Origin of the sequence: Pseudonocardia alaniniphila (genome assembly GCF_022524485.1) — a bacterium.
Classification (GTDB): Bacteria; Actinomycetota; Actinomycetes; order Mycobacteriales; family Pseudonocardiaceae; genus Pseudonocardia; species Pseudonocardia alaniniphila.
Map to the genome: position 1 here is coordinate 1 of NZ_JAKXMK010000052.1, position 53,657 is coordinate 53,657.

The following is a 53,657-nucleotide window of genomic DNA, read 5'->3' on the forward strand; positions in this document are numbered from 1 at the left end:
CTCGCCCCCGACATGGGCGAGCGCTACCTCGACACCGTCTACCAGACCAACTGGGTACAGGAGCTCTACGGCAACGAAGCGCTCCCGGCCGACGACCTCAGCGCGCTCTACTCGGCCGCCTGATCTGTCGAGCCACGGAGTAGAGGTGGTCCCGCCCGCGCCGTCGCCGGCTCGACGGCGGGACCGGGTGACAGGAGCATCCATGTCCGACGCCGACTACTCCGAGTTCGCGACGCTCGATCCGTTCTTCACGATCGTCCAGAAGGGTCTGGAGGGTCGGGTCGACGGCTCCCACCCGCGGTCGTCGAGTTCCTGCTCGAATACGAGATCCACGGCACGGTGCCCGCGACCAGGAAGTCCTACGACATCCGCTTCGCGTCGATCAGCACAGTCGAGAACCGCAAGGTCGTCCATTGGCGTGACTACATGAACTCGCTCGCAGTCGTCACTGCCACCACGTCGCCCTGACGCGCCGCCGGGGCCGGGAGCAGACAGCTCACTGGCCTCGGCGCTCGGGCGCGCCGACCATGCCATCGACCTCGATCTCGACCAGATGTGACGGACTCCTGGGCCCTGGCTCACGGGTATGACGAGAACCTCCTTTGTGCGGGAGGGCCGGAGTCGGCGTCGGGGCCGTGCAGGTCCTCGAATACTCCGGTGACGAGTTGGAAGATGTCGCCGGTGAGTTCTTCCTTCCGGCGATCATCCGGACGGGTCCCGCCTTCCGCGGGCGCGCGGCGATCCAGGGGCTGGGCGAAACCCTGACACTCTCTCGGTCGCATTCGGGGCAGATGTCGGCGCTCGGGACCGACCGGATGGCAGCGAGAGCGTCGGCCGACAACCTGATGATCTTCTGCATATACATCGGCGGCCGGTGCCGCGTCCGTCAGCACGACCGCTGCGCCGAGCTGGCCGGGGTACGGGGGTGCTCGCCGAGGTCCGTAGCCCGCTTCGAGTGGGCCTCGTCGGCCGAGGCCCGGCGTAAGAGCTTGCGTTTCTCCCGCGAGTTGCTCCCACTACGTACCGCCGAGATCACCGAGGCGTGCGCGCCCCGTCGACCCGTAGCGCCTGCCATGCAGGTGCTGGCCGGCTATCTCGGTCGGCTGTTCGAGGTAGCGGATGAGCTCACCGCGGGGTAGCGGCTGGATGCCGGGCATGCCGCGATCGATCTGCCGGCGATGGTGCTGCGAGACGTCACACCCTCCGTGCCGGGCGGGGGCGGCCCTGATGAGGTGTTGCTGGAGATGATGCGGACGCACGTCCGCGAGCACCTGGCGGACCCGGATCTGCGGGTCGCGGAGCTGGCGCGGCGCCACCACGTGTCGGTCCACCCCTACAACCTGTTCGAGCGGATCGGTACCACGCCTGGGTGCGTACCTTCGCGAACAGCGGCTGCTCGCAGCGCGATCGATGCTGTCCGACCCGAGGTACGCCGGGCTCGGGATGTCGAGCATCGGGGCCGCGGTCGGGATCCGCGACCTCAGTACGTTCGAGCGGGCGTTCCGGCGGCAGCGCGGAACGACACCGGCGGTCTGGCGGCGTGAGCATCGCCACCATGCTCGACGGCCCGGTGACCGTGCTGCAGAGAACGCACCTCTGCCGAGCCGGACCGTCTGACAGAGGCACCACCGCGACCTACGGACACGCCCGGCGCGGCGTCGCCCGTGGTGGTTCGGATAGCGGGACCGTGACCGGCACGTGGTGGACCCATCCCAGCAGATCGGGCCCGGCCAGCTCGGCCGCCCGCGCCGAGTAGTCCCGCAGATCGGTGTCTCCCAGCACCTGCGCCCATTGCCCGCTCACGCCGCAGTGGAAGAACTGCTTCTTGTCCCGCTTGGCCAGGCCGGAGTCCGGGACGAGTCGATCGGCGTGCTCGCGCATGTCGTCGAATGTGGCCGCCCGCTCCAGCGACGGCCAGGCCGACTCCGGCACGGTGATGTCCAACCGCTGAGCCAGCCGCCGCATCTCGCCGGGCAGATCGGCCTTGAGGTCGTCGTAGTGGACCAAGACCACATTGGGCGCGTCGGCCGTGTCCCAGAACGTGGCGAGGTGATGCAGGGTGAAGCGCAAGCTGGAACCGCTGTCCGCTACCGGCGTGGCGTCCAGCATCCAGTGCCGGAACCGGTCGCGTCGGGACGTCGCCTCCGGCGGCGGTACGGCGGGCAACAGGTCGTCCGCCGTCGTGAGATCGACCGCGTCCCGTGCCCGCTGCACCGCTTGCAGGTCCATGTTCGCCAGGTGGTTTCCCCACGAGATGCCGACGTCGCGCGGGTCGCGGGCGACACACAGATAGGACACCCGGGGGTCGAACGGCACCCCGGTCAGCGGCGTGTGCGTCTTGATGAACCGCCGGTGCCGCTGAGCTTCCAGGGCAGCCACCACCGCTTCCCGCGGCTGCATGACCAAATCGAGCCACGGGGACACCTCGCCCAGGTCCCCGTCGAACTCCGGTGTTCCGAACACCAGCAGGGCACAGATCATCTGCAACCAGGTAGTGCCGCTCTTCGGCGGTGTGCTGATCACGATGTCGTCGTCGCGGAACGCGAAGCCGTCCCAGCGTGCGCTGTCCCAGACGACATTCCGGTAACGAACCACAACTCGGTCCTTTCCGTGCACCGGGCACGCAGTCGCAATTGACCATGCAACGCGGCCTCGGGGAGGCGGCGACGAGCGCCAGTCCGCTCACGCTGGTCGGCCGTCATGCGGCCGACCGGTCCGTGACGGCCAGGTTGTACGGTCCAGATCAGGCGGAATGCATCGATTTCCTTGAATGTGGGGAATCAGCGATCGCGGGTATCGACGTTCTTCCGGAGGAACCGCCGGGCCGCCTCAGTTGACTGCACCAGAACCCCGACGGAGCGGCGTTTCTTGCAAAGGATCGAGGCATTTCCTGCTTCAGGGATGCGGATGCGGGCCCGAAATGGCAGTTCGCACGGCGACGGCAGCCCGGCGTCATCCCGTGCCGCTGCTGGAACGCCGCTCGAACGCTGTGCTGGCGGAGGTGGCGGTCGTGTGCATCTGGCCGGGCACGGCAGAGTGCACCAGCACGACCGCTTCGCCGAGCTGACGGCCGGTGCGGGAGTTCTGGCCGAGGCGTGGTAGCTACGAGCGGGTTTCGCCGACCGCGCACCGGAGCCTGATCCTGCGCTTCCCCGCGTGCGCACCGCCGAGATCACCGAAGCGTGTGCACGCAGCATGGATCCGGCAGCGCCAGGCATGCAGATGCTGTCTGCCTATCTCGATCGGCTGTTCGAGGACTCCGACGACCTCACCGCCTCGCAGCGACTGGACGCCGGGCGGCGATCGCCATGCTCGCAATGGCGCTTCGGCACGTCGCACCCTCAGTGCCGGGTGGGAACGGTCCCGAGAAGGTAGTGCTCGACATGATGCGGACTCACGTGTGCGAACACCTGGCCGAGCCGCACTTGCGGGTCGAGGAGTTGGCACGGCGGCACCACATCTCGGTTAGCCACGCGTACAGCCTGTTCGAGCGCTGGCAGTGCAACTCACACGCTGCGTCCGCCGTGCCCTCATCATGAACAACCGCCCACAACGCTCAATCCAGCCGCCCCGGCCATTGACGGACAAGGGAGCTCTTACGCCTATCGCGGCCATTTCTTGCCCGAGGGTTGCGGGCGGTAGTGGTTTCACCACCAGTGCGCGGCGTACTCCTCAGGTGAATGCGTCCGACCTGGGACGGTGCCGGCGCTAGCCTCGGGGCCGTGCAGATTCGCGAGTACTCCGGTGAGGAGTTCGAAGACGTCGCGGGGAAGATCTGGGTACCGATGATCGCCCGGACCGGTCCCGACTTCAGCGGACTGTCGGCGGTCCACGAACTGAGCAAGACCCTGACTCTTTCTCGATCGCATTTCCGGGCGCCCGCGTCGCTGGTCCGTACCGGCCAGATGGCGGCGAAGACGTCGGCTGACGACGTGATGGTCTTCTGCGTATACATGGCCGGCCGGGGCAGAGTCCGCCAGCACGACCGCCTCGTCGAGTTGGCTGTAGGAACGGGCATTCTGATCGAAGCACGTCGGCCCTACGTCCGGGTTTCGGAGACCGAGACCCGTTGCATGAACCTGCGGTTCTGTCGCGACTTGCTCCCGCTCCGTACCGCCGAGATCACCGAGGTCTGTGCGCGCAGCATGAACCCTGCAGCGCCGGCCATGCGGTTGCTGTGCGGCTACCTCGGCCGGCTGTTCGAGATGGCCGACGAACTCACCGTGGCGCAGCGGCTGGACGCCGGGCGGGCCGCGATCGATCTGCTCGCGATGACGCTGCGGGACGTCACACCTACGGTGCCGGGCGGGGACGGCCCGGAGGGGGTGTTGCTCGACATGATGCAGACGCACGTACGCGAACACCTGGCCGAGCCGCACTTGCGGGTCGAGGAGCTGGCGCGTCGTCACTACCTGTCGGTCAGGCACGTGTACACCCTGTTCGAGCGGATCGGAACCACGCCCGCTGCGTACCTCCGGGAGCAACGGCTGGTTGCGGCGCGGGCGATGCTGTCCGACCCGCGGAACTCGCGGCTCGGGACGACGGACATCGCGGCTGCGGTGGGGTTCCTCGACCGCAGGACGTTGGAGCGGGCGTTCCGGCAGCAGTACGGGATGTCGCCGGGTGACTGGCGCCGTGAGCATTGCCATTCCGGATCCGCTTCTGCAACCTTCGGTCAGGGAATGCCGCACCTCTGACGAGAAAACGCCTACTCCCGCCTAGCCCGGTGCGGTCGACTGGGGGCACCCCAGGACACTGCGGATTCTCGTGCTCCGTGCGGATTCGTGCTCGAAGGCGCTGCCTGTCCGGAGCGATGCCCTACCTCGCCGGCGCCGGCAGCCGTGGCTTGGGAGACGACATTCGACGGGATGAAGGATCGTGCTGATGAAGGTTGACAGCGGGTCGGCGTTGGACGGAGCGACCATTCTCGCCAACGCCGACAGGATCGGCCCGTTGTTGCGGGAGCACGCTGCCGAGGTGGAAGCTGCTCGCCGCCTGACGGAGCCGGTTGTGAACGCACTGCGGTCAACCGGGGTGTTTCGGATGGCCATGCCCGCCGCGTGGGGCGGCCCCGAGGTCGACATCTGCCGACAGATCGAAATCGTCGAAACCCTGTCTCGTGCTGATGCCTCGGCCGGCTGGTGCGCGCAGATCGGCGCCGACAGCGGCTATTACAGCGCCAACATCGACCAAGCCGCCGCCCGGTCGCTCTACCCCGATCTGGATGCGGTGACTGCCGGGTGGCTCACCCCGGCCGGGACCCTCGAGGTCTGCGACGGCGGATACCGCCTGTCAGGTCGATGGTCGTTCGGCAGCGGGGTGACCCATGCGGACGTCATCGTCGGTGGTGCGCGGGTGACGGAAAACGGGTCGCCTCGGCTACTGGCCGACGGCACGCCGGAGAGGCGGATAGCAATGTTGCCCGCAGCCCAGTGGGATGTGTTGGATACCTGGCGGCCGTTGGGCCTGACCGGAAGCGGGAGCCACGACTACACGATCACCGACACGTTCGTACCGGCGGAGAACACCTGGGTCCACGGTCGAAGCTATCGGTCCGGGCCGCTGTACAGCTGGCGTGGAATGGTAGTGGTCAACTTCGTCGGCGTCCCTCTGGGCACTGCGCTCGACGCCTGTGACGTGGCCACCTCGATTCTCGACGCCAAGGTGTTGGTGCCGGAGATGATTCCTGCGAGGGATGCACCGCGCGTCCGGGCTGCTGTCGCTCGGGCGCAGGCGATGGTCGGCGCGGCGCGCAGCTACGTGTACGACACCGTCAGCACCTTCTGGAGTGTGATCGTGGCCGGCGATGAGCCGTCGATCAGGCAGCGGGCCCACCTCGCCGGCCTTCTCGTCCACACGGTGTCGGAATGCCGCACTGCTGTTCGGTTGCTCGTCGATACGGTCGGCAGTGTCGCAATACAGGATGAATGCTCATTGGGGCGACAGATGCGGGATCTGGACACCATCGCTCAGCACACACTGGGCAAGAGTCGAATGTGGGAATGGGCCGGAGCGATGTATTTCGGCCAGAACTCTCCATCACCACTCCTGTGACGGCGGTCCGAGTCGGCCGCTGGGATCAGCCCGCCACGCCCACTGCCGACCACGCGACGGCCGTGATCTCGAACGGCGACGGCGGAAGCTGCGCGGCGCAGCGGGCCCGCAACGCCGCCAGCCGTGCGTCGTCGAGCCCGGCCATGTACTTGGCGGTGGCGCCGACGCCGAGCGTCAGCGGTTCCCACCACGCCTCGAAGGTCGGGTAGGTCACCGTGACGGCCAGTTCCGAGGACTGGACGTCCCGCAGTCCCGCCGCGGCGAACATCTCGGCGAGCTGGCCGACGCGCGTGCCGGCGCGATCGGACTCGTCGGCCACATCCGGATCGAGGTCGCGCGCCGCCCGCCAGAATGCGGTCAGCGGGCCTCGGCCGCCTCCGTAATCCCAGACACAGGCGGCGACCAGCCCGCCCGGGCGCGTGACGCGGGCCATCTCGGTCAGGCCTGCGACGGCATCGGTCATGAAATGCACGACGAGCTCCGCGGCTGCGACGTCGAACTCGGCGTCATCGAACGGCAGGTGCTCCGCGGCAGCGCGACGGACGTCGACCCCGGGCAGGCGCGTGCGGACTGCGGCCACGAACGACTCGGACACGTCGACCGCGGCGACGGCGCCGGCCCCCAGGTGTTCGGTGAGCACGGCGGTGAGTGCACCTGGTCCGCAGCCGACGTCCAGCGCGTGCCGGCCCTGCCGTAGCTGCAACAAATCCGCGAATCGGCCCGCGAGCGGCTCGGAGAAGCGGCCCATGTAGCGCCCGTAGGCGTCGGCGGTGACTTCGAAGATCATCAGAAATCCGCGATTGCGGACATGAACGTCCTTCCATCGGTGGTCCCCCCAGTTGAGCGCAGCAGCCCCGCAACGGCGGCGGCATCTCCTGCTCAGAGTTGAGGCGTTTCCTGTTTCAGGTTCGCGGAGCAGCTCGGGACGGGCAGTGCTCACGGCGCCAGCCGCACGGCGTCATCCCGTACTGCCGCCGGAACGCCCGCTCGAACGTCCGGATGTCGAGGAACCCGACGGCAGCCGCGATGTGCGACAGCCTGAGCCGGGCGTGTCGCGGGTCGGAAAGCATCGCCTGCGCCGCGAGCAGGCGCTGCTCTCGAAGGTATGCAGCGGGGGTGGTCCCTACCCGCGTGAACAGGCGATACGCATGCCTGACCGACACGTGGTGCCGGCGCGCGAGCTCCTCGACACGCAACTCCGGGTCGGCGAGGTGTTCGCGAACGTGCGTCCGCATCATGTCGAGCAGTACATCCTCGGGACCGTCCCCGCCCGGTACCGACGGGGCGACGTTCCGCAGCACCATCGTGAGCAGCTCGATCGCTGCCCGTCCGGCGTCCAGCCGCTGCGAGGCGGTGAGGTCGTCGGCGAGATCGAGCAGCCGACCGAGATAGCCGGACAGCATCCGCGTGGCCGGCGCCGCCGAGTCCGCGCTGCGGGCACAGGCATCGGTGATCTCGGTGGTGCGGAGCGGAAGGAGCTCGCGGGAGAAATGCAAGGTCAACAACCGAGCCTCGGATTGCGAGGTCCGCTCGGAGGGACTACGCGCCTCGATCAGGATCCCGGTGCCGGCCACCAGTTCGGCGGAACGGCCGCGCTGGCGCATGTAGCCATGGCAGACCATCTCTTGCAGGCAGAAGAGCATCCCGTTGTCTGCCGACGCCCTCGCCGCCATCCGGTTGGTCCGAACCGCGGATATCGGCCCTCGGAAATGCGATCGATAGAGCGTGAGAGCCCCGCCCAGCTTCTGGACCGCCGAACGCCCGCGGAAGTCGGGGCCCGTCCTGGCGATCAACGGGATGGAGAACTCGCCGGCGATGTGTTCATACTCCTCACCCGAGTACTCGTAAATCTGCACGACACGAGGCTAACTCCGCCAGCAGCAACCGTGGGCGATCCTTGTTGCACGTCGGAATGGTCAGATCGCCCGCGGCGGGCCTAACCGGACAGCCCTCGTCCGTGGACCGACGCTGCTGGTCACGACAACAGCCGTGCGGGTGGCACCGGCCGTGGCAGATGGTAGTAGTAAGAGCACTCGTACCGCTCCTACCTGGGCGGATGGCCCGGAACTAGCCTCGGGGCCGTGCAGATCCGCGAGTTCTCCGGTGAGGAGTTGGAAGATGTTGCCGGTGAGTTCTTCCTACCGATGATCGCCCGGACGGGTCCCGGCTTCCGCGGGCGTGTGGCGGTCCAGGAGTTGGGAGGCGCTCTCACGCTCTCTCGGTCGCACTGGGCTGAGCCGATGATGACATTCCGGACGGACCGGATGGCAGCAAGGGCGTCGACATGCGACCGGATGCTCTTCTGTGTATACAGCGCCGGGCGGGGCCGCGTCCGCCAGCACGACCGCTGCGCCGAGCAGCCGGCGGGTACGGGAGTGCTGTGCGAGTCGCGTAGCCGCTTCGAGCGCGTCTCGTCGACCGAGACCTGGAGCATGACTCTGCGTTTCCCGCGCCGGCTGCTCCCGCTCCGGACGGCGGAGATCACCGAGGCGTGCGCACGCAGCGTGCCTGCCACAGCCCCGGCGATGCTGATGCTGTCCGCCTACCTGGATCGCCTGTTCGACGTGGCCGACGACCTCGCCGACCGGCAACGGGCGGACGCCGGGCACGCGGCGATCGCTCTGCTCGCGATGGCGCTGCGCGACGTCACACCCTCCGTGCCGGGCGGGGACGGCCCCGAGGAGGTGTTGCTCGACATGATGCGCAGGCACGTTCGCGAACACCTGGCCGACCCGGAGTTGCGGGTCGAGGAACTGGCGCGGCGCCACCACGTGTCGGTCAGTCACGCGTACACCCTGTTCGAGCGGATCGGGACCACGCCGGGTGCGTACCTTCGCGAGGAACGGCTGCAAGCAGCACAGGCCATGTTGTCCGACCGGAAGCAGAACTGGCGGAGGATATCGGACATCGCAGCAGCCGTCGGGTTTCTCGATCTCCGGACGTTCGAGCGGGCGTTCCGGCGGCGGTACGGAATGACGCCGGGCGGCTGGCGCCAGGAGCGCCCCCACACCGGATCCGCTCCCATGACCCGGAAGCAGGGAATGCCTCAACGCTGAGTAGAAAACGCCGCCTCCGCTGGAGTTCTGTAGGGTCAACTGGGTTTACTCGACGGTCAGAAGGACGATCACGCCTGCCGTAGCGGATCTTCGAACGTGGGGCGATCTGGCACAACACGTCGGAGCGGGGGAGGGGGAGGCGCGCGGCGATACGCCCCCACTCTTCTGCTCGCCTAATTGTGGAGGCTGTGGGTTGCCGGGGAATCTCCACCACGCGGCGCGCTAATATTATCGTTCTCGCTCGTACGTCGAATTTTCATGGAACGCCTCTCGAAAGCCCTTGTCGTGGTTGAAGCCTTGTTTGGAGGAGCGTCTACCGTTATGGGTAGTCATGAAGGGCAGTCGAACGGCGCGTCTTGCTGTGTGGACGAGCACGACTCCGAGGTTTTCGTTCGATCTCTGTACGAGCAGGCGGCTCCGGCACTGTACGCATTCATTTATCGATTCACCCGCGACCGCGCTCTGGCCGAGGACGTCCTCCAGGAGGTGTTCGTCCGTGCCTGGCGACGAGCGGGTCATCTCGAACCCAGATCGGATGCGCTGCGCAGGTGGCTGTTCGCCGCGACCCGTAACCACTTGATCGATGTCTGGCGCGCGCGCACCAAGTTGTCGGTGACCACGTATTGCGAGCAGGTGGCGGCTGCCCCGCATGTGGTGGATGACGTCGACCGCATCGTGCAGCGTCGGGTGCTCACCGACGCGATCGACGAACTCACGCCCAAGCACCGCGACGTCTTGATGGAGCGATACTTTCAGTGTCGGTCGATCGCCGAAACGGCCCGACGGCTCGGCGTCTCCTCCGGCACCGTGAAATCGCGGACATACCATGCCCTTCGAGCGTTACGCGTACTGCTGGACGAGGGGGGAATCGCGACACGCTGATGCCGGATGGGTCAGGTAGCGATCGCTCACGATCCGGCGCGGCCTCGCCGATGTCGTCCATATAGCTGCGCCACTGCTCATGCCTCGCTCAGGGCCTGCGTTCGGCCGACGTGGCAACGAAGCCGACGAATTCGGCTCGCGGGTTTGCTGTCGCGCAGGCCCGCGGTTGGTCAGGTGTCGGATCGGCCTGGTGGGCGGGCTTGCACCGTGGCCGAGCAGAGGTTGACGACCTGCTCGATCAGCGCCTGTGAGTCCCTCTTCTGGTCGAGATCGGCCAGGGGGCGCACGAGGGTCTCGGTCATGATCCCCAGCAGGGCAGCAGCGGCGGTGTCGGTGTCCTGGGCAGGAATCTCACCGTCGTCGATTCCTTGGTCGAGTACCTCCCGAAACAAGGTCCGGTAACCCTCCCGGAAAGCGAGGCGGTGCTCGTCGACGTCGGGCTCACTGTGCTCGACGAGCAGTGCGTAGGCGAATCGGCCGCCCCGCAGCGCCCTGGTGCAGAACGTAGCGACCGCGGCGGCGATCCTCGCGCCGGCTCCGCCGTCGGTCTCCGCCACTGCGGCCTTGACGCGGGCGAACTCTCGCGCAGCGACGTCGCGGTAGATCTCGGCGAACAGTTCGGCCCGGGACGGGAAGTGTTTGTAGATCGAACCGACGCCCACGCCGGCACGGACGGCGATCAGCGAGACCTGGGCTCCGGCAAAACCATCCTCGGCGATCAGCTCACGGGCTGCCCTCAGGATCGAATCCCGTGCTGCGACGCGGCGGGCCTGGGTGGCGGTCAGCTTCTCGGGTGGGGCGGGTCGGGCCGCCGCGACGTCGCTCTGCTGTGGCTGCACGACAGCGGCTCCCTCGCGTCACGGACATGCGCTTTGTCGTCTCTGCCCGCGGCCTGGCCGGCCCGGGACACCGCCACTCTACGAGTCGAGCTGCGGAAGTCTCGGGTCCGCAGTCAGCGGGTGTCGGGCTGTGGCCGGTTGGCAAGCGTGCCGCGTGCCACGTTGTGGTGAATTGTGAATCCAGATTCACTGCTCACATCGCTGACGCCTTGTACGGCGAGGAGGTCATGGCCTGGGTCAACCGCGGGCCGGCGCCGTGGTCGATGCGGAGCAGATCCGCGAGCACGGCACCGGCAAGATCGCGCACGTCAAGATCCCCAAACACGTCCATCTACTCGGCGCGGCGGACGAGTTTCCCATGACCGTCACCGGAAAGGTGCAAAAGAACGTTCTCGAGGAATGGTCTTCGGCCGTTCTTCCGGCTATCTGACGCTCGAGGTGATCCATGTCCAAGGTCCTGTACGAAAGCGCGGCGAGGTTGCCCATATCACGCTCAACCGCCCGGAGGTGATGAACGCCATCGACCTCGAGACCCACCAGCTGCTGCGACAGACATGGGCGGACTTCCGCGACGACTCCACCCTGCGGGCGGCGATCATCACCGGTGCCGGGGATGAGGCCTTCTGCGGCGGTGCCGACCTCAAGACCCACGTCCCGCAATGGCTCGGCGTTCCCGGCATGCATCCGATGGGCGCCCGCGGCAAAGTCCGCGATGGCTTGGGCGGGCTCACCCGTGGTATGCACCGCATCTACAAGCCGGTCATCGCCGCGGTGAACGGGTGGGCACTCGCCGGAGGTTTCGAGACCGCACTGGCGGCCGACATCCGCATCGCGTCGGAGAACGCCAGGTTCGGTTCCTTCGAAGTCCGCCGGGGCTTCCACCACGCCGACGGCGGCGTGGTGCGCCTGGTCAACACCTGCGGGGTCGGATTCGCCTCCGAGACGCTGCTCACCGGCGAGCCGGTCGACGCACAGCGCGCGCTCACTGCGAACCTCGTGTCGAAGGTGGTGCCGCACGGCCGGCTTCTCGACGCAGCCGAGGAGATGATGGCCACCATCCTGCGCAACGACCAGACCGCGCTCGAGTCGGCCAAGGAGACCCTCTTCGACGTCATCGGCCGACCGCTCGACGAGCAACTGGCTGTGGAGGCTTGGTACGGCTACGCCCTGATGGGGAACGAGAAGATCCCGGACCGACTCAGGAGCTTCTACGACAAGTCCGACAAGGGGCGCGCCGGGAAGAACGCCACCTCCCTGTGATCCGGCACGCGAGGTCGCGTCCGGTGTGGGCGATTGACTCCGACGTGAGGCGGTATGGCTGCCGCCACGGCCCGCTAGAGAGGCAGCGGCCGGTTGTCCACGACGCTCTTCATGACGAGGGTCGAGCTGAGGCGTTGAACGCCGGGGAGCGTGGCGAGGCGGTCGTCGTAGAGCTGCTGGAAGGCGTGCAGGTCGCGGGTGACGACGCGCAGGAGGTAGTCGGGGTCGCCGAAGAGCCGTTGGGCCTGCACGACGTGGGGGATGGCGGCGACGGCGTTTTCGAAGGCGTCGACGGTGTTGCGGTCGGCGTCGCGCATGGTGGCGAACACGAGAGCCTCGAAGCCGAACCCGAGGGCTTGGGCGTCCAGGTGTGCCCGGTAGCTCGCAATCGCCCCCGAATGCTCCAGGGCGCGCAGACGCCGGTGGCAGGGCGAGACGCTGAGCCGGACGCGCTCGGCGAGCTCGGTCACGGTGAGGCGCCCGTCCTGCTGCAGCTCAGCAAGAATCTTCCGGTCCACGTCGTCCACGCAGTGGATTATCCCCGAGAACGCCGTCATCAGTGCAAGATTGGAAGCACCTTCTCGCCATTCGTGCCTAGTCTTTCCCTCAGGTCATCGGGATCTGTGGATGGAGATGCACGTCATGGCGGTCGGGACGGTCGTCGCGTTCTGGGGAGTGTCGTTCCTGCTGGTGCTGACACCGGGTGCCGACTGGGCGTACGCGATCGGGGCCGGACTACGGGACCGCACGGTGCTGCCCGCCGTGGGTGGGCTGCTCGCCGGCTACGTGGTGCTGACGGTTGTGGTGGCGGCCGGGGTCGCCGCACTGGTGGCCCGCTCACCGCTGATGCTGACGGTGCTGACAGTGGTGGGTGCGGGGTACCTGATGTGGCTGGGTGTCACGGCAATCGCACGTCCGTCAGGTCCGGCGACCGCTGCTGAGTCCGCGCCTGATCTGTGGGTGTGGCGGGCGGTGAAAGGGGCAGGGATCAGCGGACTGAACCCCAAGGCGTTGTTGCTGTTCGTGGCATTGCTGCCACAGTTCACGGACCCGGCCGCCGGCTGGTCGCTCGGGATGCAGATCGTGTTGCTGGGGTTGGTGCACACCCTCAGTTGTGCCGTGGTCTACACGGGAGTGGGCACGGGTGCCCGGCTCGTGCTTCGCGCGCGGCCCGGGGCGGCGCGAACGGTCTCCCGCATCTCCGGCGCCGCGATGGTCGCGATCGGTGCTGTGCTGATGGTGGAACAGATCATCGGATAGCCCGGTGGCCGAGGTGCGTCACTGCCGGGCCGAGAGCCGGTTCTTGATCGCGGTCAGTCGGTTCATCCACTACTCGCATTGCTTGTATCGCCGGCGCACGGCCCCTGCCTGACCTTGACGAACTCGCGCCACCTGGGCGTGGGCGTCTGTGCCCGCGGCGACGGAGTCATGTGTTGACGACGATCGGAGCAGAGAAGTGATCAACTACCGCACCACGTTCCGCGCAAGCCTCGATTGGCCGGAGGCATTCTGGACCGCGGCCGCAGAAGAGATCGACTGGTATCGGGCTCCGACCCGGGTGCTCGACTCGTCGAACCCGCCCCACTACCGCTGGTTTCCTGACGGCGAGCTCAACACCTGCTACAACGCGCTGGACCGGCATATCGAGGCCGGTCGCGGCGACTGCGATGCGTTGATCTACGACAGCCCTGTCACCGCGACGAAGACCACCTACAGCTACGTCCGCCTGCGGCACGACGTCGCCCGGTTCGCCGGCGTCCTGACCGGACTCGGGGTCACCCGCGGCGATCGGGTCGTGATCTACATGCCGACGGTTCCCGAGGCGGCGATCGCCATGCTCGCGTGTGCGCGGATCGGGGCCGTGCATTCCGTGGTGTTCGGCGGGTTCGCCGCCAACGAACTGGCCATCAGAATCGACGATGCGACCCCGAAAGTGGTCGTCGCAGCCTCGTGCGGGATCGAAGGCAAGCGGATCATCGAGTACAAGCCGCTCCTCGACCGAGCCGTCGAGCAAGCCCACCACAAGCCGGACTTCTGTGTGATCCTGCAGCGTCCCCAGGCCGTCGCCGAGATGGGGGAGCGGGACGTCGACTGGTCCGACGCGATTGCGGCGGCCACCCCCGCCGCCTGCGTGCCCGTGGCCAGCACCGACCCGCTCTACATCCTCTACACCTCGGGAACGACCGGGAAGCCCAAGGGCGTGGTCCGTGACAACGGCGGCCACGCCGTCGCTCTGTGCTGGACGATGAACAACGTCTACGACGTCGCCCCCAGGGACGTCATGTTCAGCGCCTCCGACGTCGGCTGGGTCGCCGGGCACTCCTACATCGTCTACGCGCCTCTGCTCGTCGGTGCGACCACCGTGCTCTACGAAGGCAAACCCGTGGGCACTCCCGATCCCGGACAGCTCTGGCGGGTTGTCGCCGAGCACGGCGTGCGAACGATGTTCACGGCCCCGTCCGCGCTGCGAGTGATCAGGAAGGAAGACCCGGCTGGTGCGTTCCTCGCCGACCACGACATCTCCAGAATGAGGTACCTGTTCCTCGGGGGCGAACGGCTCGACCCCGCGACACTGCGCTGGGCGCAGGACCTGCTCGGGATCCCGGTGGTCGATCACTGGTGGCAGACCGAGACAGGCTGGCCTGTCGCGGCGAACCTGATGGGCCTCGAGCCCATGCCGATCAAGCCTGGGTCCCCGACCGTTCCGGTTCCCGGTTGGGACATCGGTGTACTCGACGCCGACGGCCGCGCCGTCGCACCCGGAGTCGACGGCGCGCTCGTGGTGAAGCTCCCGCTGCCGCCCGGGTCCCTGACGACGCTGTGGAACGACGACGACCGCTTCGTCTCCTCCTACCTGTCTCGCTACACCGGCTACTACCTCACCGGGGACGGGGGCCACATCGACAAGGACGGCTACGTGTTCGTCATGGGCCGCATCGACGACGTCATCAACGTCGCAGGCCATCGGCTCTCGACGGGAGCGATGGAGGAGGCACTCGCCGGGCATCCGGCCGTCGCCGAGTGCGCAGTCATCGGGGTGGCGGACCCGATCAAGGGGCAGATCCCACGCGGATTCGTCGTCCTCAAAGATGATGTCGACGCCGATGAGACTGACCTGTCGGCAGAGCTGGTCCAACGGGTCCGCACGCAGATCGGTGCCGTCGCGGCCCTCAGAGACATCGCGATCGTGCCCGGACTGCCCAAGACCCGCTCCGGAAAGATCCTGCGCCAGACCATGCGCGCAATCGCCGATGGTGCGGATTCTCCGGCCCCCTCGACCATCGACGACGTGAGCGTCCTCGACGCCATCCGCCCCATCCTGCGGCGCGGCTGAGATCTCTGGCAGACAGCAACCACGCTGACCATTGGAGGAGTTCTCACACGGTTCCGGGAAATGATTTTGATTTGTTGTTGGCTGATCGACGCAGGAGGACAGAGCGGACGATGAGGACTTGGTTGATCACGGGAGGGACCTCCGGCTTCGGCCGGGCGTATGCCGAGGCGGTCCTGGCGAAGGGTGATCAGGTGGTGCTGACGGCGCGGAGGGTCGAGCAGCTCGGCGGGTGGGCACAGGATCACGGAGAGCAGGCGCTGGTCGTGCCACTCGACGTCACCGATCCGGCCCAGGTCACCGACGCGGTCGCTGCCGCTCACGGCCGGTTCGGTGCGGTCGACGTGGTGGTCAACAACGCCGGAGGCGGCTCGCACGGAGCTGTTGAGGACACGGACGAGGCGGAGATCAGGGCGACGTTCGAGGCCAACTTCTTCGGGACGGTCAGGGTCATCCGCGCGGTTCTGCCCGGGATGCGAGCCCGTCGCAGCGGTTGCATCGTGAACATCTCGTCGGTCGGTGGCCTGCGCGCTTTTCCGGGAGTGGGCTACTACAACGCGGCCAAGTTCGCCGTCGAGGGGCTCTCGGAGTCGCTGCGTCAGGAGGTGGAGCCGCTGGGGATCAAGGTTCTGGTGGTCGAGCCCGGAGCGTTCCGCACCAGGTCCGACAGCGCCGGCTATTCGGATTCCGCCATCCCGGTGATCGAGGACTACGCCGGCACCGTGGGTGTACTGCGTGACGCGCTCGTCGCCATGAACGGCAGGCAGCCCGGTGACCCTCGACGGGCCGCCCAGGCCGTCGTCCAGGCTGTGGTGGGCGGCAACCCGCCACACCGTCTCGTGCTGGGAAACCTCGGGTTCGAGCAGGTCACCGGGAAGCTCGAGGCGATGCTGGCCGAGATCCGGGCCTGGGAACCCGTCTCCCGCAGCGCGGACTTCCCCGACAGCACACACACGCCAGGCGCCTACGTCTGACCGGCGACGTGCCAGGACCCCTGCGAGTTCGACCCGGACGCCACCGCTGCGCCGCCTGCGTCCCACGCCAACCTCGGACCGACCGTCAGAACCGATCCATCGCTCACCGCGGTGAGTGATCACGTGGAGGCAACATGACCATCACCAGTGAGAACGCTGCGACCGACCCCGCCGACTTCACCCGGCAGCGCCCGATCCCGGACAACCTGGTTCCGGATCTGAACGACGTGAACGCCTTCACCCACGACAAGCTCGCCTCCGAGCTCGTCCGGCAGTACGCCCCTTGGGCCTGGGCGCGAGCCGTGAGCCTCGGCTCGCGGGTATGGGATCTCCGGGTTCTCAAAGCGGCACGCGACGCGCAGCGGTACGTCCCTGAGTTACGGACCCTGGACCGGCTCGGCGACGAGGTCTACGACGTCGAGTTCCACCCCGCCTACCACGAGCTGATGTCGCTGGGCTTCGGCTCCGGCGTGCACTCGCTGGCGTGGACCGCGAATCAGCCAGGTGCGCACTCGGCCCGCGCTGTGCTGTCCTACCTGTGGAACCAGATCGACGGCTCGACCGCCTGCCCGATCGGCATGGCGTACGCATCGATCCCGGTCCTGCGTAGCCAGCCCGAGCTGGCGCCGTGGGCCGAGGCGATCGCGACGGAGGGCTACGACCCGGCGGACGTGCCGATCCAGCAGAAGTCCGCCGGCACGATCGGCTACTTCATGACCGAGAAACACGGCGGCTCCGATCTGCGGGCCAACGTCACCGTCGCGCGCCCGCTCGCCCGCCGCGGCCCGGGTGAGATTTACCTGGTCAACGGCCACAAGTGGTTCGCGTCGGTGCCGATGTCGGATGCGTACCTGACCGTCGCCCAGACCGAAGGCGGGGTGTCCTGCCTTCTGGTTCCGCGCCGACGTCCCGACGGCAGTCTCAACGGGATCACGATCAACCGGCTCAAGGACAAGCTGGGCAACAAGGCGAACGCCTCCTCGGAGATCGAGTACCGCGATGCCCTCGCCGTCCTCGTCGGCGAGGAGGGCAGGGGTGTGCGGACGATCCTGTCCTCGGCCGAGTACACGCGGCTGGACTTCGCCGTCGGCTCCGCCGGTCTGATGCGGGCGGCTCTGTCGCAGTGCCTGCACTACAACGACAATCGCTTCGCGTTCGGCGCCCCGCTGTCGCAGCTGCCGATCCAGGCGCCCGTGCTGGCCGACCTCGCGCTGGAATGGGCCGGGGCCGCTCACCTCGGGTTCCGCGTGGCCCGCGCCGAGGACCACCAGGACGACGTGTCCGAGAAGCTGGTCAGCCGTCTGCTGACCCCGGTGGCGAAGTTCTGGAACTGCCGGCGCGTATCGAGCGTGACCGAGGAGGTCATCCAGTCCATCGGCGGTAACGCCTACATCGAGGAGCACCCCTGCCCCCGCTACTACCGGGAGGCACCGCTGAACGCGATCTGGGAGGGCACCTCGAACATGATGGTGATGGACGTCGGACGCGTCCTCACCCGCGAGCCGAAGGCGATCGAGCCGGTGCTCGACGACATCCGCCCTGTCGCGGCCGAGTACCCGTTGCTGGCCGACGTCCTCGCCGAGATCGAGGAACTCGTGATGGCGCCCGAGGACACCACCCGCTATGTGGTGACCCGAATTGCGCTCGCGGTGCAGGCGGCGCTACTCGTCCAGCACGCGCCCACGGTCGTAGCCGACGCGTTCGTCACCTCACGGCTGGGGACCGGTTGGGGACCTGGATACGGCACGCTGCGCGACGTCGACTTCGAGGCCGTCATCGACTTCGCTCGGCTCGGCTGATCGACAGCTACGTTCCGCATTCATCGACGACAATATCTCGATAAATTCTTTCCACCCCGAATGGTGCTGGCTACGGTGTGTTTGCTCGGCACATGGGCCGCTGCATCGAGGAAAAGATTCAGCGCTCGACCGATGGGGGTGCCGAGATCAAATCCATCTACCCGCCGCCGACCGCTCAGCGCATGTCTCCTCGACCGCCGCACTGATCCACGAGCATTGTCAACGCTCGACCACGAGTCGTCCGCTGAAGCGGAAGTAGACGGCGATCAGAATGCCGATGATCAGCCAGCCGACGCCGACGACCTTGGCATTCGTGTCGGCGCTCCAGAGTGCGTAGAGCAGCACCGCGGTGCCGATGACCGGGGAGATCCAGTGGACGAGCACCTTGCGGCTGCGGCCGCGGACGCCGAAGTGCACGAGTACCGCGATGTGCAGCAGGATGTAGGCGGTCAGCGCGCCGAAGGTCACCAGCGTCGTCAGTACTTCTTCCTCCTGGGTGCCGGCGATTCCGATCACCAGCGACAGCAGGGCGATGAACAGCATCGCGTTGCGCGGCACTCCGTTCGCGCTCACCGTCGACAGGAACCGGGGAAGTTGCCGGTCGCGGGCCATGCTGAACACCAGCCGGGACGACGTCGCCTGTGAGGCGATCGAGTTGGCGAAGATCGCGATCAGGGCCGAGGTGAGCGTGACCAGCACCTTGAACCAGCCCCCGACGACCCGGCCGGCGAGGTCGTAGAAGGCGCTGCTGGTGGCGTCCCCGTCGGGGAAGGTGGTGCCCTGCGGGACGTAGATCGCGGCCAGATACACCTGCAGCACGAACAGAATCGTCACAGCCACCAGCACGATCATGGTCGCCTTCGCCACGGCGCGGCCCCCGCCGCGGGCTTCCTCGTTCAGCGTCGAGATCGCGTCGAATCCGATGAAGGTGAATGCGGCGATCGGGATGGCGCCGAACACGATGCTCCACGAGAACCGGTCCGGGTCGAAAAACGGCCACAGCACCAGGTGGGCCCGTAGTTGGACGAGGTCGGACAGCACCCAGACCACGAAGATGGCGAGCACGACGAGCTGGATGAGGAGGAACACCTTGTTCATCGTCGCGGTGACGGCCATCCCGCCGAGGTTGATGCCGGCCGCGAGCACCACGAAGACGATGATCCAGGCCCAGGCGGGCACCGCGGACCACAGACTGACCATTGCGGCGGCCGAGAACACCGACGCCAACGCCGGCAACAGCAGGTAGTCCAGGAGGATCGCCCAGCCGGCGAGAAATCCCACGAAGCTGTTGAGCCCCAGCCGCACATAGGAGTAGACCGACCCGGCAATGGGATAGTGCAGCGCCATCTCGCGGTAGGACAGGCCGCTGAACATCATCGCGACCGCGGCGACCACGAAGACCAGCCCCACCATGCCCGCGGAGGAATTGAAGATGAGCCCGAACACCGCAAGCGGCGCGATCGGCACCATGTAGATCAGCCCGTAGACGACCACGTCGGCCAGCGACATCGTCCGGCGCAGCTCCTGCCGGTAGCCGAACTCCTCCAGCGTGGGCGCGCCGGGTTGCTGCGCGGAGCCGGTGGCTCCGGGGCCCGGGCCGGGGTGGCCGGGCTCAGTCATGCCGGCGGAGGAACGCGCCCACGACGCGGGTGAACTCCGCCGGCGTCTCGAGGTGCGGGATGTGGCTCGCGCCGGCGAACTCGTGGTGGCGAACGTCCCTGATGCGCTCCACGAACGGTGCCCACGCCTGGGGGCGTGCCTCGTCGTGCTCCCCGCTCAGCACGAGGGTCGGGGCGCCCACGCCGTCGAGACGGTCGACGATGGACCAGCCGACGAGCGTGCCGGTGATCGTGAACTCGCTGGGTCCGAACATGGTGCCGTAGACGGTCGGGTCGTTCTCCACATTCGCGAAGCTGTCCTGCAGGTCCTGGGGCCACGGATCCAGCCGGCAGATGTGCTGTCGGTAGAACTGATCCACCACGGAGAGGTATTCGGCACTGTCCGTCGTGCCGGCCCGCTCCTGCTCGGCGATGAGCTCCTGGGTCTCACGCGGCATCGCACGCAGCAGCTCATTGATGCCCTGCGCGAACAGCGGCATCGATGCCAACCCGTTGGCCAGGGTCATGCTCCGCACCCCGTCGGGGTGCCTCAGCACGTACTCCGGTGCGAGCATCGCGCCCCACGAGTGTCCGAGCAGGTGGAACCCGTCGAGGAGCCCTAGCCGCTCCACGAGGTTGCGAAGCTCGTCGACGAACAGCTCGACGGTCCAGAACTGCGCCGGCGCGTCGGGCAGGTGGCTGCTGTTGCCGCAGCCGAGCTGGTCGTAGTGCACCACGCGGCGCCCGTCGTGCCCGAGGGCTCCTATGGCGAGCGTGTAGTTGTGCGCCATGCCGGGGCCGCCGTGCAGGACCACGACCGGAAGGCGGTCGTCATTCGGCTCTGCGGGATGAAACATCCGCACCCACGTCCAGTGGTCACCGAACGGAAGCGTCGATGTCTCGACACGCCCGGGGACCGCAGCGTCGTCGGCGGTCGATTCCATTCTCGAATCCACGACGGTGACTGAAACACGGAAACGACCGGTTATCAACGCCTTTGAATATGAGTTTTTTGAATGGCGCCCACCGTGGTCGCCCTCGACACCACGGCCGGGAGACCTGGTTGCCGTCGTGTTCGAATCCTCGCCGAGCGCACCGACCTCCCTCTCGATACTGCATGTTCGAATTGCGGCGAATTCGCCCGGTGTGTCGCATCGTTCCCATCTGATACCGCGATTCTGATCGCCGCGTGTGCGCACTGCCTGCGGCTCGGGCGACGCTCGCCTGGTTTCCGGGGATAAAATCGAAATGTCAGCTGATCCGAGTATGTACTCCGTGTGGAGAACTCGCGTCTTGTCCTGAAAGTGGCGCTGCCCGCCGTGGTCGGGTGCCCGTCAGTGATGATCCGGTCAATCGGCGCGCGGTCGGAATCAATCGATGATCAACCGGAAATCGGCTTACAGTAGACGTGATCGCCACGTATCCTGGAAGGGTCTCGTGCCGGGCGAGGACGGTGAAAGGGGCAACGGTCGACAATAGGGCTGAACACCCGAGATCACGGCAACGAATAGGAGCAGCGTGATCCGGGCGCGTTGTGGCCCTGCAGTGCCGACCCGTCCCGGCGGAGCGGCGGACGATGAGGAGTTCCACCTCCCTGTGACCGAGGTGTGGGTGCGCGGATGACATCGATGAAGATTGACCGGATACGGCGACTGCCTCGACAGAAGGACGTGCTACGCGCCAATCTGAGACCGAGCACGACCACCGCTGATATCGCCCCTGCGGTCCATCCGTAGGCGCTCTGGCATCTCCCACTGCGTCCGCGTCGGCGACGCGACGCACGTGGCTCGATTCGCTGTCCGACCGTCGGATCGGACTGCCGTCTTCACGTGAGCACCGCTCCCACGGCCGTGGCCCGGTTCGCCGAGGCCATGGGCGTACTCACGCTGCGATACCTGACGGACATGGACCGCTTGCACCCTGTTCGCGGAGCACACCGCCACCGTCATCCGCGTCGCGAAATCGGAAAGGCATCGCTCGGAGGCGAACCCGGGCGTGCTTCGAAAGCTGGAGGAAAAAACGTGATCCACTCCCGACGGTCGTTCTTGATCGGTGTGCCCATCGTGGCCGCGGCGACGGTGGTGGCGACGTCCACATCGGCGATCGCCGCCCCGTCCCACCAGAGCCCGATCGCCATCCGGTCCCGATCCGCTGTGGATGACCCCGAGCTCCCCGAACTCGTCATCGACTACCCCGACCACGTCGACCTGCACGTCCACTACGTCCGGCACGACATGGACAACCCCGCCGGCTGCACCATCCGCGGCCCCGAGGAAACCATCCAAGCCGACGTCCCCGCGGGCACCGCCGCTGTACGCATCGCCGGCGTGCGCTACGAGTTGCTGCAATTCCACTTCCACACCCGCTCCGAGCACGTACTGGATGGCCACCACTACTCCCTCGAACAGCACTACGTCCACCGTGGACCACATGGCCAGACCCTCGTCATCGCGCTCTTCCTCACCCACGGCGGACGCGGCGGCACCCCCCAGGACGCGGTACTGCACACCCTTCCCCAGGAGTGCGGCAACGACCGCGATATCGCCGTCAACCTCGAGAAATCACTGCCCGGCGACCTGTCCACATTCCGCTACGACGGCTCACTGACCACCGCGCCCTACACCGAAGGCGTCTCGTGGCTGATCCTGCGCCGGCACCACGCCGTCACCGACGCCAGCGTCAACGGCTTCGAGAAACTCTTCCCCAAAGGCAACGCACGCAAGCTGCAACCGCTGAACAACCGAACCGTGCGCTACCGCCGGCAGCGCTAGCCCAGCCCGGCGACCCACGGCAGAGCCGGTCACATCGACTACGTGCGCTTCGGGTGGGGTGCGCCGATTACTGCGCACAGATGGTCGGGTTCGAATCCAGCCGTCCCGACAGGACGATGGGCGGCTCCTTACGTCTGCGTCTGGGGAGCCGCCCACGTCCACGGATCGTCTCTTTTGCGTCTATGTTGACGCGTCAGTGTCGTGATGCTGCAAGTAATGGTTCAGCGAATGCGGCACGACGCACTGCGGGCCACCGAGAAGATGATCATGCTCGACGCCCTGTCCGAGGGTCGCGCTGTTCGGAATCGGTCGCGGCCTCTCCCGCAAGCAGTACGTGCCTCTCCGCGTGGACATGGGGGAGTCACGCGACCGCTTCGACGAGGCCGCCGCGATGATCCTTCGCGCGCTCGAAACCAGGGTCATCGCAGGCGGCGGACCCTTCTACACGCAGCCTGAGGTCGAGCTCCGTCCGCGTCCCGAGTCCTCCTTCGCGGATCGTGGCGAACTCGCCGGACTCCGTCCGCTCGGCCGTGGCGGCGAAGGCCAGGCTGCTGGCCCTCGTCACCGGTCCGATCGAGGACGGCATGGCGGGCGAGCACTTCGAGGGCATCAGTCGCTACGCCCGGCACGACGAGCAGGCCCGCCGGCTCCGCGAGTTCGTGCTGGAGAACACCTCCGCCCGCTACGCAACCTCTTGACAGGCGAGGCCGCTCTTCCTAACCTCTGAATATATATTTGGTGGTTATAAGGGAGCGATCATGGCCCTCAGGTTCGCCGAGTTGCTGTTCACTCGGGCCGTCCGCGCTGCGCAGGCTCGATACGGCGGCAGGGCGGACCGCCTGCTCACCGCCGCCGATCCGCGCGACCGGCTCGGGCCCGACGAGGTGGAGTTCCTTCAGACTCGCGACGGGTTCCACCTCGCCACGGTCGGCGAGACGGGCTGGCCGTACGTGCAGTTCCGTGGAGGGCCGCCCGGGTTCCTGCAGGTGCTCGACGAGCGCACCATCGCCTGGGCTGACTTCCGAGGCAACCGCCAGTACGTGAGCACCGGCAACCTCGATCCGGCAGGGGAGGCGCGGGTGGCGATCATCGCCATGGACCACGCCCGGCAACTGCGTATCAAGCTGCTCGGGACCGCGCAGATCATCGATGCCGACGCCGACCCCGAGCTCGCGGCGCGGGTGACCGTGCCTGGTTACCGCGCGGTCGTGGAGCGGATCGTGGTGGTGACGCTCGCGGCATTCGACTGGAACTGCCCGCAGCACATCACGCCCCGATACACCGCCGAGGAACTGCAGGACGTCATGGCTCCGCTGGTGGCGGAGCTGGAGCAACTGCGTGCCGAGAACGCCCGGCTCCGCTCCGCCGACCCGCGGGTCAGGGCAGGCTGAGGATCTCGACGCGGCGCGTGCGGGCAGCCTGGCAGGCGTCGAGCGGTCCTTCAGCCAGAGGTCGTTCGGCGCGCACCCGCTCGGCGGTTGGGCGCCCATGGCCGCTCGGCGTCGCCTGCGGCGAGCCGGCCAGACCACAGCCACCGAGCTCAGCCGACGCCGACGATTCCTGGTTCTCGCGATCTGTTGCGCCAGCGTGCTCGTCGTGGTCATGGACATCTCCATCGTCAACGTCGCGCTGCCGGTGATCCGTCACGATCTGCGCGCCTCGGTGTCCGGCCTGCAGTGGACGGTCGACGCGTACACGCTGGTGCCGGCCGGCTTCCTGGTGCTGGCCGGTTCCATCGCCGATCGGATCGGCCGACGGCGAATCCCCTAGGTCGGACTCGCCGCGTTCGGGCTCGGTTCATTGCTGTGCGGCCTGGCGCCGAGCATCGACTGGCTGATCGCGGCGCGTGCCCGGCGGGCCGTCGGTGGATCGATGCTCAACCCGGTGGCAGTGGCGTTCGTCGCCACCACGTTCCCGGGATCCTTGCCCTGCGGTTGCTCAGCACCGGGCGCTGGGCCTCAGCCACGGCTTTGCGGGCCGCAACATTGTTCGACGGCGTGGACAACGGCGCAGCGGCGGCCCGGGCACGCGGCGGCGGTGTCCACGCCTGCGGGAACTGTTGAGCGTGATCCGCCGTGGACCACATGGTCTGCGGGACGTGGCGGACGGACCTATCCTCGGTGTTTCGCTGTACCCGCGCCCGCACTCAGCAGGGCCGCGTGACGGCCGGCGACCGGTTCGTGCCTGACATGCCGAGCCGGGTGACGAACCGATCGCCGGCGAGATCGACAACAGGGAGGCGAATCGATCATGCAGGTGCAGGGCTATCCACTGGAATGCGTGACACCCGAGGGTAAACGGATGCTCGTCGTCGGTTGGGTCGAGATCGGAGGCACGCTCGGCGGAGGCGAGATGCCCGCCCCGTGCGTCGTCAGCCTTGACGGGGAAAAATCCGAGTTGCACGCGCTGACAGGCCCGGTCGAGTTCCGGCTACCGAGCGGGCATTAGTACCTGCACCGAACCCAGGACGGCGTCGTACCGCGTGGCCGCACCGCGGTGATGGCCTGACTGACAGCACAGCCACAACTGCGACGTACGGACTGCGACGGCCAAGGTCTATCGCTGGACCGCGCCCTGACGCGTCACGGAACGGGTGCTCTTCGCCTGCGTCCGCGGACCACGTCGGAACGGTTTATGCGTCCCGCCCGCCCTGTTCCTCGTCGAGGGCGCTGACCAGCCGATCCAGAATGCGCATCGCATTGTCGAACTCCGCGGGGCCGACGTGGTCACCCCACGCCGTCTCGATCTCGGCGACCCTCTTCCCGGCCAGTGTGAGGACCTCCCGCCCGCGGACGGTGGGGAAGATCAGCTTGGCGCGTCCGTCGGCAGGGTCACGGCGACGCTCGAGGTAGCCCTTGCGCTGGAGGTCGTCGACCAGTTCGGCACAGGCTGCGAGGCTCAGCTGTGCCCGGCGCGCCAGCGTCGTGAGGCGGACGCCGTCCACGCCGACATTCCCGAAGATGTGCAGGTGCGCGTCCCGCATATCGGTGACACCGTTCTCGGCCGCCACCGCGAGGACCTCCCGGCGGAAGCGCTGGAGGAGGCGGACGAGGAGCTGTCCCACCGCCAGGCGGTCGGTCGGCAGTGGCCGGGTTGACGATCCCACGATCGAGCACAATACTCCGGAATCCGAAGCATCGGATTCCGGAGTATCTGGAGGAGACGTGCAGGTCGACACGGGCATCGGCACCGTGCATGTCGAGGTCGTCGGCGCCGGGCCGGCTGCGGTGCTGTGGCACAGCCTGTTCGTGGATTCACGCCAGTGGGACCGCGTCCGCGCCACCTTGGCAGCCCATCGCACACTCGTGCTGGTCGACGGCCCCGGGCACGGGCGGGGCGGCCTGCCACCCGACCGGTTCACGTTCGACGACTGCGCCGACGCGGCCGCGCTCGTTCTCGGCACCCTCGGCGTCGGGCAGGACGTCGACTGGGTCGGCAACGCGTGGGGCGGGCACGTCGGCTACGCGTACGCCTCCCGGTATCCGGCGCGAAGCCTGGTGACGATCGGCGCCCCGCCGACGCCGCTACCGCCGGCCGAGCGGCGCCGGATCGCCCTGCTGACCGCGGCCTACCGCGCCGTCGGCCCTCGTCCGCTCACCGGCGCGGTCGTCGCCGCCCTCCTCGGTCCGGACGCGGATGCACATTCCGTCGCCATGGTCCGCGACACGTTCCGTGCGAACGACCGAACCGGGATGCAGCGCGTGATGCGCGCGATGATGCTCCACCGGCCGGATCTCACCGAACGGCTCCACCGGATCTCCGCACCGGTTCTGCTGGTCGCGGGAGACCGCGATCCGATGTGGACCCTGGCGCGGGCCGCCGCGACCGCTGCGGGGCTCCCGCACGTCCGGACCGTCGAGATCGCGAACGCCGGGCACCTCCCTCCGCTCGAGATGCCGGCGCCGACAGCCGCGGAGATCCTCTCGTTCTGGCGCCAGACCTCTCCCGTGACGTCCTGACGGAAGCGGGGGAGGAGCCGCCTCAGCCCGCGGCGACCGTGCTCGCGGTGGCGTCTGCGGCACCGCCGTTAACGCTGCCGTAAGCCAACGTTCGCCGCGGATCAGGAGAAGGTCCGCCTCGAGAGATGAACTGTGAAGGGCGTGGCCAGCAGCAAACCCCGGGTCGTGATCACCCACTGGGTCCATGACGATGTCATCGATCACCTGCACCAGTTCTCCACGCCGGTGCCGGTGACCAGTCGCACCGTGTTGTCCCGTGACGAGGTGCTGGCTCGCGCCCGCGACGCCGACGGCCTGCTCGCGTGCATGACCGACTGCGTGGACGACGACCTTCTCGATCGCTGTCCACGCCTGCGCGTCATCAGCGCAACGCTGAAGGGGCACGACAACTTCGACGGTGCCGCCTGCACCCGGCATGGGGTGTGGCTGACCGCGCTGCCCCACCAGCTCACCGCACCGACGGCAGAGCTCTGCATCGGGCTCATCATCGGGCTGATGCGCCACGTGGCCGCCGGCGACAGGCACGTCCGCAGCGGCGCGTTCTGTGGCTGGCGGCCAGAGCTGTACGGGGCAGGCCTGGCCGGGTCGACGGTCGGGATGATCGGTATGGGTGCGATCGGACAGGCGCTGGCGCGGAGGTTGCGCGCGTTCGACGCCGGCGTGCTCTATCACGACGTCCGGCCGCTGACGCCCGAGCGCGAGGCCGAACTGGACGTCCGGCGGGCGTCGTTGGATGAGCTTCTCGCCGCGAGCCATGTGGTGTTGCCGCTGCTCCCGCTCCGGGACGACACCGCAGGCCTGCTCGACAGAAGCGCACTCGCCCGAATGCGGACCGGGGCGTACCTGGTGAACATCAGCCGCGGATCCGTGGTCGACGAGGCTGCTGTAGCCGATGCGCTCGAATCGGGACGGCTCGGCGGTTACGCGGCCGACGTGTTCGCCGTGGAGGACTGGGCCCGGACCGACCGCCCCGGTCGCATCGACCCGACCTTGCTCACACACCCGCACACCCTCTTCACCCCGCATCTGGGCTCGGGGGTCGATGACGTGCGGCGCGCGATGAGCCACGCAGCCGTCGACCAGATCGCGCAGGCCCTCGCAGGCGGCCGCCCCGAATACGCCGTCAACGAGCTGGAATGAGGTAGCGCAGTTGCCGGCCGGATCGGACAGTGGTCTGCGGGGGACACCCACGCCGAAGCTTTCCGCCGCCGCATACGCGCATCGTGGAACAACCCGACTCCGTGCAAGGAGCACAGAATGCGACGACAAATCCTGCTCCTGAGGTTCGAAACGCAGGCAACGCCGCCGGCGGGAGACCCGCCCACGTCGACCGTGAAATCGGGTCCGGGCTCGATAACGGTGCTAGAGGGTGGCGACTCCTGGGTGCCGACCGAGGCGTCCTACGAGACCCGCGTCACCATCACCGGTGAGACCACCTTCGTCGAGGACGGCGAGATCATCTTCGACGGTGCCGGCCTTCGGCTGACCACGGTCGGTGCGGGGCTCATCGAACCCTCCGCCGAGGAGGGCACATCGCGAGGTGCTGTGACCTGGCAGGTCGAGGGCACGGGCCGGCTGAGCGGTGCAACCGGACTGGTGTCGGCGAATTTCGAGTTCCACCCCGAACGCGGGATCGCTGCGGACTATCACATCGTCCGGCTCTTCCTCCTCTGACCGGGCACGACGTGCGCGGCTCAGCCACGGTCTTGTCGGCTGAATGCCGCGGCTACGGATCAGGGCGCGGCGGTGCCGGCGCTGCGCCGGTCGCGGACGGCGGCCACCGCCTCCTGCTGGCTGAGTCGCGAGCCGGCGTCGTACGGTCGGCTGAACCGGTCCGCGCCCAGCGCCTGGCGGACCTGGGCGACCAACTCGGCTTCGTCTTGCCGGAGCAGCGGCAGCGGCAAGGCCCGCAGACCCACCCGGCGGCGCAGGCCCTCGACTGCCCCCGCCAGAAGTGCCGCCCTCTCGGGGTCACCCTCCACGAACGCCAGCCGGGCGAACGCGGCCAGACACAGAGTGAGGCCACGAGTGCTGTGGGCCGCAAGGCTCAGCTCCAGCGCCTCATCCATCTGCGCCCTGGCCTCCTCCGGTCTGCCTTGTGCGACGGCCATGGTGCCCAGATACACCCGGGAGACGGCGGCGAGCCAGGGGTTGTCGAGCCGCTCCGCCAGGTCGCGCATCTCGGTCAGGTGGCCCAGGGCGTCCTCGTGGCGGCCGACGGTCACCTCCACGAAACCGGCGGTGCAGGCGGCCAGCGCTGTCCAGAACGGCTCGTCCTGGCCACGGAGCTGCTTCAGGGAGACCAAGGCGCCCCGTAGAGCGCCGTCGAAGTCGCCGACGACCCCCGAGGTCCATGCCATGACCAGCTGGGACACAGCGCGGAGGTAAGGGTCCCCGATCCCGTCGAGCAGCGGCGCCAGACGCTCGCGGGCCGCCAGCGCCGCTTCGTCGTCGCCGACCTCGACGCCGGTCGCTGCGGCCGTCGACGCCAGTTCAACCTGGGCCTGGAGGTCGAAGGAGTCAGCGGTGGGCAGCAACTGGTCGACCCAGGAGTGGGCCTCGCCGAGATGGTCCCGCAGGAACCAGAAGAGCCAGAGGACCCGGAACATGTGGGGAAGCGGCCCGGTGTCGTGGTCGAGGTACCAGCGCACGGCGGCGGCCAGATTGCCTTCCTCGACATCCAGGCGCTTGCACCCCCCGCGCAGGCCGGCGCCGCGCAACTGCCGGTCGGCTTGCTCGGCCAGCGCCCGGTAGTAGCCGGCGTGCCGCGAGCGAATCTCGGCGGCGTCAGGCCGGACCGCCAACTGCTCGGCCACGAACGCGCGGATGGTCTCCAGCATCCGCGGCCGGGGGCCGTCGCCGGCGGGGGTGAGGTGGATCAGGCTGTGGCGGGCCAGTGCCTCGGACCGTTCCAGCGCCTGGTCCTCATCCAGGCCGGCTACCTGCGCAGCGGCTTCGACGGTCCAGCCGTCGACGAACACCGCCGCGACCTCCAGCAGCGACCGCTCGGCATCCTCCAGCAGCCCCACGCTCCACTCCACCGTGGCCCGCAGGGTGCGCTGCCGCTCAGGCATGTCCACCGCGCCCACTCCCAGCGCGTCCAGCGACCTGGCAAGCCGGGCGAGCAGCGCGTCCGGGTCGAGCAGCCGTGTGCGGGCGGCCGCCAGCTCGATCGCCAGCGGCAGCCCCTCCAGCCGCCTGCAGATCTCCGCCACCGCCGCCGCGTTGCTCGTGGTGAGGGCGAAGCCGGGGCGCACCGCGCGAGCCCGGTCCACGAACAGCGCCACAGCCGGCGATGCCGCAAGCTCCGCCACCGCCACGCCGGTGGGGTCAGCAAGCAGCGGCAGCGGCTGAACCGGGTACACCCGTTCCGCCCGCAGCTCCAGCTCCGTTCGGCTGGTCGCCAGGATCACCACGCCGCGACAGCGGGTCAGCAGCGCGTCGATGTCGCGAGCGGCGTCGACCACCTGCTCGAGGTTGTCGAGGATGAGCAGCCACCGGCCGTCGTCGAAGTACTCGACCAGGGTCTCCATCGGCGAGCCTGTGCCCGCCAACTCGGCACCCACCGCCCGTGCAACGGCTGTCAGCACCAGCTCGGGCTGGGTGATCGCCGCCAGCGGAACGAAAGCGGTGCCCGCCTCGAATCGGTCAGTCAACCGCTCGCCCACCGCCACCGCCAGCCGGGTCTTGCCGATCCCGCCCAATCCGGTGAGGGTCACCAATCGCACGTCGGGGCGCCCGGCCAGATCGGCTACCTCCTCGATGGCCTGCTCCCGTCCGACGAGCGAGGTCACGTCCACCGGCAATGGGCGCGGCCCGGGTGCGTGCGGAAGCGCCACGGCCGTCGCCGAGGGGCGTGCGGCGGCGAACCGCTCGCTCAGCAGCATCGCCAGGTCGTCGCGCACCAGCCGACCCAGCTCCGCCGGCGTGCGGAAGTGACGGTAGGAGGCCGTGCCGTCCTCCGTGATGCGGGCCAGCAGCTCGGTGAGGCGCGGATCGCGGTCCGGCGCAGGCGCCTTGACATACAGCAGCCGGGGCAAGGACCGCGACAGCTCGAACTCCTCCTCCAGCCCCGAGACCTCCATGCCCGGCCCGATCCACCCGTACCGCTGCCCGTACACCCCGACGAACACATCGCTCTGCGCCAGGTACGCCTGGTACAAGTCTCGCGGTGGATACGGCCGCGCCCCCGCCTCGAACGTCACCGGCGTCAGGCGCAGCGCCGAGATGGCGCGCGAGACCGCTTCCCGCTCATCGGCCAGCTCGCCCAGCGTGGAACTCACGAACACCCGCAGACGCCGGTCCGGAGTCCGGATGACTCCGTCCCGTGGCGGCCCCTCGTTTCCCGATGGCCCCATCTGCGGCTCCACCTTGCGAGTCTCGAACTGGTCGGCTCTACCGGCAACACGAGCGTGGTCCCGCCCAGCGCTGCCACTCCGCAGCTGCTGGGGACCGCACCTGCACCGCTACCGATGAACGAAAAACGTCCGGCACTGCTTCTCCTTGTTGATGTGGCTCATGAAGCGAGTCGTCGGAGCCCTGCGCAGCGGGCTGGATTTCAGCCAGACCATGGTGATCCCTGACGGAGGCCACGCTCACGGCGTGTAGACGAGACCGGACGCCCGTGATGTGACAGATTCCGTGCCCCGGTGAAGATAATCATGCGGCCACATTGTCACAGGCAGCCGATCGATCTCGTCATACCCATGATAAGAGCACGGTAAAGGAGACGGGAATTGTCCGGAACGCAGATCTGGCCCATCCAACCGCCGGAGTCGTCCGACGGGCACGTGCCCTCGGCGAACCGCTCGCGCGTGGTGATCGTCGGTGCGGGCTTCGCCGGATACGACGCGGCGCGCTCGCTCACCAGAGCGCTGCCGCCGGACTCCGGCGTGGAGATCGTGCTGGTGAACCCCGTGGACTACTTCCTCTACCTGCCGCTGCTGCCCGAGGTGGCTGCAGGGATCCTCGATCCGCGGCGGATCACCGTGCCGATCCCGGACACGCTGCGTGGGGTGCGACTCGTCCTCGGGGACGTGGCTTCGGTGTCGCTCACCGAGCGCACCGTCTCCTACACCGACCCCGAGGGCAGCTCACACAGCCTCGGCTACGACCGCCTGATCCTCGCAGTGGGCAGCGTGAACAAGCTGCTGCCGATCCCCGGCGTCGCCGAGCACGCCCATGGCTTCCGCGGTGTGGCCGAGGCGCTCTACCTGCGCGATCACATCGTCCGGCAATTCGAGTTGGCCGACTCGACCGACGACGCCGACGAGCGGACCGCCCGGTGCACGTTCGTGGTAGTGGGCGCGGGATACACGGGCACCGAGGTGGCAGCCCACGGGCCGCTCTTCACCGACGCGATCCGGGCCGGCCATCCCCACCTGCGGCACCAGAAGGTGCGTTGGCTGTTGCTCGACCTCGCGCCGAAGGTGCTCCCCGAGCTGGATCCGCGGCTGTCCCGCGCGGCCGACCGGGTGCTGCGGGAGCGCGGCGTCGAGATCCATACCGAGACCTCGGTGCGGGAGGCCACGGGGGATGGCGTGCTCCTCACGACCGGAGAGTTCGTCCCGACGCGCACCATCGCCTGGTGCGTGGGTGTACGCCCCGACCCGCTGGTCGAGGAGAGCGGCCTCGAGACACGGAAGGGCAGGCTGGTGGTGGAGCCGACGCTCGTGGTGCCCGGTCACCCCGACGTCTTCGCCTGCGGGGACGCCGCCGCGGTGCCCGACCTCACGCGGCCGGGCCAGGTGACGGCGATGACCGCACAGCACGCCACTCGCCAGGGCAAGCTCGCAGGGCGCAACGTCGCGGCGTCGCTCGGCTACGGGCGAATACGCCTGTACAAGCACCACGACCTGGGCTTCGTGGTGGATCTCGGTGGCGCGCAGGCCGCCGCCAACCCCTTGCGAATCCCGATCTCCGGGCTGCCGGCGAAAACCGTCGCCCGTGGGTATCACCTGCTCAGCATGCCCGGCAACCGCGTGCGCACGGCGATCGACTGGATCCTCGACGCTGTGACGGGTCGTCAGGTCGTGCAGCTCGGACTCGTGCGGTCGGCCGCCGTACCCCTGGACACCGCGGCCCCGCGACCGGCGCAGGAGGGCACCCGTTCCGGCTGACCCGGCGGCTCCGTCATGCGGCAAGCCAGGAGAACTACCGTGGCGGTGCGGGAATCCGTTCCTGTGCCTTGGCTACAAGTTCCTCGTCCTCGACCAGTGTGATCATCTCGACCCCAGGAGCGCACAGCATGACCACGACGAATCGACTCGTCCTGTCTGCGAGCAGGTTGGCGACCGTGTAGTGGATGACCTCGCCGCCCGGTTCCCAGAAAGCCTCTCCCGCTGTGATCGGATACGGCGCCTCACCCTCGAGCTCGAAGAGCATCTCTCCCTCGAGCATGTAGCCGAAAACAGGCCCGGAGTGACGGTGCGGGGCGAGACCAGGGTCCCCTGGCGGCAGTTCGAGGAGCCGGATCATCGCGGAGGAACCCTGAACGATGAACGGCGGAACAACCTCCAGCAGATCCTTCTCCATCATGTTGCTGACAGCAGCCATTTCTCTCTCTTTTCCGTGGTGCACCGGTCGGTCCCGGACGATCAGAACGGTCTTACCCCGGTGGTGTCTCCGGGTGGCGCCGCTCTTGTAGGCGGCTCGGCCCTCGGCCAGGGGAAACGTCGCGGCGACGCTCATTTTCAGCGCGCCGGTGTCGATCAGGTTCGCTATCCAGGTCAGCCGGTGCTGTTCCGGCGTCACGATGAAGAAGAGGGCTGTATCGCCGGAGGCCCACGTCTCGGGCCAGGTCAGTTCATCGAACGTGATCGCCGCCGCGTGGACGGCGATCAGCACCTCGCAATTTCCTGGGATCGGCAGTGGTGCAGATTCATACACCAGAACCTCAGGACCACCCCGGGTGTGACCCCGCAACGCGATCATGCTGCACACAGCGATACAGGACTGCCCGCCCGCACATCGAAGACCCAGTTCATGGGCAGCGATCCTGATCGGTGGACCCCGGAGCATCCAGCAGCGAGTCCCGCAGTGCTGGACACGAACCGCGACACATCCGGACCCCGGCCGCACACTCGCCGGCCATGTGCACATCCACAGGAAAGGCAGAACAGATCCTTCGCGCGATCCGCCGGATCCCCGAGGGTGCGCTCCGTGCGGGGGCTGACGACCGCCGGGCTGTGACCGGCTACAAGGAGCTGACAGATGAGTGATGAGCGGACGTTCGTGATCGCCGGAGCCGGATTGGCCGGGGCGAAGGCGGCGGAGACCCTACGCACCGAGGGGTTCACCGGCCGCGTGGTGCTCCTCGGCGAGGAGAAGCATCCCCCGTACGAGCGGCCACCGCTGTCGAAGGGCTACCTGCTCGGCACGCAGGAACGCGAAACCGCCTTCGTGCACCAGCCTGCCTGGTACGACACGCAGAGGATCGAACTGCGGCCCGGGTGCCGAGTCGAGGACGTCGACACAGCGAGCCAGGACGTCATCGTGGGCGGCGGCCACAGATTGCGCTACGACGAACTGCTGCTCGCCACCGGCGCCGTCCCGCGCCCGCTCGACGTGCCCGGTGCCGACCTGGCCGGTGTCACCTACCTGCGCACCATCGACGACTCCGACGCGCTGAGCGCCACCCTGGTCCCTGGAACGCGAGTGGTCGTGATCGGGGCGGGGTGGATCGGGCTGGAGGTGACAGCCGCGGCCCGCCTGCGGGGCTGTGCCGTCACCCTCGTCGAGCGTGACGACCAGCCGTTGCGTCAGGTTCTCGGCGACGAGATGGGCGCCGTTTTCGCCGACTTGCACAGGGCGCACGGCGTCGACCTCCGCCTGGGAAGCGGGGTCCGCGAGATCGTGGGCGGCCGTGGGCGGGTGTCCGGCGTGGCGCTGTCGAGCGGGGAGACCGTGCCGGCCGACGCCGTCGTCGTCGGCATCGGGGTGATTCCGTCCGTCGAGCTCGCGGAACGTGCAGGGTTGATGATCGACAACGGTGTGCTGGTCGACTCGCGGTTGCGTACCAGCGACCCGCACATCTACGCCGTCGGCGACATCGCCAACATCGACCATCCGACGATCGGGCGACGAGTGCGCGTGGAGCACTGGGCCACCGCGCTGCACACCGGGCCGGCCGCCGCCCGTGCCATGCTCGGACAGGACGTCGTCTACGACCGGCTGCCGTACTTCTTCACCGACCAGTACGACCTCGGGATGGAGTACACGGGTCACGCTCAACCCGGTGACTACGACAAGGTCGTCGTGCGCGGCGACCTGGACACCCGCGAGTTCATCGCGTTCTGGTTGTCCGACGGGCGCGTCCGCGCCGGCATGAACGTCAACGTCTGGGACGTCACCGAGGATGTCCAGCGCCTCATTCGCTCCGGAACCGCCGTCGATCCCGGCCGGCTCGCCGATGAGCGGGTGCCGCTCGCCGAGGTCTGAACTGACGGAGACTCACACGGTCGGACAGAGCCGTCCTGATTGCGTCCCGCGGTCGACCAGGGGCCTTTCGAATCCGCCAGGTTCACCATCACCTTTCGCGAGCAGCTTCGTGGCTGATCCGGTGGCGTCAGCACGCTCGTCGGTTTTCTCTGGTACTTCCTGGAATCAGGATCATCTGAGCTGGGCCGGTGAAATGTGGGGCCCGACACTCTCTCGATTGTCACATGCCGGCGCTCTATCTCGTCTTCATCACGTGTGCGGAGGATCCCGCATCGGTCGGGGCACCGAGAGAGATGAGGCGGTGACGCTGGGAATGCAGGGAGCGGCGGTGGGGACCACGGTCGGGAGCTGGTCGTGACCGATGAAGCGGAGCTGGCGGCCGCGTATACCCGGGCCCGTCCGCGGCTGGTGCGGATCGCCTACGCGGTGACCGGCAGTCACGCCGAAGCCGAGGACGTCGTGTCCGACTGCTGGCTGCGCCTGGTCACCGCTGACGCCGCCACACCGATCAAGGACATCGAGGCCTGGGGCACCGTCGTCGTGGCGCGCCGCGCGCTGGACACCCTGCGCTCCGCCCGGGTCCGCCGCGAGACCTACGTCGGGCCCTGGCTGCCCGAACCGTGGGTCGATTCACCGCTACCGGCAGATCCGGCCGAGCGGGTCACCCTCGATGACCGCGTCAGCTTCGCGCTGATGGTGATGCTGGAGACGCTCAGCCCGCCCGAGCGCACCGCATGGGTGCTGCACGACCTGTTCGACATGGAGTTCACCGAGGTCGCGCGAGTGGTCGGGCGCAGCCCGGCCGCGGTGCGGCAACTCGCCGCGCGCGCCCGCAAGCGCGTCGCGGCCGGCACTCCTCGCCTGGAGGTCGACCGGGGTACCCACGAGGCGGTGGTGGCCGCGTTCCGCTGCGCTTCCATCGGCGGCGACCTACCCACCCTGATGGCGATGCTCGACCCCGACGTGCGGTTGACCAGCGACGGCGGCGGACAGGTCCGCGCGGCACGGCGACCCGTTCATGGAGCGGTCCGGGTCGCACGCATGCTCGTCGGCATGGCGAGATTCCTCAAAGCCGAGCGCCAGCCGGCCCCGGTGATGGTCAACGGCGCACCCGGCCTCGCCGTCCTCCGAGGCGACGACTGCGACTTCGTCGTCTCCCTGACGCTCGACGGCGACCGCATCTCCCGCGTCGACATCATCCGAGCACCGGACAAATTGGCCCCTCTCCGCGAAACCTCGTGATTTCCAGGTTTCTCCGCGTCCCGGAGTTCGGCAGGGTGTCGTGATCCGGCTCGCGAAAGCCGGATAAGCCGGCTGCCGCAGCGTGTTCGCCCTGCTTTCCGGTGAGCGCTCGATGACGATCACCGTATTGGTCAGCGACCCAGGGTTAGTGTGCTGGGGTGCAGCGGCACACCGAAAGGGCGTGGCGGAGCGTGCCGGGGTCCATGTCGGCGCTGCTTCCCGCGCCGTCAGCGAGTTCTCGCGCCACCTGTCAGCAGTACGTCGCTGGGCAAGGTGCTCGCGGCTGCACGGGCGTTCGGGTACATGCACAATGGCAGCGCGTGAACCCTGCGGGCCGAGCGGTCGTCGGTGCTGATCGGGGAGATGTACCGGACGTCGACCTCGCCAGTGCTGGTGAGCTGGCGGCTCGCGCACACGGACGTCCCGGCAGCCACATCGGACTACGCGCTCGGCACCGTCCTCGCCTTGGACCCATCTCTACGAACCGGGCCATCGCGAGATCGCGGGCGTCCTCCGGCACACGGTCCTGGTCGGCATCAGCCACCCGTGACGTCACCACGTGCTCGGCAATGCCGGAGCGCCGCGCATGCATCCATTGCTCACGTCGGAGGAAAGATCATGGGTGACCCGCAGAATCCCGCCGCGGTGCGCGTGGGATGGATCGGAACCGGTCGGATGGGGTTCGCACTCGCCCGCCGGCTGGTCGGTGCAGGCCACGATCTCGCGGTCTTCAATCGGACCCGCGCCAAGGCCGAGCCGCTGGCAGACCTCGGCGCCGAGGTCGTGGATCGCCCGGCCGACCTCGCGGGTCGCGACGTCGTCTTCGTGGTGGTCTCCGCCTCTTCCGACCTCGCCGCCGTCCTGACCGGGCCCGACGGCCTCCTCACGGACCCTGTCAAGGCACCGCGGATCGTCGTCGACTCCTCGACCGTGTCCCTGGACGCCTCGGCGACCGCCCGCGCGGCGGCATCCGGACGCGGCGCCGGCTTCCTGGCGGCGCCTGTCAGCGGGAATCCGGCCGTCGTCTCGGCGGGGCGGCTGACCTTCGCCGTGTCAGGCCCGCGCGACCTGTTCGACGAGGTCGAACCCCTCTTCGGCGTGCTGGGCCGCGGAGCGACCTACGTCGGTGACGGTGAGGCCGCCCGGCTGGTCAAGATCGCGCACAACGTCTACCTGGGCGTCGTCATACAGGCTCTCGCCGAGATCACGGTGCTCGCGGAGAAGGGCGGAGTGAGCCGTGCCGCCTTCCTGGGCTTCCTCAACGACTCGGTGATGGGCTCCGTCTTCAGCCGCTACAAGACGCCTGCGATGGTCGGTCTCGACTTCACCCCGACCTTCACCAATCCGCTGCTGCGCAAGGACTTCGATCTCGGACTCGCCGCAGCGCGCCAGTACGGCGTGTCGATGCCGATCGCGGCCACCGCCGCGGAGCTCGTCACGGCCGCGATCGGAGCCGGGCACACCACCGAGGACTTCGCGACGCTCCTGATCGAGCAGGCCCGCCGATCCGGCCTCGAACTGGTCGCCGAAGACACCCCGGTCGACGATGGACTGCAGGACCCCGACGTCCCGGCGTGATCAACCGAGCGGGGCCGTCCGATCGGGCATGAGTGACCGGGAGATTCCCAGCACCGCCGTCCGCACCGCAGGTGCGAGCCGTGTGGTGTCGAGGCGGTTGGCCCAACCCGTGATCGACACGGCTGCCACGGCCGTGCCATCGGCGTCGAGGACGGGTGCCGCGACGCAGGCGATCCCGACGGTCGACTCCTCGTGCTCCTCGGCGACGGCGCGTTCGCGCACCCGAGCGAGCTCCTTCTCCAGCAGGCCGGGGGCGATGATCGTGCGCGGTGTCCGCCGGGGTAAGCCCGCGGCGACGACGGCCGCGAGCCGTCCGGGCGGGGCGAACGCGAGCAGTGCCTTGCCCACGCCGGTGCAGTAGGCGGGCATTCGCCCCCCGATGCGGGAGGCGACGGTGGGCCCGTGGCGCCCGTCGATCTTGTGGACGTAGACGACCTCGGTGTCGTCGGGAACGGCGAGGTGGACGGTCTCGTGCGTGGCCTCGAAGAGGTCGGCGAGGAACGGGGCCGCGGTCTCGCGGAGGCTGCGCTGGCCGGGCGCGAGCTGGCCGAGCTCGAACAGGCGCATGCCCAGGCGGTAGCCGTGCGCCGTGCGCTCGACGATGTCCCACGCGGTCAGCTCCTGAAGGAGCCGGTGCGCGGTCGGTTTGCTGACCCCGGTGCGCCGGCACAGCTCGGCGAGGCTCAGGTCGCCGTCGCCGGGGTGGAACGCCGTCAGCAGCGTCAATGCACGGCCGAGGACGGAGTTCGGCCCCCCGTCTCGCTGAATGGAACGCACGGGTTCATCGTCGCCCGGAATCGGTGCGAACGTCCGGGCATGGTTGAGGTGAGTTCGAAGGTGACGGCGGCGATCGTCGGCCCCGGGAACATCGGCACTGATCTGCTCGCCAAGCTGCAGCGCAGCCGGGCGGTCGAGGTCGCGTACGTCGTCGGGGTGGTGGAGTCCGACGGCCTGGCACGGGCTCGCGCGCAGGGCGTCGCGGCGTCGGCCGAGGGGGTCGACTGGCTGCTGCGGCAGGACCCGCTCCCGCAGCTGGTGTTCGAGGCGACCTCCGCGAAGGCGCATGTCGACAACGCCCCGCGGTACGCCGAGGCGGGGATCCAGGCCGTCGACCTCACGCCCGCGCACGTGGGGCCGATGGTGTCCCCGCCGGTGAACGGCGCGGCGCACCTGGCCGCGCCGAACGTCTCGATGATCACGTGCGGTGGCCAGGCGACGATCCCGATGGTGCACGCCGTCTCCCGGACCACCCCGGTCCTGTACGCGGAGATCGTCGCCTCGGTCGCCTCCCGCAGCGCAGGCCCCGGCACCCGGGCGAACATCGACGAGTTCACGCAGACCACCGCGCGGGCGGTCGAGGAGGTCGGCGGCGCCCGCCGGGGCAAGGCCGTGATCATCCTCAACCCGGTCGAGCCGCCGATGATCATGCGCGACACCGTGTTCTGCGCGATCTCCCCGGACGCCGACCGGAACGCGATCACGGCGTCGATCCACGAGATGGTCGCTGCGGTGCAGGAGTACGTGCCCGGCTACACGCTCCGGGCCGAGCCGCAGTTCGACGACCCGCAACCCGGCTGGGACGGCCCGGACGGCCCACTGGCCCGCGTGGCGATCTTCCTCGAGGTCAAGGGCAACGGCGACTACCTGCCCGACTACGCCGGCAATCTCGACATCATGACTGCCGCGGCCGCCCAGGTGGGCGAGCTGATGGCGGCCGCGAAGGGGCGGTCCTGACATGAGCGGCACCACCGGAACCGGTCGGCCCGCACTCCGCCACGACGTGCGGATCACCGACACGACGCTGCGCGACGGCAGCCACGCCATGGCACACCAGTTCACCGAGACGCAGGTGCGCGACACCGTCCGGGCGCTGGACCGGGCCGGTGTCGAGGTCATCGAGGTCTCGCACGGCGACGGGGTCGGCGGGTCGTCGTTCAACTACGGCTTCTCGCACACCGACGAGATGACGTTGATCGCCGCGGCGCGGGAGGAGGCCCGGCGGGCGATGATCGCGGTGCTCCTCGTTCCGGGCATCGGGACCGCCGACGATCTGCGCCGGGCGCACGACGCCGGTGCGCGGGTGGTGCGGGTCGCGACCCACTGCACCGAGGCCGACGTGTCGCCGCAGCATTTCGGGGTGGCCCGGGAACTGGGGATGGAGACCGTCGGATTCCTGATGATGGCGCACCGGACGCCGCCGGAGGACCTGGCGAAGCAGGCCAGGATCATGGTCGACGCCGGTTGCCAGACCGTCTACGTCACCGACTCCGCGGGTGCGCTGCTCATGCATGAGGCCACGGCGCGGTTCGAGGCGCTGCTCGCGGAGATCGGCGACGAGGCGTGGGTCGGGTACCACGGCCACCAGAACCTCTCGCTCGGCGTGGCGAACTCGGTGTTGGCGTACGAGGCGGGTGTCCGCTACATCGACGGTTCGCTGTGCGCGCTCGGGGCGGGTTCGGGCAACTCGCCGACGGAGGTGCTGGCGGCTGTGTTCGACCGGCTGGGCGTGGACACGGGGCTCGATGTCGGTGCGTTGCTCGATGCCGCGGAGGAGGTCGTGCGTCCCTACCTGCGCCGGTGGCCGAAGCTGGACCGCAACGCGATCGTGCAGGGCTGGGCGGGGGTGTACTCCTCGTTTCTGCTGCATGCCGAGCGGGCGGGGGAGCGGTACAAGGTGCCGACGCACGAGATCCTGCGGCGCTGCGGCGAGCTGGGCTACGTCGGCGGACAGGAGGACATGATCATCGACGTGGCCATCCGGTTGGCCGCCGAGCAGGAAAGGTGACGATCTAACCGAGGAGTGGCAGCCGCTGATCACCATGCGGGACTCTGCCCGCGGCGGCTTCGACCCATTTCCAATCGTCCGACAGGTCGGCAGGGCGTTGCCCGGCGGCGCGCCGAACGAGCAACTCGTCCAGGACGGCGGCGGCCGCTTCGATTCCGGCAGAAGTAGCTACCGGCTCCCGGTCGAGCGCTTGCGTCAGGTCGAGTCCGTGAACCACTGCCTCCACCACCCTCGTCACCAGGAAGTCGTCGAGGCGCATGGGTCCGAAGAGTGCCGGCCCGACAAGATCGGGGCTCGTGGCCTCTGCTCGTTTGACTGTCGCGGAGCAGGTTGCCGAGAAGCTTTCGCGCATCTGGTCCGCGCTCCTGCCTCCGACGGTCTGGTAGGCATGCTGATAGGCAATAGGGGCAACCTCGGACCGGCGGACCAGGAAGAAGCCGGCTGGATCCAGTTGTGGCTCCTCGTCGCTCTCGCCATCGATCAGAGTGTCGACCATGTTCATCGCAAACTCGAGATGTCCGGCCAGCTCAAGGATCGTCCAGTGGGGCAGGTCCTCGTCGACGGGTATCAATCTGGTTGAAGCCGCCCATTCTTCACTCGAGAGTCCGGCAAGGATTCGTTCAAGGCTGTTCAGTTCTTCCGAGAGTGTCCGGACCGTGCTGTCGGCCATGCTGAGTGGTCCTCCTGGCGGCGGTGGATGAAATGAACCTTACCCCCGGTTCGGGGCCGGCAGGTTGTGATGTGTGTTCTTGCGAGCCCGATGTGCGATAAGTGAACAGCCCTCCTTGTCGTGGTTTGCCGACTTTCGTGGTGCTCAGGGCGGTGGCGACCGCGATGGTCTCGACGGTGAGGTGGCGGGCCTCGCCCGAGCAATAGGGAAGGGGCTCGCCGCTCCGCGGCCCCGATTACGGATGTAACCACAGATCAGCCGTCGCGTGAGTAGCACGGGACCGGGCCGCCGTGCTGAAGAGGGATTGTTTTGCCTGGTCGCGGCTACGCGGACGGCGATATCGAGTGTGGGATATCGGGGTGAGCCGATCAGATAGGTGTATTAGGGAGATGAGATAAATGAGGCAGGGACAGTGACCCGGTCCCGATCCCGGCCTGTGATTGGGCCTGAGTGATTCTGTCTGGTCCTCAGGCCGCGCCGAACATCACGTCCGCCGTTGGACCCCTGGCACGGCTGGACCGTGCTCGTCACCCGGTCGGCGCCGGCCGCAAGCACGCTCCACGACTTCCGGGCCGCGAGGGACCGCTCGCGCTCCCGGAAACTCGCTCCGCTTCCGCTTGCCCCCGACACCTCTCTTCGAGCCGGGCCCGGAAAATCGGTGGCGGACGAGGGTGTCCGCGCTGATACCGTGCGCGCGATCGCGACCCGACCGTTGGAGGTGGGACCCATGCTCGTTGTACGCACGTGGGTGCTCCCCTCTCCGTCTCGATCGGGCGATTGACGTAGGTGTCGCCAGGAGCGCCTCCCACCAGGCACTTCTGAGAGGGCAAACCTATGGAATCCGTGCATTTCAGCGCGGGCGCACCCCCGACCGTCGGCACGCACGCGGTGGTCACCCGGGGGGACGACCTGCAGTGGCGGGCCGTGGAGAACGACCAGGTGATCGGCCACGGCGAGGCATCCCGCCGACCCGACGGCCGGGTCTTCCTCAGCATCGACACGTGGCACAGCGCGGTCTTCGACCGGCTCGCCACCGCGATGCTGGCGGACCTGCCGAGCCCGCTGTACACGATGGTCGACGAGGCCGACCACGATCTGACGGCCCGCTGGGAGCGGGCAGGCCTCACCGTCCGGCGCCGGGAACGGGAGTACCTCGTCGCCACCGACCCGCTGGTCACCGGGCTCGACACCGCGCCGGCGCCGCCGGACGTGACGATCCTGGGCCTCGGTGCAGCGCGGGAGCCCGCGCTGCGCGAGGTGTACGAGTCGGTCCGCACCGAGGTCGACGTCGGCGTGGGCTGGGACTCGATGCCGGTCGAGGTGCCGGCCCGGCCGGACGGGGCTCCCATGGACCCGTCGACGTTCGCGGTGGCCGAGGCCGCCGATCGGTACGTGGGGCTGGTCCGGGTGGTGGCGCGCCGTCGCCACGCGCGGATCGGGTTGGTCGCGGTCCGCGAGGGCCTGCGCCGCCGCGGCATCGCCCGGGCGATGCTGGCCGAGGTGCTGGGTGCGCTGCACCGCGGCGGGGTCGAGGCGGCGTCGGCCGAGGTGGACGAGCGCAACAGCGCGGCGACGGCGCTGTTCGAGGGCATCGGCGCGCAGCGCGTGAGCGGCGCCCTGGAAATGGTGCGTGGCGTATGACGAAGACAACAGGAGCCATCGAGGTCGAGGGCACCGTCGTCGACTGCCTGCCCAACGCCACCTTCAGGGTGGAGCTCGAGAACGGGCACAAGGTGCTCGCGCACATCAGCGGGAAGATCCGGAAGCACTACATCAAGATCGTGCTGCTCGACCGGGTTCTCGTCGAGCTCAGCCCGTACGACCTGAACCGGGGCCGGATCCTGTTCCGATACCGGACGTAGCGCCGAGCCTGATCCGATCGCGGTACCGGCGGGCGGGGGGCCGCCGGTACCCGCGTTCAGCTCGACGCCCACGCCTGGGCGTCTGACTCAGTCGCTGTCGGCGGGGGTGATGAGCCCGTAGTGGCCGTCGTAGCGGTGGTAGAGCAGCGCGCCACGGCCGCGCTCCCGGTCGAGGTAGAACAGGAACGGCAGGTCGAGGGCAGCCATGCGTTCGATGGCCTCGTCGGTCGAGAGGACTGCCGCCGGTTGTGTGCTCACGGTGACCTCCAGCGCATGGGGAGCCAGTGACTCCGGGTGCGGCTCGACCTGGGCGATCCGGTAGCCGGTGGGGCCACCGCGGTACAGGACGCTGTCCTGGCCGGTCCCCAGTTCGGTGAACAAGTGAAAGTCGTAGTCCAGCGATTCCATGTCGAAGGCGGCCTCGTCGATCTCCGACTCGGCGACGGAGAAGGACTTGTGCCGGATGATCTGCCGCTCGGCCGGTGGGCGCGGGTAGGAGGGCCCGCGGCGGGTCGGCAGGTCGCCATGGCGCCACTCGGTCCGCTCGTCGCCGGCCGGCGGCCCGGCCATCGAGGGCGCGCTTCGCCCTCGACGGTCCTCCCAGGTCCCGGCGGCACGGCTCACGTGCTGCAGGCGGTTGCGCAGGCGTTCCTCGAGGCGTGCGAGCGCGTCCCGGTCGGTCCCGCCGTGTACCTGCACGCGAACGAGGCGGCCGTCGAGATCGATGTTGGCCTGAGCGACGATCGGCCGCTCGGGGTCGCCGTCCCGGGTGATGCGTACGCGGGCGTGCAGGACCGGGCGGCCGGCGTGGCGCAGGGCGGCGCGCATGCGCTCCGTCACCTCGGCCACGAAAGCGTCGGTGTGGACACCGGTCACCTGGACCTCGATGGGGACGGGCGGGCTGTTCGATCCGTGCATCTGGGTCTCCGTGTGCGAGTGAGGGCTGTTGGGTGACGACTCGAGCGGTGGGGTCAGCCGATGCCCGCGCTGGGCATCTAGACCTGCGGCGTTGCCTCCGCCATCTGCCAGAGGTAGAGGCACGCCAGCGTCCGGTGCGGACGCCACGGCTCCGCGATCCGCCCCATCTCGGCGGGGCCCGGCGGTCCTGACAACCCGTACGCCTTCTCGACGGCGTGGCGGAGGCCGAGGTCGCCGACGGGCAGCACGTCCGGCCGGTTCAGATGGAACATCAGGAACATGTCGGCGGTCCAGGTGCCGATGCCCTTCACCGCCGAGAGCTGCGCGATCACGTCGTCGTCGGGCAGTTCGTGCAGTCGTTCGAGGTCGAGGTCGCCGGAATCGATGTGCTCGGCGAGCGAACGCAGTGACGCCGTCTTCGCTCTCGACAGGCCTACGGCCTGGCACAGCTTGTCGGGATCGTCGTCGAGAAGCTCCCGCGGTGTCGGCGGGTGCCCATCGAAGCGATCGGTCAGTCTTCGATAGATCGAGCGCGATGCGCTGTTGGAAATATTCTGGCTGACGATCGCGCGCACGAGCACGCCGTAGCGGTCCGTCGGCATGTTCGGATCGGGTGGCGCCGTCGGATCGGGTCGCAGTGCTGGTTGGTTGCCATCGCGCACGATCCCGTCGATGATCCCGCGCAAGACGGGGTCGGAGCGCCGCAGGTGCTCCTCCGGAGTTCGCCGGTGTAGCTGCGACAGGTCAGATCTTGTCATCGTGGCTTCCCCTCGTGCTGTGCGGTCACTGCCGTGCCGGCACAGTTCGCTGAGAGAGCAACGGGTCATGTCCCGTCGGCTCACGCTGTCGATTCCGGTCTGCCTGTTGCCGATCGATTCTCAACGTCCAGAGCTTCGGCAGCCACACGACGAGCGCCCTGTTACGACTGGTGAGAGGGCAGCTGAGCTCCCGTGTGCCGAGTGCCGGCGTCGCACCAGGGAGACCCCACGGTACACAGCGGGGCGGTCAGGGAAGCGCGTCAACAGCGTGCACCTTGGCGTCAGCCTGATGCCCGAGCCGACTACACCAGATGCTCGAGACTCACGATGTGCTCGTCTCGGATGCGCAGAAAAACATCATTTCCGCGCCAGAACACCGTCCATCCGTCTTCCCGATCTACCCGGGTGGCGTGGATCTCGCTCTCGAACTGAAATTCGTCGCTGTGGATGTGGATTCGGTACGTCTGTTCTGGATCCATGTTGATCGCAGGCTCCTTCTCGATGGCGACCGTGTGCTCGCCGCGGGCGTGCGGATGCTGGACGTCGGCCGCGTTCCGCTCCGGCGACGAGGAGTACGCGCCGGGAGACGACCATAAGGACGGCCGTCAGGCCTCGCCACACTCCGGCGCGAGTACTCCGATAACTGCGAAAACGGTATGACACCGACATATAGGCCCCTGGTGCTGATCCTTTCCCGTCGGCCCGATGATGATCGTCGTTTGGGGTCTCGTAGCCGTGTATTGCGCGGTTGTCGACCCCGATCTGCTGATCATGGTCAGGTGCCGGGCCAGTCGCCCGATCCGGCGAGCCCGGCCGCCCCATGATCATCGTTTGGGGCCGTACAGCTGTGTCTGGCGCGGTTGTTGGTCCCGAACTGCTGATCATGGACGGGAAGGGGGTTGTTGCGCGGCGCGGCGACGGCTCGCCGCCGGTGCCGTTCGGGGCCGCGCTGGTGTCCCGCCGGGTTGGTCGGTGTCGACCTGCTGGTTATCGACGGGTGTAGCTGTCCCTCCTGCTTGGGGGGGACCCGTCCGCTCTGAGTGCATGATCATCGTTTTGGGCCGCATCGCCGTGTATTGCGCGGTTGTCGACCCCGATCTGCCGATCATGATCGGGTGCCGGGCCAGTCGCCCGGCCCGGCGAGCCCGGCCGCCCCATGATCGTGTTTGGGGTCGCGCAGCCGCGTCCGGCGCGGTTGCTGGTCCCAAACTGCTGATCATAGTGGGCCGCCCTGCCCGTCGCTCGAGGATGATCATCGGTTGGGGCCGTACAGCCGCGTCCAGCACGGCTGCCGGTCCCACCATGACGATCATGCTCGCGGGTCGTCTCCCGGCGAGCACCGGCAGGCCGGTCGGCAATCCGGCTGTCCGCACCGACCTGCGGATCACGGATCGGCAGCGGGCGGCCTTCCTGCTGAGGCGAGGGCCGGCCAGCCCTGAGCGTTGATCGTCGCAATCATTGCTGAGGGTGGCTGTCCGGACGGCGTCGGTGACGACGATTCCCGGTCGAAGGGTCGGCATGTACATTCGGCTGCCGATGCGGACATGTCCGTCGAGGAGCCGAGGCGTTGATCGGAAGAACAAGCCGAAAAGACACAGGAATTGGTCCGGTCACGGCTTCGGATGACCGACCGGGCCGACACCGGGGAGGATGACGTGGACCCTGACGAGGTTGACGACGACGTGTTCGAGCAGCTCGACGAGCTGGACACCCTGGAAACGGGCGGACCTGATGATCCGTTGGACGAGGGATTGTCGCCGCCCGAGCGCCCATGGGCGGTCGATGATTGGGGAACCACGCCGCGCGAGGAGGCGGAGGGCGAGAGCCTGGACCGTCTGCTGGCTCGTGAACTGCCTGATTCCGGGGGCGAGGAAGAGTGGGACAACCTCGGCGATGTATCCGACACCGACGGAGAGCTGAGGGATGACGAGGTCGGCGATGCGCGAGCCGGCCGGCTCGTCGCTGACAGCGATATCGACGGCGAGCTGGACGCGCACGACGTCGGAGTGGACGGCGCGGGAGCGTCTGCCGAGGAAGCTGCCGTGCACCTGACCGATCCCGACGCGTAAGTCGGTCTCGGGGCCGAGCTCGATCACACCCGACCGATTCCGCTTCTTTCCCTCCCTTGATCCGGATAGACGTAGATCTGATCGTCGAACATGACAAAATGACTTCTCCTCGGGGTGGCGGGATGCGTGATCATCGATTCGTGTGACAGCGTCACGAGCCGCTCCCTGGGTACCTTCGACGTATGTCCGGCCCACGCCTCACGCCTGCCGCGGTAGCGAGCGCGCTGTTCGACTTCAGCTTGCGGCCTTCCCAGAAACAGGCGGTCGATGCGGTCGTCGCGGGCCGTGACACGCTGGCCGTGCTGCCGACTGGCAGCGGAAAGAGCGCCATCTACCAACTCGCAGGCCTCTCTCTCGGCGGTCTCACGCTGGTGATCTCGCCGCTGATCGCCTTGCAGCGCGACCAGATCAGATCGATCGCAGGCCGCCGCTACGGAGCGCCACGGCCTGTCGAAGCCGAGCTGCTGAATTCCTCTCAGAGGGCGCACGAGCGTCAGGACACCCTTGCGCGTCTGGCCAGGGGAGACCTCGATTTTCTCCTCATCGGACCTGAGCAACTCACGAACTCCGAGACGCGCGACGCGGTACGTGCCGGCGCACGCGACGTCGGCCTGTTCGTCGTCGACGAGGCGCATCTCGTGAGCGAGTGGGGTCAGGAGTTCAGGCCCGAGTACCTGAGGCTGGTCGACGCGATCGCCGAACTCGGCCGACCGACGATCCTCGCTCTGACGGCGACGGCGTCCCCGCCCGTGCAGGCGGACATCACGCGCCGCCTGGGAATGCGGTCTCCGGAAGTAGTGGTCGCCGATTTCGACCGACCGAACATATCGCTCGCCATGCGGCAAACCCAGCCCAGCAAGCCGGAGGCCCGCGCTGTCGACGATCGTTGCGTCGACGTGGTGATCCAGCAAGAGACTCCTGCCCTGGTCTACGCGCTCACTCACGCACGATGCGAGTCGCTCGCCGACAGGCTCCGGCTCGACGACTTCCGGACGGCTCCGTACCACGCTGGTCTGGCTGCCGGCGCCAGGGCGGACGTTCAGGACAGATTCTTCTCGGGACGCCTGGATGTCGTGGTTGCCACCAGCGCGTTCGGCCTGGGAATCGACAAGTCTGATATCCGGACCGTGGTGCATGCGGGCGTCCCCGCAAGCATCGACGACTATTACCAGGAGATCGGGCGTGCCGGCCGGGACGGAGAGCCGGCTGCTGCGGTCCTGGTGCACGACCCGCGGACCATTCGAATACCTCGAAGCCTCGCGGCGCGTACGCACCTGGGCGAAGAGACGCTTCATCGGGTCGTCGATGCAATCGAGAACGCCGGCGGGCAGGTTGCAGTTGCGGATCTGGTCGAGTCTTCCGAGGTGCATGCACACGCTGTCGACCGCGTGGTCAACGAACTGAGTGAGCTGGGATTCGTCAGACTTGCAGGATCTGGTCAGCAGCGCGTTGTCGAGCCTGAGCAGGATCTACCCCGTCCCGTCGATCTGACCGATCAACTGGTGGCGCTGGATCAACGGCGGCAAGCCGTGCTGTCCAGCCGTCTCAACGCCGCCCGCGAGTACGCGGAGAGTACGCGATGCCGTCGGGCGGAACTTCTCGCCTATTTCGGCGAGAGCTATACCCCTCCCTGCGAGAACTGCGACAACGATCAGTTCTCGAAACCGACGGCACCTTCCCGTCCGTCGGTCACCGGTGGGATTCCGGTGCGCCATCGCCTCTGGGGAGAGGGACAGATGCTGAGCCGAGACGACCACGAGCTTCTGGTCTACTTCGAGAGTGTCGGATACAAACACCTGACCGCGTCAACGCTGTCGTCAGGGATCCTGCATCGGCGGTGAGCAGGTCCCGCTCGGGGCGAGCAGCCAGTCCTGCTACCCGTCGGAGTCACGCTGTGCAGGCGTTGTGGCGGCCGTGACAACGAGTTGCGGGGAGATCTCGTCCAGTGAGCGGACGACGACACGGGCGAGTGCGAGCGCGTTGTCGTCCGGCGGAAAGGCCACGTTCGGCACCGCGATGAGGCCCAGACCAGCCGCCGCGGCCGACCGGAGCCCGTTGCTCGAGTCCTCCACCGCCACGGCACGCGCCGCGGACACGCCGAGCCGCCGAACCGCCTCCTGATAGACGGCAGGGGAGGGCTTGCCCGACCCCACTTCCTCGGTGGAGACCGTGACCCGGAACGAGTTGCGGAAATCCGCCGACTCCAGCACAGCGTCGATCAATCGCCGCGGAGAGGAGGAGGCGAGCCCGAGCGGCCACCGGCTGCCCAGCCGCCGCACGACCTCGCCTGCGCCGGGAAGCAGGGGCGGCCTCGCGCCGTAGCGGGCAGCCATGCGGTCGATCACCGTGGTCGCGACCTCTTCCGGCCGGCCCGGAACGCCTACCGTCTCGGTCAGATATGCGGACCACTCCGCCGTGCTCATCCCCTGCATCGCACGGGTCGCATCCGCAGGCCAGGGCCGTCCGGCCGCGTCGGCCATCGCGCGGCGCACCTCGTCCCACAGCTCCTCGGAGTCGACGAGCACGCCATCGAGGTCGAAGACCACCGCCTCCACGCCGCCGCCTGCCATCGGCCCTCCTCGGTCGTCCTGTGGTCCGCGGTCCTCGCCGCGCCGGAGCGCGATCTGCCAGAGGTGCATGCATGCGGGTGTTCGGTAGGGGCGCCACGGCTCCGCGCCGGCGTCGCCAGGGTTCGATGTGGCTACCGGCTTAGGCGTGCCCGCCGCAGGCTGGCGGTCGCCCACCCGAATGCGCCGATGCAGCCCAGCGTGATCACCCCGAAGATGATGCCGAGCACGATCTGGCCCTCGAGAAAGAAGATCACGGTGACGAGGGTGGACAGCACGAACGCAACGGTGGCGATCCCCGCGTGTAGCCGCAGCGCGCTCTGCCCGTCCGGTGTGCGCGCATCGGCGGCGGGTCCACCGGCACCGGGCACCGACTGGCTGGAGAAATGCATGTGCTCCCACTTCGCCATGGGTGCGGGTACCCGGGTTGGCATCCCGACACACGACGGACGACCGCGAGGGGCGAAGCCGTCGATTCCGCCAGAGGTAGCAGGTGGTTCGGCGTGTCCGTGACGTTCCGGTGCCGGCTGTCGCGCCTTTGAGCGGAGCGTTGCCGGTAAGCCCTCGGCGACACTCCGAGTCGTGCCACGGACGCGCGGCGTAACGACTCGGCGCAGCCGTAGCCGACCGGCTCGGCGGTCTCGGCGACCGTGTAACCCGACTCCAGCGCGGCCCTGGCGCCGTCGAAGCGCACCGACTCGACGTACTTGGTGGGGGTCGTGCCGAGCTCTTCGCGGAACAGACGGGTGAGGTGGCGCGGGCTCATCGCGGCGAGCGCTGGGAGCATCGGGGTGGAGTGGTCGCCCGCGCAGTGCTGAAGTCAGCCGACCGGGGCCGCTCAGCGTGGGCGAGAACCGCGATTGCCAGCCTGGGCGTTGGAGGAACACCACGAGCGACTGCGTGACCTGCCGCGCCGGCTCCTCGCCGTGGTCGTCCTCGAGAAGTGCGAGTACACGGTCGATCCCTGCTGGTACACCGGCTGTGGTGAACGTCCTGCCGTGGCGGACGACGATGGCGTCGGGCTCCACGACGATGTCCGGGTAGCTCCTGGTCAGCGCGCCGATGTGACGCCAGTGCGTGGTGGCGCGGCGGCCGTCGAGCAGCCCCCGCCCGCGCGGGGCCCGGCGCCGACGGCACGAGCACGCTCGACGTAGAGCAAATTTACGGGAAAGGCGTGGCCCATGACCGAAACGATCGCGAGGATGGACATTTCGGACACGTGGCCGGTATGCGAGCCGCCGAACTGATCCGAAAAACCGGCACTGCGCGTCGTTCGCTCGCTACCGCCGGTTGTTCTACTTCGCGATACCATGGCATCGGTCCCGGAATGTGAGCTGCCATCTGGTTCACGCAAGAGAAAATGAGTCAGAAGAAAGGCCATGCAAACATGACTGCAATGACCCCGTCCCGCACCGACTCCCGGCGGCGGACCAGCGCGGCCGACCGCTTCGTTGCCTCGGCGCGGCTGGCGAACAACCTCCAGGTCGTCCTGGTCGACCTGATCGAACTGCATCTGCAGGGAAAGCAGGCACACTGGAACGTCGTCGGTAAGAACTTCCGTGACCTGCACCTGCAGCTCGACGAGTTGGTCGACATCGCCAGGGAAGCCAGCGACACCATCGCGGAGCGGCTGCGGGCCCTGCAGGCGAGCCCTGACGGCCGCTCCGACACCGTGACCGCCACCACCAGCCTGCCGGCCTTTCCCGCAGGCGAGCAGAACACCGCCACGGTGGTCGACCTGATCACCGATCGCATCGCCGCCGCGACCGCGACCATGCGCACCGTTCACGACGATGTCGATGCGGACGACCCGTCCAGCGCCGATCTATTGCACGCGATCATCGATGATCTGGAGAAGTACGCCTGGATGATCAACGCGGAGAATCACAGCGCCTGACGTAATAAGTGCGTTGATCAATCGGAAGTGATGACTTCCATCGCGACGCCATAACGGGTGTCGATGCTTGCGCCTACCGGACGAGCCAGGGCTGCCAGAAACTCTTCCGGGTCGCTCATGGCGTCCGAATCGCCGAGGCCGCGCAGATACTCGGAGTGCGCCCGAAGTGAGGAGACCCCGGCATCGAACGTGTCGGTGACGTCCACGGCGTGTGTTGCGATCGGACTCCAGGGGACCAGGATCTGGGAGGCGCGCCAGAGTGCGAGCCCTTCGTCGGCGAGCTCGCGGAACACCCACCTGTTGGCCGCGTCCCGCACCCCGTCGATCACCGCCCGGCCGAGCGCGATGTGGTCGGCCTGGTTGTAGACGCCGGGGCTCCAGGTCTCATGGTGGTTGCCGGTGATCACCGCGTCCGGCTTGTGCCGCCGCACCGCCCGGGCGATGTCCCGGCGAAGGTCGAGCCCGTACTCCAGCACGCCGTCGGGGTAACCGAGGAACTCCACGGTGTCCACGCCGACCAGCGCCGCGCCCGCGCGCTCCTCGGCCTCTCGCAACGGACCGCAGCGTTCCGGCTCGATCCCGTCGATCCCGGCCTCGCCACTCGTCGCGAGGCAGTACACGACCTGCTTGCTCTGCGCTGTCCATCGCGCCACCGCGGCGGCTGTGCCGTACTCGAGATCGTCCGGGTGCGCGACGATGGCCAGCACGCGGGAGAAGGACTCATCCAGGAGCTGGAGAGGTTTGTCCACTACCGATCACCCTCGGCCGATCACTGTCTGTCGGCCGCGTCGGCGATGGCGTGCCGACTCGCTCTCGTCCACGGTCGAACCTCCGTCGCGGGCATGGATCACAGACGCTATCGGCACATGATGCCGATTGAGCAGTTCGTCATGAACACGCGCCAGCTCGTGGTGCTGTGGGACGGCTACAGCGCGGGGATCCCGCCTGGCGTGCTCTTCTCCGCATTCGTGATCATGGCTTTGGCCACGAGGCGTGCACCGGCTGTACGGAGCCGGCCGGTGCCGGAGGAATGGAGTTCGACGGTGCCTGAGCGTGAGACGTCGGCATGAGGGCCGGGATCGTCATCCTTCCCGAGTACCGGTGGGCGGACGCGAAACGCCGCTGGTCTGCGGCCGAGGAGTACGGGTTCGACCACGCGTGGACCTTCGACCACCTGGGATGGCGCTCGCTGGTGGACGGCCCGTGGTTCGGCGCGGTGCCGACGCTCACCGCCGCCGCAGCAGCGACCACACGGATCCGGCTCGGCACGCTCGTCGCATCACCGAACATCCGCCACCCCGTTCCGTTCGCGCGGGAGCTGACGGCGTTGGACGACATCTCCTCCGGACGATTCATCCTCGGCGTGGGCTCGGGGAGCGACGGCGATTACGACTCACGGGTCTTCGGCGTCCGCGAGCGCCTGTCCGGCAGGACCCGTCGGTTCGCCGAGTTCGTCGAGCTCCTGGATGCGCTGCTGACCACCGACACGGTCAGTTGGAAGGGCGAGTTCTACGAGGCGTTCGAGGCGCGCAGGGCGCCCGGTTGCGTTCAGCAGCCCCGGCTGCCGTTCGTCGTGGCCGCCGACGGGCCGAGAGCGATGGCGGTGGCCGCCCGGTTCGGGCAAGGGTGGATCACCATGGGCACCCGAGCCGCTCCGGGCCTCGACGAGTGGTGGGGCTCCGTCGCGGCGGCTGCCCACCGGTTCGACGACGTTCTGGCCGAGCACGGCAGGGATCGGGGAGAGATCCAGCGCTTCCTGCAGTTCGACTCGGCACCGGTCTACGCGCTGTCCTCCGTCGAGTGTTACCGGGACTTCCTCTCCCGGGCGGACGAGCTCGGCTTCACCGACGTCGTGGCGCCCTGGCCGCGCGCGGATGGTGTCTTCGCGGGCCGTGAAGACGTGCTGGAGGACATCGCGTCGCAGGTTCTCCCCAAGCTGTGATCCGGATGATCTTCGCGGTCCGCCGGTGAGCCGATGGAAAGCCTCCGACGCCCACGATGCGCCGACGCTCAGACCGGCTCCACTGCGGATCGGCGCGGTGCCGCTTGGCACGGGTTGGCATTGACAGCGACATCGCCTTGACGAGGTGCTAAAGCTCGGCCGGACGCTGTGCCGCCCAGCGCCCCTCAGTGCGCCTTCGCGCTGCACCAGGCCCAAGCCTTCTGGCCGGCGCGTGCGCACCGGCAAGAGGGCCTCGGGCCTCGCAACCAGCGCTGATCGTGCCGCTGCCGAGGCCGGACTGGGCCACCGGCGACTAGCGTCCTGCGGCGGTGAGTTGGGCGTCGAGTCGTGGGTAGACGCGGCGGGTGTTGAGTTCGAAGATCTTGCGCTGGTCGTGTTCGGTGAGG

The 53,657-nt window shown here is 68.2% G+C and carries 51 protein-coding genes and 3 pseudogenes; 35 read left to right on the forward strand and 19 right to left on the reverse strand.

The features are described from left to right. Nucleotides 1-339: 339 nt before the first annotated feature. The 3 genes from MMF94_RS43510 (at nt 340) to MMF94_RS43920 (ending at nt 1,617) form a co-directional block, all read left to right on the forward strand. The gene (locus MMF94_RS43510) at nt 340-468 is read left to right on the forward strand and encodes a nuclear transport factor 2-like protein (RefSeq protein ID WP_277398946.1); all 129 of its coding nucleotides are present in this window, start codon (nt 340-342) and stop codon (nt 466-468) included. 167 nt (nt 469-635) lie between these two features. Continuing rightward, nucleotides 636-1,139 carry a hypothetical protein gene (locus MMF94_RS40070; protein WP_241042725.1) on the forward strand — a complete coding sequence of 168 codons (504 nt, stop codon included), beginning with the start codon at nt 636-638 and terminating at the stop codon, nt 1,137-1,139. Between the two features lie 226 nt (nt 1,140-1,365). Then, nucleotides 1,366-1,617, forward strand: a complete 252-nt coding sequence (locus MMF94_RS43920) for a helix-turn-helix domain-containing protein (protein WP_420852507.1) — start codon at nt 1,366-1,368, stop codon at nt 1,615-1,617. Nucleotides 1,618-1,635: 18 nt separating this feature from the next. On the opposite strand, the gene MMF94_RS40075 is transcribed toward MMF94_RS43920, so the two are convergent. Continuing rightward, nucleotides 1,636-2,595 carry a sulfotransferase domain-containing protein gene (locus tag MMF94_RS40075; protein WP_241042726.1) on the reverse strand — a complete coding sequence of 320 codons (960 nt, stop codon included), beginning with the start codon at nt 2,593-2,595 and terminating at the stop codon, nt 1,636-1,638. A gap of 1,127 nt (nt 2,596-3,722) precedes the next feature. Here MMF94_RS40075 and MMF94_RS40080 point away from each other — a divergent pair. Both MMF94_RS40080 and MMF94_RS40085 read left to right on the forward strand, forming a co-directional pair. Continuing rightward, the gene (locus MMF94_RS40080; RefSeq protein WP_241042727.1) at nt 3,723-4,697 is read left to right on the forward strand and encodes a helix-turn-helix domain-containing protein; all 975 of its coding nucleotides are present in this window, start codon (nt 3,723-3,725) and stop codon (nt 4,695-4,697) included. Between the two features lie 187 nt (nt 4,698-4,884). Beyond that, nucleotides 4,885-6,054 carry an acyl-CoA dehydrogenase family protein gene (locus MMF94_RS40085; protein ID WP_241042728.1) on the forward strand — a complete coding sequence of 390 codons (1,170 nt, stop codon included), beginning with the start codon at nt 4,885-4,887 and terminating at the stop codon, nt 6,052-6,054. A gap of 25 nt (nt 6,055-6,079) precedes the next feature. Here the strand turns inward: MMF94_RS40085 and MMF94_RS40090 are convergent, their stop codons facing one another. Both MMF94_RS40090 and MMF94_RS40095 read right to left on the reverse strand, forming a co-directional pair. Next, nucleotides 6,080-6,841 (reverse strand): class I SAM-dependent methyltransferase, encoded by a 762-nt coding sequence (locus tag MMF94_RS40090; protein WP_241042729.1) that lies wholly within the window; start codon nt 6,839-6,841, stop codon nt 6,080-6,082. Between the two features lie 115 nt (nt 6,842-6,956). Then, nucleotides 6,957-7,910: a helix-turn-helix domain-containing protein gene (locus MMF94_RS40095; RefSeq protein WP_241042730.1), complete on the reverse strand. Its 954-nt coding sequence runs from the start codon at nt 7,908-7,910 to the stop codon at nt 6,957-6,959. Between the two features lie 225 nt (nt 7,911-8,135). Here MMF94_RS40095 and MMF94_RS40100 point away from each other — a divergent pair, with 225 nt between their 5' ends. Beyond that, entirely contained in the window at nt 8,136-9,110 is a 975-nt protein-coding gene (locus MMF94_RS40100; RefSeq protein WP_241042731.1) for a helix-turn-helix transcriptional regulator, read from the forward strand. Between the two features lie 363 nt (nt 9,111-9,473). Beyond that, nucleotides 9,474-9,992, forward strand: a complete 519-nt coding sequence (locus MMF94_RS40105; RefSeq protein WP_241042732.1) for a sigma-70 family RNA polymerase sigma factor — start codon at nt 9,474-9,476, stop codon at nt 9,990-9,992. Nucleotides 9,993-10,162: 170 nt separating this feature from the next. Here the strand turns inward: MMF94_RS40105 and MMF94_RS40110 are convergent, their stop codons facing one another. After that, nucleotides 10,163-10,831 carry a TetR/AcrR family transcriptional regulator gene (locus MMF94_RS40110; protein WP_241042733.1) on the reverse strand — a complete coding sequence of 223 codons (669 nt, stop codon included), beginning with the start codon at nt 10,829-10,831 and terminating at the stop codon, nt 10,163-10,165. 256 nt (nt 10,832-11,087) lie between these two features. Between MMF94_RS40110 and MMF94_RS40115 the strand changes: the two genes are divergently transcribed. Beyond that, nucleotides 11,088-11,261 (forward strand): hypothetical protein, encoded by a 174-nt coding sequence (locus MMF94_RS40115; protein WP_338104430.1) that lies wholly within the window; start codon nt 11,088-11,090, stop codon nt 11,259-11,261. Next, the gene (locus MMF94_RS40120; protein WP_277398947.1) at nt 11,231-12,091 is read left to right on the forward strand and encodes an enoyl-CoA hydratase/isomerase family protein; all 861 of its coding nucleotides are present in this window, start codon (nt 11,231-11,233) and stop codon (nt 12,089-12,091) included. The genes MMF94_RS40115 and MMF94_RS40120 overlap by 31 nt, the downstream gene beginning before the upstream one ends. 74 nt (nt 12,092-12,165) lie before the next feature. Here the strand turns inward: MMF94_RS40120 and MMF94_RS40125 are convergent, their stop codons facing one another. Then, nucleotides 12,166-12,618: an Lrp/AsnC family transcriptional regulator gene (locus tag MMF94_RS40125; RefSeq protein ID WP_241042735.1), complete on the reverse strand. Its 453-nt coding sequence runs from the start codon at nt 12,616-12,618 to the stop codon at nt 12,166-12,168. Between the two features lie 100 nt (nt 12,619-12,718). Here MMF94_RS40125 and MMF94_RS40130 point away from each other — a divergent pair, with 100 nt between their 5' ends. The 4 genes from MMF94_RS40130 to MMF94_RS40145 all read left to right on the forward strand — a co-directional run bounded on the left by MMF94_RS40130 (nt 12,719) and on the right by MMF94_RS40145 (nt 18,195). Next, a complete protein-coding gene (locus MMF94_RS40130; RefSeq protein ID WP_241042736.1) occupies nt 12,719-13,351 on the forward strand; it encodes a LysE family translocator in 633 nt (210 codons plus the stop codon). 196 nt (nt 13,352-13,547) lie between these two features. Further along, nucleotides 13,548-15,425, forward strand: coding sequence for an AMP-binding protein (locus MMF94_RS40135; protein WP_277398948.1), 1,878 nt, complete (start codon nt 13,548-13,550; stop codon nt 15,423-15,425). Between the two features lie 110 nt (nt 15,426-15,535). Continuing rightward, nucleotides 15,536-16,396 (forward strand): oxidoreductase, encoded by an 861-nt coding sequence (locus MMF94_RS40140; RefSeq protein WP_241042737.1) that lies wholly within the window; start codon nt 15,536-15,538, stop codon nt 16,394-16,396. Nucleotides 16,397-16,530: 134 nt separating this feature from the next. Beyond that, entirely contained in the window at nt 16,531-18,195 is a 1,665-nt protein-coding gene (locus MMF94_RS40145; protein WP_241042738.1) for an acyl-CoA dehydrogenase family protein, read from the forward strand. 219 nt (nt 18,196-18,414) lie between these two features. Here MMF94_RS40145 and MMF94_RS40150 read toward each other — a convergent pair whose 3' ends face one another. Beyond that, nucleotides 18,415-19,815 carry an APC family permease gene (locus MMF94_RS40150; protein ID WP_241042739.1) on the reverse strand — a complete coding sequence of 467 codons (1,401 nt, stop codon included), beginning with the start codon at nt 19,813-19,815 and terminating at the stop codon, nt 18,415-18,417. Beyond that, nucleotides 19,808-20,737 (reverse strand): proline iminopeptidase-family hydrolase, encoded by a 930-nt coding sequence (locus tag MMF94_RS40155; RefSeq protein WP_241042740.1) that lies wholly within the window; start codon nt 20,735-20,737, stop codon nt 19,808-19,810. The genes MMF94_RS40150 and MMF94_RS40155 overlap by 8 nt, the downstream gene beginning before the upstream one ends. Before the next feature lie 1,077 nt (nt 20,738-21,814). Between MMF94_RS40155 and MMF94_RS40160 the strand changes: the two genes are divergently transcribed. The 6 genes and pseudogenes from MMF94_RS40160 (at nt 21,815) to MMF94_RS40180 (ending at nt 25,012) form a co-directional block, all read left to right on the forward strand. Then, nucleotides 21,815-22,564 (forward strand): carbonic anhydrase family protein, encoded by a 750-nt coding sequence (locus MMF94_RS40160; protein ID WP_241042741.1) that lies wholly within the window; start codon nt 21,815-21,817, stop codon nt 22,562-22,564. A gap of 304 nt (nt 22,565-22,868) precedes the next feature. Continuing rightward, nucleotides 22,869-23,039, forward strand: a pseudogene (locus tag MMF94_RS43925) (LLM class flavin-dependent oxidoreductase); the annotation flags it as partial. Between the two features lie 22 nt (nt 23,040-23,061). Next, the gene (locus MMF94_RS40165; protein ID WP_241042742.1) at nt 23,062-23,262 is read left to right on the forward strand and encodes a hypothetical protein; all 201 of its coding nucleotides are present in this window, start codon (nt 23,062-23,064) and stop codon (nt 23,260-23,262) included. A 60-nt stretch (nt 23,263-23,322) separates the two neighbouring features. After that, nucleotides 23,323-23,955, forward strand: a complete 633-nt coding sequence (locus MMF94_RS40170; RefSeq protein WP_241042743.1) for a pyridoxamine 5'-phosphate oxidase family protein — start codon at nt 23,323-23,325, stop codon at nt 23,953-23,955. A 97-nt stretch (nt 23,956-24,052) separates the two neighbouring features. Further along, nucleotides 24,053-24,481: pseudogene (locus MMF94_RS40175) on the forward strand (MFS transporter); the annotation flags it as partial. Between the two features lie 333 nt (nt 24,482-24,814). Beyond that, nucleotides 24,815-25,012 (forward strand): hypothetical protein, encoded by a 198-nt coding sequence (locus MMF94_RS40180; protein ID WP_241042744.1) that lies wholly within the window; start codon nt 24,815-24,817, stop codon nt 25,010-25,012. Between the two features lie 184 nt (nt 25,013-25,196). Here the strand turns inward: MMF94_RS40180 and MMF94_RS40185 are convergent, their stop codons facing one another. Then, nucleotides 25,197-25,670 (reverse strand): MarR family winged helix-turn-helix transcriptional regulator, encoded by a 474-nt coding sequence (locus MMF94_RS40185; protein WP_241042745.1) that lies wholly within the window; start codon nt 25,668-25,670, stop codon nt 25,197-25,199. A 58-nt stretch (nt 25,671-25,728) separates the two neighbouring features. Between MMF94_RS40185 and MMF94_RS40190 the strand changes: the two genes are divergently transcribed. From MMF94_RS40190 to MMF94_RS40200, 3 genes are all read left to right on the forward strand, one after another. Continuing rightward, nucleotides 25,729-26,523 carry an alpha/beta fold hydrolase gene (locus MMF94_RS40190; RefSeq protein ID WP_241042746.1) on the forward strand — a complete coding sequence of 265 codons (795 nt, stop codon included), beginning with the start codon at nt 25,729-25,731 and terminating at the stop codon, nt 26,521-26,523. Between the two features lie 141 nt (nt 26,524-26,664). After that, the gene (locus MMF94_RS40195) at nt 26,665-27,663 is read left to right on the forward strand and encodes an NAD(P)-dependent oxidoreductase (protein ID WP_241042747.1); all 999 of its coding nucleotides are present in this window, start codon (nt 26,665-26,667) and stop codon (nt 27,661-27,663) included. A gap of 243 nt (nt 27,664-27,906) precedes the next feature. Continuing rightward, complete coding sequence (locus MMF94_RS40200; RefSeq protein ID WP_241042748.1) at nt 27,907-28,197, forward strand: hypothetical protein; 291 nt, start codon at nt 27,907-27,909, stop codon at nt 28,195-28,197. A 59-nt stretch (nt 28,198-28,256) separates the two neighbouring features. Here MMF94_RS40200 and MMF94_RS40205 read toward each other — a convergent pair whose 3' ends face one another. Continuing rightward, on the reverse strand, nt 28,257-30,806 hold the full coding sequence (locus MMF94_RS40205; RefSeq protein WP_241042749.1) for a DUF4062 domain-containing protein: 2,550 nt from the start codon (nt 30,804-30,806) through the stop codon (nt 28,257-28,259). Between the two features lie 507 nt (nt 30,807-31,313). Between MMF94_RS40205 and MMF94_RS40210 the strand changes: the two genes are divergently transcribed. After that, the gene (locus MMF94_RS40210; protein WP_241042772.1) at nt 31,314-32,642 is read left to right on the forward strand and encodes an NAD(P)/FAD-dependent oxidoreductase; all 1,329 of its coding nucleotides are present in this window, start codon (nt 31,314-31,316) and stop codon (nt 32,640-32,642) included. 34 nt (nt 32,643-32,676) lie between these two features. On the opposite strand, the gene MMF94_RS40215 is transcribed toward MMF94_RS40210, so the two are convergent. Further along, entirely contained in the window at nt 32,677-33,369 is a 693-nt protein-coding gene (locus MMF94_RS40215) for a cupin domain-containing protein (protein WP_241042750.1), read from the reverse strand. A 366-nt stretch (nt 33,370-33,735) separates the two neighbouring features. On the opposite strand from MMF94_RS40215, the gene MMF94_RS40220 reads away from it, so the two are divergent. From MMF94_RS40220 to MMF94_RS40230, 3 genes are all read left to right on the forward strand, one after another. Further along, nucleotides 33,736-34,962, forward strand: coding sequence for an NAD(P)/FAD-dependent oxidoreductase (locus MMF94_RS40220; protein ID WP_241042751.1), 1,227 nt, complete (start codon nt 33,736-33,738; stop codon nt 34,960-34,962). A 354-nt stretch (nt 34,963-35,316) separates the two neighbouring features. Continuing rightward, entirely contained in the window at nt 35,317-36,204 is an 888-nt protein-coding gene (sigJ, locus tag MMF94_RS40225; RefSeq protein WP_241042752.1) for an RNA polymerase sigma factor SigJ, read from the forward strand. A 618-nt stretch (nt 36,205-36,822) separates the two neighbouring features. Continuing rightward, nucleotides 36,823-37,782 carry an NAD(P)-dependent oxidoreductase gene (locus tag MMF94_RS40230; protein ID WP_241042753.1) on the forward strand — a complete coding sequence of 320 codons (960 nt, stop codon included), beginning with the start codon at nt 36,823-36,825 and terminating at the stop codon, nt 37,780-37,782. Here MMF94_RS40230 and MMF94_RS40235 read toward each other — a convergent pair whose 3' ends face one another. Next, nucleotides 37,783-38,559 carry an IclR family transcriptional regulator gene (locus tag MMF94_RS40235; protein ID WP_241042754.1) on the reverse strand — a complete coding sequence of 259 codons (777 nt, stop codon included), beginning with the start codon at nt 38,557-38,559 and terminating at the stop codon, nt 37,783-37,785. Between the two features lie 39 nt (nt 38,560-38,598). Between MMF94_RS40235 and MMF94_RS40240 the strand changes: the two genes are divergently transcribed. Both MMF94_RS40240 and dmpG read left to right on the forward strand, forming a co-directional pair. Then, nucleotides 38,599-39,516, forward strand: a complete 918-nt coding sequence (locus MMF94_RS40240) for an acetaldehyde dehydrogenase (acetylating) (RefSeq protein ID WP_241042755.1) — start codon at nt 38,599-38,601, stop codon at nt 39,514-39,516. A 1-nt stretch (nt 39,517) separates the two neighbouring features. Beyond that, nucleotides 39,518-40,567 (forward strand): 4-hydroxy-2-oxovalerate aldolase, encoded by a 1,050-nt coding sequence (dmpG, locus tag MMF94_RS40245; RefSeq protein ID WP_241042756.1) that lies wholly within the window; start codon nt 39,518-39,520, stop codon nt 40,565-40,567. A gap of 4 nt (nt 40,568-40,571) precedes the next feature. Here the strand turns inward: dmpG and MMF94_RS40250 are convergent, their stop codons facing one another. Continuing rightward, nucleotides 40,572-41,237 (reverse strand): maleylpyruvate isomerase N-terminal domain-containing protein, encoded by a 666-nt coding sequence (locus MMF94_RS40250; protein WP_241042757.1) that lies wholly within the window; start codon nt 41,235-41,237, stop codon nt 40,572-40,574. A gap of 834 nt (nt 41,238-42,071) precedes the next feature. On the opposite strand from MMF94_RS40250, the gene MMF94_RS40255 reads away from it, so the two are divergent. Both MMF94_RS40255 and infA read left to right on the forward strand, forming a co-directional pair. Next, nucleotides 42,072-42,878, forward strand: coding sequence for a GNAT family N-acetyltransferase (locus MMF94_RS40255; protein ID WP_241042758.1), 807 nt, complete (start codon nt 42,072-42,074; stop codon nt 42,876-42,878). Beyond that, nucleotides 42,875-43,099: a translation initiation factor IF-1 gene (gene infA / locus MMF94_RS40260; protein WP_241042759.1), complete on the forward strand. Its 225-nt coding sequence runs from the start codon at nt 42,875-42,877 to the stop codon at nt 43,097-43,099. Before MMF94_RS40255 ends, infA begins: the two co-directional genes overlap by 4 nt. A gap of 87 nt (nt 43,100-43,186) precedes the next feature. Here the strand turns inward: infA and MMF94_RS40265 are convergent, their stop codons facing one another. The 3 genes from MMF94_RS40265 to MMF94_RS40275 all read right to left on the reverse strand — a co-directional run bounded on the left by MMF94_RS40265 (nt 43,187) and on the right by MMF94_RS40275 (nt 45,254). Next, nucleotides 43,187-44,017, reverse strand: coding sequence for a sigma 54 modulation/S30EA ribosomal C-terminal domain-containing protein (locus tag MMF94_RS40265; protein ID WP_241042760.1), 831 nt, complete (start codon nt 44,015-44,017; stop codon nt 43,187-43,189). Nucleotides 44,018-44,094: 77 nt separating this feature from the next. Further along, nucleotides 44,095-44,775 carry a DNA-3-methyladenine glycosylase family protein gene (locus MMF94_RS40270; protein WP_241042761.1) on the reverse strand — a complete coding sequence of 227 codons (681 nt, stop codon included), beginning with the start codon at nt 44,773-44,775 and terminating at the stop codon, nt 44,095-44,097. Between the two features lie 302 nt (nt 44,776-45,077). After that, nucleotides 45,078-45,254, reverse strand: coding sequence for a hypothetical protein (locus MMF94_RS40275; RefSeq protein ID WP_241042762.1), 177 nt, complete (start codon nt 45,252-45,254; stop codon nt 45,078-45,080). Between the two features lie 1,143 nt (nt 45,255-46,397). Here MMF94_RS40275 and MMF94_RS40280 point away from each other — a divergent pair. Together MMF94_RS40280 and MMF94_RS40285 are read left to right on the forward strand one after the other, a co-directional pair. After that, nucleotides 46,398-46,844 (forward strand): DUF5709 domain-containing protein, encoded by a 447-nt coding sequence (locus tag MMF94_RS40280; RefSeq protein ID WP_379660559.1) that lies wholly within the window; start codon nt 46,398-46,400, stop codon nt 46,842-46,844. A 182-nt stretch (nt 46,845-47,026) separates the two neighbouring features. Beyond that, on the forward strand, nt 47,027-48,685 hold the full coding sequence (locus tag MMF94_RS40285; protein WP_241042764.1) for a RecQ family ATP-dependent DNA helicase: 1,659 nt from the start codon (nt 47,027-47,029) through the stop codon (nt 48,683-48,685). Nucleotides 48,686-48,718: 33 nt separating this feature from the next. Here the strand turns inward: MMF94_RS40285 and MMF94_RS40290 are convergent, their stop codons facing one another. From MMF94_RS40290 to MMF94_RS43930, 3 genes and pseudogenes are all read right to left on the reverse strand, one after another. After that, nucleotides 48,719-49,414, reverse strand: coding sequence for an HAD family hydrolase (locus tag MMF94_RS40290; RefSeq protein ID WP_241042765.1), 696 nt, complete (start codon nt 49,412-49,414; stop codon nt 48,719-48,721). Between the two features lie 131 nt (nt 49,415-49,545). Then, nucleotides 49,546-49,821 (reverse strand): hypothetical protein, encoded by a 276-nt coding sequence (locus MMF94_RS40295; RefSeq protein ID WP_241042766.1) that lies wholly within the window; start codon nt 49,819-49,821, stop codon nt 49,546-49,548. Between the two features lie 197 nt (nt 49,822-50,018). Continuing rightward, nucleotides 50,019-50,198 (reverse strand): annotated as a pseudogene (locus MMF94_RS43930) (helix-turn-helix domain-containing protein); the annotation flags it as partial. A gap of 600 nt (nt 50,199-50,798) precedes the next feature. Here MMF94_RS43930 and MMF94_RS40300 point away from each other — a divergent pair. Next, a complete protein-coding gene (locus tag MMF94_RS40300) occupies nt 50,799-51,308 on the forward strand; it encodes a Dps family protein (RefSeq protein ID WP_241042767.1) in 510 nt (169 codons plus the stop codon). Between the two features lie 17 nt (nt 51,309-51,325). On the opposite strand, the gene MMF94_RS40305 is transcribed toward MMF94_RS40300, so the two are convergent. Beyond that, nucleotides 51,326-52,057 (reverse strand): PIG-L deacetylase family protein, encoded by a 732-nt coding sequence (locus MMF94_RS40305; RefSeq protein WP_241042768.1) that lies wholly within the window; start codon nt 52,055-52,057, stop codon nt 51,326-51,328. A gap of 117 nt (nt 52,058-52,174) precedes the next feature. On the opposite strand from MMF94_RS40305, the gene MMF94_RS40310 reads away from it, so the two are divergent. Together MMF94_RS40310 and MMF94_RS40315 are read left to right on the forward strand one after the other, a co-directional pair. Then, entirely contained in the window at nt 52,175-52,378 is a 204-nt protein-coding gene (locus MMF94_RS40310; RefSeq protein ID WP_241042769.1) for a hypothetical protein, read from the forward strand. Further along, entirely contained in the window at nt 52,375-53,250 is an 876-nt protein-coding gene (locus MMF94_RS40315; RefSeq protein WP_241042770.1) for an LLM class flavin-dependent oxidoreductase, read from the forward strand. The genes MMF94_RS40310 and MMF94_RS40315 overlap by 4 nt, the downstream gene beginning before the upstream one ends. Nucleotides 53,251-53,657 lie beyond the last annotated feature (407 nt).

What these genes read in the sequence shown, in the direction of transcription:
- MMF94_RS40085 (WP_241042728.1), top strand. Translation starts at nt 4,885, where the DNA reads ATGAAGGTTGACAGCGGGTCGGCGTTGGACGGAGCGACCATTCTCGCC.
- MMF94_RS40090 (WP_241042729.1), bottom strand. Translation starts at nt 6,841, where the DNA reads ATGATCTTCGAAGTCACCGCCGACGCCTACGGGCGCTACATGGGCCGC.
- MMF94_RS40120 (WP_277398947.1), top strand. Translation starts at nt 11,231, where the DNA reads ATGGTCTTCGGCCGTTCTTCCGGCTATCTGACGCTCGAGGTGATCCAT.
- MMF94_RS40130 (WP_241042736.1), top strand. Translation starts at nt 12,719, where the DNA reads ATGGAGATGCACGTCATGGCGGTCGGGACGGTCGTCGCGTTCTGGGGA.
- MMF94_RS40140 (WP_241042737.1), top strand. Translation starts at nt 15,536, where the DNA reads ATGAGGACTTGGTTGATCACGGGAGGGACCTCCGGCTTCGGCCGGGCG.
- MMF94_RS40145 (WP_241042738.1), top strand. Translation starts at nt 16,531, where the DNA reads ATGACCATCACCAGTGAGAACGCTGCGACCGACCCCGCCGACTTCACC.
- MMF94_RS40150 (WP_241042739.1), bottom strand. Translation starts at nt 19,815, where the DNA reads ATGACTGAGCCCGGCCACCCCGGCCCGGGCCCCGGAGCCACCGGCTCC.
- MMF94_RS40155 (WP_241042740.1), bottom strand. Translation starts at nt 20,737, where the DNA reads ATGGAATCGACCGCCGACGACGCTGCGGTCCCCGGGCGTGTCGAGACA.
- MMF94_RS40170 (WP_241042743.1), top strand. Translation starts at nt 23,323, where the DNA reads ATGGCCCTCAGGTTCGCCGAGTTGCTGTTCACTCGGGCCGTCCGCGCT.
- MMF94_RS40180 (WP_241042744.1), top strand. Translation starts at nt 24,815, where the DNA reads ATGCAGGTGCAGGGCTATCCACTGGAATGCGTGACACCCGAGGGTAAA.
- MMF94_RS40220 (WP_241042751.1), top strand. Translation starts at nt 33,736, where the DNA reads ATGAGTGATGAGCGGACGTTCGTGATCGCCGGAGCCGGATTGGCCGGG.
- MMF94_RS40230 (WP_241042753.1), top strand. Translation starts at nt 36,823, where the DNA reads ATGGGTGACCCGCAGAATCCCGCCGCGGTGCGCGTGGGATGGATCGGA.
- MMF94_RS40240 (WP_241042755.1), top strand. Translation starts at nt 38,599, where the DNA reads ATGGTTGAGGTGAGTTCGAAGGTGACGGCGGCGATCGTCGGCCCCGGG.
- dmpG (WP_241042756.1), top strand. Translation starts at nt 39,518, where the DNA reads ATGAGCGGCACCACCGGAACCGGTCGGCCCGCACTCCGCCACGACGTG.
- MMF94_RS40250 (WP_241042757.1), bottom strand. Translation starts at nt 41,237, where the DNA reads ATGGCCGACAGCACGGTCCGGACACTCTCGGAAGAACTGAACAGCCTT.
- MMF94_RS40255 (WP_241042758.1), top strand. Translation starts at nt 42,072, where the DNA reads ATGGAATCCGTGCATTTCAGCGCGGGCGCACCCCCGACCGTCGGCACG.
- infA (WP_241042759.1), top strand. Translation starts at nt 42,875, where the DNA reads ATGACGAAGACAACAGGAGCCATCGAGGTCGAGGGCACCGTCGTCGAC.
- MMF94_RS40265 (WP_241042760.1), bottom strand. Translation starts at nt 44,017, where the DNA reads ATGCACGGATCGAACAGCCCGCCCGTCCCCATCGAGGTCCAGGTGACC.
- MMF94_RS40270 (WP_241042761.1), bottom strand. Translation starts at nt 44,775, where the DNA reads ATGACAAGATCTGACCTGTCGCAGCTACACCGGCGAACTCCGGAGGAG.
- MMF94_RS40275 (WP_241042762.1), bottom strand. Translation starts at nt 45,254, where the DNA reads ATGGATCCAGAACAGACGTACCGAATCCACATCCACAGCGACGAATTT.
- MMF94_RS40280 (WP_379660559.1), top strand. Translation starts at nt 46,398, where the DNA reads ATGACCGACCGGGCCGACACCGGGGAGGATGACGTGGACCCTGACGAG.
- MMF94_RS40285 (WP_241042764.1), top strand. Translation starts at nt 47,027, where the DNA reads ATGTCCGGCCCACGCCTCACGCCTGCCGCGGTAGCGAGCGCGCTGTTC.
- MMF94_RS40290 (WP_241042765.1), bottom strand. Translation starts at nt 49,414, where the DNA reads ATGGCAGGCGGCGGCGTGGAGGCGGTGGTCTTCGACCTCGATGGCGTG.
- MMF94_RS40295 (WP_241042766.1), bottom strand. Translation starts at nt 49,821, where the DNA reads ATGGCGAAGTGGGAGCACATGCATTTCTCCAGCCAGTCGGTGCCCGGT.
- MMF94_RS40300 (WP_241042767.1), top strand. Translation starts at nt 50,799, where the DNA reads ATGACTGCAATGACCCCGTCCCGCACCGACTCCCGGCGGCGGACCAGC.
- MMF94_RS40310 (WP_241042769.1), top strand. Translation starts at nt 52,175, where the DNA reads ATGATGCCGATTGAGCAGTTCGTCATGAACACGCGCCAGCTCGTGGTG.
- MMF94_RS40315 (WP_241042770.1), top strand. Translation starts at nt 52,375, where the DNA reads ATGAGGGCCGGGATCGTCATCCTTCCCGAGTACCGGTGGGCGGACGCG.